Raw genomic sequence first — 57,671 nt, 5'->3', positions numbered from 1 at the left:
TTGTGATTTCCATGCCATTTTCACTGAGTGATTTTAAGCCTTTAGCGGAATTAAATTGTTGGATGGCACGCCCCATAGTTCCAGCTACTTTGGCAGCACGGGCAACAATTTCTTGGTCAGCCTGATCAAGAGACTGGTATAGATCTTCATTAATTAAAAAGAAGTCAGTGCCGTAGACATGGCCATCAAGCGTTAAGTATTTTTGGAATTCATAAAACTTGTTCGCATCTATAACACTTACTGGGTTTTCTTGGCCATCTACAACACCCGTGGTGAGTGCAGATGGTACTTCTGGCCACGCAATAGGTGTGGGTTCAGCGCCCATTGCTTTAACCATTTCTACGTATAGCGGCAGTGTCATAACGCGAATTTTTAGACCTTCAAGGTCTGCAGGCTCTGCAACAGGGCGTTTGGAGTTGGTAAAATTACGGAAACCGGTTTCTCCGTAAGCAAGCGTGCGAAGCCCTGTTTGTTCTAAACAATGCTTTGATAGCGCTTTACCGAATTCGCCATCCAGTACTTCCCACGCGACGGGCGCAGATGGAAACAAGTAAGGGATTTCAAGCACAGAAGCTTCTTTACAAACTTTTGCAAAAGCACCTGATACCATTGTCATGCTAATCATGCCTTCTTGAGCTGATTGCACGAGGTCAGTTTCTCCACCTAGTTGGCCTGAAGGGTAGACATTCACCTCAATACGTCCGCCAGATTCTGCTTCCACTAAGTTTTTAAATACTTCAGTAGCGGCACCTTTCTTGGAAGTACTCCATTCTTGAGGGTCAACGTGACCAACAGTCAGAGTGATGTCTGCAGCAGTGGCCGCGGTTGCAATGCTTGCCGTCGCTAAACCAAGCATCAGTTTTTTTGAAAAGTTCATATTGGTCTCCAAATTCGGGGTCAACCCGGGATCATTATTTTTGTCTTATATAGCCATGCCTTCTCACAATGGCGGATATTTTGAAATGCTATGTCGACCTAGTAATTCATTATGCCGCAGGTCGAGTCGCCATCATGTGTATGAAAAGGCAATTCTGGAGTGCTCCCGATCACTGCTAGGAATCAGGAACGCCACAAAAGTGTATTAATTCACATCTATTTAGAAATGATTTTTTAGGGCTTCTAATATTCCAAAAATGATATACAAAATAAAGTAAAATCCTGAAATTCACGATAAAAATTTATAAAACAATAGGTTGCGAGGCATTTAAGGTCGATTTGTAAGTAAAGAAAGTGTTTTTGATATTACCCGTATTCATAAAATAAATTCATATTGAAAAAAGAGGATAAAGTGCTATACCAAAATGCAATACAGTTGTCGTGAAATTGAAATAGTCAAACGCTCTCAACCTGCCAATACTTTTGGGTAAATTCGAGCGTCTTCTGGAAGTGGTTTCACCTTCAATTACCGCTGCAGAGCGCTCTTAACAATTACCATTCCCAATAATAATTAGATACAAGAGAGCAGTAGTATGATTATAGATTGCCATGGCCATTACACGACTACGCCGCCTGCTGTGGGTGAATACAGAGACAAGCAGAAAGCGGATGTAGCGCGTGATCCTTCTTCTGTTGGTGAAAAAGGAACGATGCATATTTCCGATGACGAAATTCGTGAAAGCATCATTAATAATCAGCTTCGACTGCAACAACAGCGTGGTACTGATCTCACGATTTTTTCCCCTCGTGCGAGTTGGATGGGACACCATATTGGCAATGAACATACCAGTCAATATTGGACGGAGCATCAAAATGATCTGATTCGCCGTGTTTGCGATCTCTTTCCTGAAAACTTTGTACCTGTGGCACAGTTACCACAATCGCCCGGTGTTGACCCTGCGAAGTCAGTGCCAGAAATCGTTCGTACAGTTGAAGAGATGGGCTTTATTGGTATCAACCTTAATCCTGACCCAAGTGGCGGTCACTGGAATGGTTCTCGTCTATCGGATCGCTCTTTCTATCCTATTTATGAAAAAATGTCAGAGCTCGACATTCCCGCAATGATTCACGTATCAGCTGCGTGCAATAGCTGTTTCGATACAACAGGTTCTCACTACCTAGGTGCGGATACGACAGGCTTCCAGCAACTGATGATGTCAGACGTATTCAAAGACTTTCCTGATCTGAAAGTCATCATTCCTCATGGTGGTGGTGCCGTGCCTTATCATTGGGGGCGTTTCCGTGGTTTGGCGTTGGATAAAGGCTTTGAGCTTGAAGAACGCGTACTAAACAACATTTACTTTGATACCTGTGTTTATCATCAACGCGGTATTGATTTACTGCTTGATATCATTCCTACGAAAAACATTTTATTTGCGTCTGAAATGATTGGTGCTGTGCGCGGTATTGATCCTGAGACGGGTCATTACTTCGATGATACTAAGCGCTATATAGACAACAACACGGTACTAAGTGATGCCCAAAAACAAGATATTTTTGAGCATAACACGCGTCGTGTTTTCAGCCGTTTAAAAGTTTAATGCTAAGGAGTCTCCCATGAGAGAGAACATCGTAGTTCAACATATTGAACGCGCAGATCCGACTGTTATCGATGGTTTAGCGCAGTGTGGTGTTGCAACCATTCATGAAGCACAAGGGCGAGTTGGATTATTGGCGGATTACATGCGTCCGATTCAACAAGATGTTGCCGTTGCTGGGTCTGCCATCACCATCTCTGGTGCGGCGGGCGACAACTGGATGATGCACGTTGCTATTGAGCAATGTCAGGCTGGTGACATCATGGTTTTTGCCCCAACGTCGCCCTCGAATCACGGTTTTTTTGGTGATTTATTAGCGACATCTGCACAGTCCCGAGGTGTTGTTGGGTTAATCATTGACGGGGGAGTACGCGATACTCGCGACTTGCGTCAAATGCATTTCCCTGTTTGGTCAAAAGCCGTGTTTTCACAAGGCACTATTAAAGAAACACTTGGTTCAGTCAACGTACCAATTGTATGCGCTGATCATTTAGTTAATCCCGGAGACGTGATTATTGCGGACGATGATGGTGTAGTCGTCGTGCGACGTGAAAGTGCGAAGAATGTTCTTGAATTGTCGCGTCAACGTATGGCCAAAGAAGAGGAGAAACGTCTACGAATGGCCAATGGTGAGCTTGGCTTAGATATTTATGAAATGCGGTCGCGTCTAGAAGAAAAAGGTCTGAAGTATGTCTAAGGGCATTGAGTGCATGTGGATGCGCGGAGGCACGTCTAAAGGCGCTTACTTTGTTGCAGATGCGTTGCCAGCTGATCCGCAAGCCCGCGCTGATGTGCTGTTGCGCGTCATGGGATCACCCGATGCTCGGCAGATCGACGGCATGGGGGGGGCAGACCCCCTTACGTCAAAAGTAGCGGTTGTACAAAAATCTGATCGTGACGACGCCGATGTGGATTATTTATTTCTGCAAGTGTTTGTCGATCAAGCCATTGTGACGGATGCTCAGAATTGCGGCAATATCTTAGCCGGTGTAGGGCCTTTTGCTATTGAGCGCGGTTTAGTTGAATCGGTTGAGGGGGAGACTGAAGTACGCATTTATATGCAGAATACAGGACAGATCTCAATAGCTCGAGTACAGGTGAAAGAAGGTGTAGTCGTTTACGAGGGTGATGCACGTATAGATGGGGTGCCTGGGTTTTGTGCACCAGTACCAATCACTTTTAAAGATACGGCTGGATCTAGCTGCGGTGCGCTGTTACCTACAGGTAATACGGTTGACATTATCAATGGCGTTGAAGTGACTCTGATAGATAATGGTATGCCATGCGTTGTGATGCGTGCTTCAGATATGGGGATATCTGGTAATGAAGCGCGTGAAGTGCTTGAAGCAAATCTTGAATTACGTGACAAGCTTGAGGCTATAAGGCTACAAGCTGGTCCCTTGATGAATCTTGGTGACGTGACAGAAAAGTCTGTTCCCAAAATGACCATGGTATCAAAAGCTTCAAATGGTGGTGCAATTTCTACGAGAACGTTTATTCCGCACCGTTGTCATGCCTCTATTGGTGTATTAGGTGCGGTCAGCGTGGCAACGGCGGCGGTTTTAGATGGGACTCCTGCGAGAGACATGGCTACGTATGAAAAGGGACGACAAATGACGTTAGATGTGGAGCACCCAACTGGTTGTATGACCGTTGTGTTGGATCGGGATGCCAATGGACAGGTGATGTCCGCGGCGTTACTGAGAACCGCACGGAAGTTGTTTGACGGCAAAGTGTTTGTACACGAAAACGGTCTTTAACCCGTTCTTTCATTAAAAAGAATAACGATAGGTAGCTAAAGATGGACAAAGATTATCTTCCATTTCATCCAAATCCAAGCAAGCCAACATATCAAGCTCCGGCAGGTGCCGTTGATGCTCATTGTCACGTGTTTGGTCCTGCGGATAAATTTCCATATCACCCAAAGCGTAAATACACGCCCTGTGATGCCTCAAAAGATCAGTTGTTTGCACTGCGTGATCACCTTGGTTTCTCTCGTAATGTCATTGTGCAAGCATCTTGCCACAGCACGGATAACGCCGCCTTACTTGATGCCTTGCAAACAGCAGGAGGGTTAGCGCGCGGTGTGGCATTTATTGATGATTCCTTCACGATTGATCAGTTGCAAACAATGCATGACGCTGGGGTACGTGGTGTACGTTTTAACTTTGTTAAGCGTCTTGTTGATAGTACGCCAAAAGACGTTTTTCTAAGCATAGCGGAAAAGGTTAAAACTCTCGGATGGCATATTGTTGTGTACTTTGAGGCGCCAGACTTGGAAGAATTAATTCCATTCTTAAACGAACTGGGTACAACTATTGTCGTTGATCATATGGGGCGTCCAGATGTAGCCAAGGGTGTTGATCATCCAGATTTCGAGCGCTTTCTAGGTTTTATGGCAGACAATGAAAATGTCTGGTGTAAGGTGAGCTGTCCTGAGCGACTCACCCTGCAAGCTCCGGACTACTCTGATGTTGTTCCTTTTGCCAAAACTTTGGTTGAGAGATTTCCTGAACGAGTGTTGTGGGGTACTGACTGGCCTCACCCAAACATGAAATCGCATGTGCCTGATGACGGCCATTTAGTGGATGTGATTCCAATGATTGCGCCCACCACTGAGCTGCAGCAAAAGCTGTTAGTGGATAATCCAATGCGTTTGTACTGGGCATAATTCAGAACAGACAGAATAAGAATAAGAGGTCATTATGGCGACTAATGAGACAAGAGAATTTCCTGGTACCTATCTGTTTGATAGCAAAATGGCTAAAAAAGGGTACGGCTTAAACAAAATGTGTTACTCGTTTAATAATCAAGAGGCACGTGATGAATTTAATGCAGATCCTGACGCTTACTGTGACAAATTCAATTTGAGTGATGCTCAGAAAGTAGCGATTAAAGAGAAAGACATCATAGCGATGCTTAGAGAGGGAGGCAGTATTTATTATTTGGCCAAATATGCGGGCTTGCTAAAATTAAACATGCAAGATATTGGCGCCCTGCAAACAGGTATGAGTGTGGATGAATTCAAAGACATGCTTGTTAAAAATGGTCGAGGAGACGTGTAATGGCAAACATCATTGGTGGAATCACAACTTCGCACATCCCTGCGATCGCAAACGCAATGGCAAATGGCCTAGAAGAGACGCCTTATTGGAAGCCTTTCTTTGATGGCTACCCACCTGTGCGTGATTGGTTGAACGAGAAAAAACCTGACGTCATTATCTTATTTTATAATGATCATGGGCTTGAGTTCTTTATAGATAAAAAACCAACGTTTGCTATTGGTGTGGCAGATGAATATCACAACGCTGATGAAGGTTGGGGGATTCCAACGATTCCACCTGTTACGGGTGAATCGGAGTTATCTTGGCACATTGCCAACAGCTTAGTTGAAGATGGCTTTGATATGACCATTTGCCAAGAAATGAAAGTAGATCATGGTCTAACTGTGCCTTTGAACCTTATGTGGCCGGGCTATAATTACGGGCATGTTAAAGTTATTCCTGTGTGCATCAACTGCGAACAGCATCCAATGCCGCAACCGAAACGTACCTTTGCTCTAGGTCAGGCTATTGGACGTGCTGTCGCGTCATTCGAAGAGGATCTGAATGTCGTGGTATTTGGTACGGGAGGTATGTCTCATCAACTTGATGGAGAACGAGCAGGCATTATCAATCGTAAGTTTGATATAGAATGTCTTGATAAATTGGTGACTGACCCCGAAGATTTAACTAAATACTCAAATTTAGATTTGGTTGAGATTGCTGGCGCTCAAGGCGTTGAGCTGAATATGTTGCTTGCAATGCGTGGTACATTGATTGGCCAAGTGAAAGAGTTGCACCGTAACTATCACGCTCCGATATCTAACACTGGATCTGGGCTGATGTTGTTAGAGCATACGATGCCCGAGAAATAACCTTCACGTAATTTTTGTATTTAATTGAGAAAACCTAAAAAGCCATAACAGTGTTATGGCTTTTTAGGTTTATAGATTTTAATACTATAGGTTTTATTATTTTAATAATTGTCTATTTTCACAAAATAAACTTCGAAGTTAGGCTCTTGGGAAAGCTGTGTTGATGTCTTGCGCACCCTTTTTCGGTGGTTAAAAAGTGATCAAAACGGTGTGGGTGGTTTGTATCATCAATTGGATGATGATCGATCAGATTTTATTAATACACTGTTTTATTCTGTATGGATGAAATAGTTGATGAGTCAAAACTACTAACACAATTTACTAATTTTTTTTGCAAAAAAGCAGATACTCAAGGTGTAGAATTGAGCACCAATAGCGATTAGCCGCTAATGACGCAATATAGTCGAGTCGATCTATAATTTTTCGAAGATAAAATAGGTAAAACATATCATCAATGCTAAAGCGTACTTGATGTACGCTTTATGTCTTCATAAATACATTCTCAAATTTCAGTCTGGAATCAGCCTGGTAAACAATTACTGTTTCTAGAGATACCTTATCTAAGGACACGTTTATGCAACACATCGGTCTAATTGGGCAAAATATTTCTGCTTCTCGTTCTCCATCTCTACATAATATGCTCGGTAAATTGAAGAGCTTCCCCGTTAGCTATGAGCTACAAGAATTAGACTCGCCAGAAGCCAGTGTATTTCAAGAGCGATTATCTTCAATAATTGATAAAGGTTTTATTGGTACGAATGTAACGTTTCCTTTTAAGCAAGTTGCGGTAGACAGCGCTGATGAAGTAAGTGATTCAGTTCAAAAAGTAGGCTCAACAAATACGCTATTGTTTAAGGATGGTAAAATACGTGCGTTTAATACTGATTTTACCGGTTTTATCCGTGGTTATCGTAAACGTTTAGGGGACCTTTCTGCTGGGAAGGTTTTGATGATTGGCGCGGGAGGAGTGGGTCGTGCTGTTGCGTTTGGGCTTTTTGAAGTGGGCGCGTCAGAATTGTTTATTTCAGACCTTAATACCGCAGGTGCGCAAGCGCTGGCCCAGTCTTTAAATGCGATTGGGTATAAGGCGACCGTTGTTGCAAAAGATTCGGTTGAAGCTATCGCTAAGCAAGTTGACGGACTTGTGAACTGCACACCTGTAGGTCATTACAAAACCCCAGGTAACCCATTAGCAGCATCTGCATTTGGTGGTCAGAAATGGGCCTTTGATGCCGTTTATACACCGATTGACACCGAGTTTTTAAAAGCAGCGAATCATGCGGGCCTAAAAATAGTTTCAGGTTTCGACCTGTTTTTTTATCAAGGCTTGGATGCCTTTGAAATTTTTACAGGGGTCGAAGTTCAAGATGTGACGCCTGTTCTGAAGCAATTCCGCGAAAAATATGATGTGGTAAGTACGCTTATCTAAGTCAATATATTGTTTGCCAAAACGCAGCATTTGCTGCGTTTTTTTGTTTTATGTATTCCTTTTTTGGTAGGTGTTGGGCGCTATATTTCATTCGTTTGTTATCCCTTGTATAGGCTAATATTTAGGACATTAAGCTGAATATTTATAAGAAATTTTGGCTGTTCTTGTATATTAATAACAATATATGTAAAGGGGTTTTAATGAAGACTGCATTAGCTACCGTATCCATCTCAGGAACCTTGCGAGAGAAAATGGAGGCTGCATCCAAGGCTGGTTTTCAGGGCGTTGAGATCTTTGAAAACGATTTGACGCAGTACTCAGGGTCACCGTCTGATGTGAGTAAAATGGCTCGTGATTTAGGCTTAGAGATCATTGCGTTACAACCATTTCGTGATATGGAAGGCAACCCTAGAGATATTCAAAAAAAACGCATTGAGATGCTGAAGCGTAAGATGCAGGTTGCGCATGAGTTAGGTACGAATCGCTTGTTGATGTGCTGTAATGTTCAGCCTTATGCCTCACCAGATCGCGATTTATGTGCCGCCGACTTACGTGATTTGGCTGAAATCGCTGCAAGTGAAGAGTTAATTCTAGGTTATGAAGCATTAGCATGGGGTCGCCATATTGCCGATTATGACGACGCTTGGGATTTAGTGCAGCGCGCGGATCATCCTAGTCTTGGGATTAACCTTGATACGTTTCATATGTTTTCGCGTGGCAATACATTGGATTGTCTGCGTGATGAGATACCAGTTGATAAAATTGCGTTAGTGCAAGTTGCTGATGCTCCAATAATGCCTCGTACCGATTACTTGACTTATAGTCGTCACTCTCGGTGTTTTCCTGGTCAAGGTGATATGCCAGTGGTTGAGTTTGTGCAGGTGTTGAAAGACAAAGGCTTTGATGACTACCTTTCTCACGAGATTTTCAATGATGAGTTCCGCTCATCTGACCCTGTTGCAAAAGCAATCGACGGTATGCGTTCATTGATATGGCTGGATGATCAAACTGCTCCAAAACACGGCATTGTGAAAGATGATATTGACGCTACAGCATCTATTACAGATATGGAGTTTATTGAGTTTGCGGTAGAAGGGAGTTCTGGCGATGAACTTATTAAAACCTTATCGCAGCTTGGTTTTGCAGAAACCCACAAGCACGTTTCAAAAAATGTGTCTTTGATGCGCCAAGGCGATATTAATTTAATTCTCAACAAAGAGCCGCAAAGCCAAGCTCACGAATACCATGAAAAGCATGGCGTATCGGTATGTGCTTTAGGCTTCGCGACAGAAAACGTAAAGCACACGCTTGATGTTGCTGAGCACTACAAGGCTGAGCGATTTGAGAATCAAGCTGGTCCAGGTGAGCTTAATATCCCAGCAATTCGAGGCGTGGCTGATAGTTTAGTTTACCTAGTTAATCGCGGCACGGGTTATCGCTTCTTTGATGTAGATTTTAAATCGATTAATGGCGTTCAAGGTGAGCAGGGTGTTGGGCTTGAGCGCATCGATCATATAGGTCAAACGGTTGCGAACGTAGACTTTTTGTCGACAGGATTTTTCTATAAGTCTTTATTTGGATTTGATATTGAGCCAAGCCAAGATCTTCCGGATATACACGGCTTGGTGGTGAGCCGGACTGCAACAAATAAAGACAAGACGGTACGTATACCAATTAACATGACTAATGCTCGCTCGGCGTCAGCGGAACGTTTTCTTACTCAAACACGTGGCTCGGGGGTTCAGCAAGTTGCCTTTGCATGTAAGGATATCTTTGTTGCTGCAAAAAATATTGATCAAGAGAAAGTTCTGACCATTCCCAATAATTATTATCGCGATATTGGTGCACGCTTCGACTTACCAGAAAAGCTGTTAATGAGCATGAAAGCGCACAATATTTTGTATGATCGCAACGATCAAGGAGAGTTTTTCCACTTTTATACAGAGCAGATACACGGTGTCTTCTTTGAGGTGGTTCAGAGGGTTGCAGGCTATGATAACTATGGCGAAGCAAATGCCTTTGTTCGCTTGGCTGCACAGGCGGAACAAGGGGAAAACTAGCGGTTACTGTTTGTGAGTGTCTTAAATTGGAGGGCGTTTAGCCCTCCAATTGTACGATCTTTATAATAGAGTGAAGAATAAGTCGGCGGGTATATTAAAACTCTTCGGTGTCGATTTCTTTCTGTTGGGCTACGTTGTAGCGCGCGCCACTTATAGTGTTCTGATTAATCATGTCGTTTAGGTCGCTTAATTGGTCTGCAGACAGTTTAATATCAGAAGAACCTAAGTTGTCATTCATGTGGTTCGCAAAGCGGGTGCCAGGAATGGCAACTACATGATCGCCTTGGTGCAACACCCACGCGAGTGCAAGTTGTGCTGGTGTGCAGCCCATTTCTTTTGCCATTTCAATAAAGTTATTCAACAGTAAAAGGTTTTTAGGGTAGTGATCATCGTTAAAGCGCGGCATATTGAGGCGAATGTCGCCCGTTTCTAATGATTCAGCGCTCTTTACCGCGCCAGTCAAATAGCCTCGCGCCAGTGGGCTAAATGCCACAAATGTCACCCCCAGTTCTTTTGTGGCTTCAAGTGTGGCAATTTCGGGGTTGCGTGTCCAAAGCGAGTATTCAGACTGTAGGGCAGTGATTGGAGCTTCTTTATGAGCGCTGCGTAAAGTATCGGCGGACACTTCGGAAAGGCCAATGGCGCCGATTTTACCCTCTTTAACTAAGTCATTCAGAGCGCCCACGCTTTCCTCAATGGCTACATTAGGGTCTTTACGATGTAGATAATACAGATTGATATACTCTGTTTTTAAGCGCTTTAAGCTGTCTTCACACTGTTGACGAATGTTCTCAGGTCGACCATTGATTTCTTTTTTACCATTAACCATCGCCATACCGCATTTGCTGGCTAAGAAAAATTCTTTACGAAGATGTTTTAGAGCTTTACCTACGAGCAGTTCATTCTTGCCTCCACCGTAGAGTGTTGCAGTATCAAAATGGCGATAACCCATCTCAAAAGCTTCTTGGAGGGCCTTAATAGCTTCTTCTTCGGCAACGGGGGAGCCGTAAGCATGAGAAAGGTTCATGCAGCCTAGGCCTATGCTAGGCGTGAGTAAATTCAAATGTTTTTCTGACATAGTCCTTGCCTTGTAGTAAGTGGTGTTTAGAAATGAAAAAACAGGGCACTTGGCCCTGCTTTTAGATGCTAGGTGAAAGCTAGTCCTCTAAGCACTGCTCTAATTTGTGTAGCGTTTCCATTGCATCGATTGCTTGAGTGACGCACGCATTCGGAGCGCGGCCGTCTTGGATTGCTGAGATGAATTCACGATCCTGAAGTTCAATGCCATTGTTTGAGACAGCGACGCCAGATAGATCAATTTTGTTCTCATTGCCATCGAATAGGTCATCATAGCGCGCAACATAAGTGCCATTGTCACAAATATAACGGAAGAAAGTACCAAATGGACCGTCATTATTGAAAGAAAGGGACAATGTACAAATTGCACCATTTGGCACTTTCATACCAATGCTCATATCCATGGCAATATTAAGCTCTTCATGAATAGGGCCTTGCAGAGCTTGAACTTTTGTCGCAACTTCACCGGTTTGATATTGAAATAAGTCAACCGTATGGCAAGCATGGTGCCATAAAAGATGGTCAGTCCAAGAGCGGGCTTGACCCAGCGCATTTTTATTGGAACGACGGAAAAAATAGGTTTGCACATCCATCTGTTGGACTTTTAATTCGCCCGCTGCAATTTTGTTGTGGATCCACTGATGAGAAGGATTAAAACGACGAGTGTGCCCCGCCATAGCAACCAGTCCCGTACGTTTTTGAGTTTCAACGACCTTGCGTGCGTCTTCGATGTTGTCTGCCATTGGAATCTCAGACATCACGTGCTTACCAGCTTCTAAGCATTGAATGGTTTGGGCGGCATGCATTTGTGTCGGTGTTGCTAGAATGACAGCGTCAACGTCATCAAGAGCCAACGCTTCTGCTAGATCTGTTGTATGGTGAGCAACGCCACGCTCTTCTGCAAAAGCTTTGATTGCATCAGGTTTGGTACCGACAACCGACACAACCTCAGCACCGTCAATGGCTGCGATAGCATCCATATGCTTCATGCCGAATGCGCCTGATGCGCCTGCAATACAAATTCTCATTAGATATCTCCTAGCGATTGACTTGTTGTTCTTGGTGAGCGTTACTGCTCTAAATTAATACATTCAATCTATCATTGGCGTTTTAAATGATGTAATTCGTAAACTACAGATGGCATTCAAAAAAGAGATAATATGTTTTTATTCAAAAGCTATCTGAATTGATCGCATATTTCGCGTAGAACACTCAAGAAGTGAGACTGAGTAATAGTTGGCAACCAGTTTTTTCTTACGCAAAGGCCAATGGGGCGGCGCGTATGCTCTAATGGATAAGATAAGATTTTGAGTATTCCTAACTCAATTTCTCGCTCCATCTGATGCTCAGATATTAATGTCAATCGATCACTTCCGATCAGTAATTCTCTTATTAAAATCTGTGAACTTGATTCCACAATACGACTTGGTTGAGGGCAGTCTGCTTGATCAAAGATTGCTTCGAAGGCCGATCGTGTGGGAGTTCCATCTGCAGGAACAACCCAAGCGAACTTTTCTAAATCTTCAGCTGAAACTTGGTTAAGAGATAAAAGTGGATGACCATCGCGACAGACTATCGATAGCGGTGGGTTCCAAAGCTCTTCTTGAATAACATCGTCCGCAGGAGAAGGGTAGCGAAGAGCGCCAAGCACAATGTCTATATCGCCGTGGCGTAGGTGGTGTAATAGGTCGGGGTAGGGACCTTCTATTATTTTAATATTCACATCTGGGTGCTGATCGCCAAACCGCAGAATGGACTTGGGTAAAATTGTGGTGCGTGCTAGCGGCATACTCCCTAGAGAGATAGTGGAAACATCTTTAAACTGTAATGCATGAATTTCATACATACCTTGACTTAATTCACTGAATGCCAACTTCGCAGCTTTTGTAAGCGTCTTGGCAGCATCGGTTGAACTAATACCGGTGTTTGTTTTATCGAAAAGTGCGATGCCAAGCAGTTTTTCAAGGTCACGGGCGGCTCTATGAACCGACGACTGTGAGACGCCAAGGTTACGACTGGCAATGCTGAAGTTTTGTACGTCGCACACAGCAACTAACGCTTTTAATTGGGTTGTGCTGATTTGAGCTAACACATTTGCAGAGAGCGTTTCTTTTAGCGATGGATCACGAAGTAACTCAGCGGCTGAATCTTTTAAGTAATCCAGCGAGCGAGTGACACGTTTTTGCCATAATATTCCGGATTCCGTGGGGTACATGCCATCGGAGTGCCGTTCAAATAAGTGGGTTTCGAGTTGCTTTTCTAATTTTGCAATGGCTTGTGTGATAGCAGGTTGAGACAAATAAATTTGCTCAGAAGCTCTAGTGATACTTTTTAGTTCGCAAACAGCCAAGAATACTCGTAAATGCCGCAAATTAGGAATTTGTAAATCCACTACTAGCTCCAGTCATACAATTTAGGTCACTATATCAAAAATGAATAGGTTTTAAAGTGGAAACGTTCGTATGGGGCATTTTCTTAGCTTCTATTCAAAATGAGCCATACTTATGAAAAATCTACTTTTTTTGCTTAAATTACGCTATTTTGGGTTCAGTATTTGTTTCTTAGGGTTGAGCATGCAGTTAAGTCGTTACTATGATGGATTAAAGTGGCTAATGTGTTCCATTGCTCTTTTATATGGGACTAGCATTTATGCTGCGGTAAGTATGCATGACTATTTTGCCGATGTTTGGACGTCGCATGACGGATTACCTCATAACAGTGTTAATGCTATTGCTCAAACAGAAGATGGTTACTTGTGGTTTGCAACATGGGAAGGCGTAGCCCGTTATAACGGCAAAAGCTTTAAGCTGTTTAGCCGTGACCCTGAAACAGGGTTGATTGATGCCGCCGTGCGAGCGTTGGCTCCGGCAAAAGGTAATCAGCTGTGGGTGGGTGGTGGCCGCGGTGGTATTACTGTTCGAGAACATTACAGCTGGTCGCAACAAGAGCCCGCTAAAAGTCTGGTAAACGATATATTGTTAGACGACGATTCGAATCTTTGGCTTGCAGTCGAGGGTGAGGGTGTATATTACCGACAAAAAGAAGGTGAAAATACTTATTCGGAAGATCGTTTAGTACTTAACGTTAGCACAGCACACCTTACCCAAACACGTTCAGGGCTTATTTACGCTGCCACCCGTTCTGGCCTCTATCGGGTTTCTTCTGAAGGTGCGCAAAAGCTGAAAATACCCGATATTCCCGAGAACGTGCGCGTTTATTATGTTTCTATAGATCATCGTGATCATGTATTAATCGGAACGACAAACGGTGCTTGGAGATACGATGGAAAGCAATTTACAGAGTTGCTGCCAGATCTACGCACTTCAACAATTACGGTGGTTGAAGAAGATGATGAGGGAAATATCTGGCTCGGTTCTATTGATAAAGGATTAGCGCGAATTACGCTTCGTGGTGTTGATTTTATTGATACAAGTTCTGGTTTACCGAACAATCGGGTTATCTCTTGGTTTCAAGATTCGGAAGGCAGCATTTGGGTCGGCACTAATGGTGGCGTAATGCGATTACGTGAAGCGCCTTTTCGTAATTATTCAGCGTTAGAAGGGTTAGAAGGTAACTTTGTCCGAACGTTACTTAATATACCGGGAGACCGATTTTTAGTTGGCAGTAGCGAAGGTTTAAATTTAATAGAAGATGGGAAAGTGCTGGTAGCCAGTGAGCAACCGGCTGCGCGTCAGTCTATGCTAAGTTTAGCGAATATTTCCGATCAGTCTGTTCTAGTGGGTACGCAACGCAATGGCGTCTACCGCTGGAAGTCGGGGCTGATGACGCCCCTTTATAATAAAGATAACGGGTTGCCTGACAATGAAGTACGAGCTTTATTAGAGGATTCAAAAGGACGTGTTTGGATTGGTACGGTTAATGGCTTAGTGATGTTTGAGCAAGACGGTACTCGTACTGTTTTTGATGAGCACAGTTCAAATTTGCCTGATAATTATATTATCGCCTTAAGTGAAGATCGACGCGGTCGGATTTGGATTGGTACAGCGGAAGGAGTCGCTGTTTATGATCGTCGCAACCGTATTCTTCCTATTGATATATCAATATTTGAGCAGGCACAGTATGTGTTTGGTTTTTACATTGAACCTGGTTTTGTATGGATGGCAACTGATCGTGGTTTGCTTCGATATGACACGATCGCCAATGAACTTACTGGCGTTGGTAAACCTGAAGGGCTGCCAATCGATAAGCTATTTCAAGTTGTTTATGATCGCATGGGAAGTTTCTGGCTAACGAGTAACCGTGGTATCTGGAAAATTAGTTATGTTGAGGCCCATCGTGCTGCCTCAGGTGAAATAGCTGCCATCAATTTTGAGCATTTTGGTGATGAAGATGGCATGGGCAGTAGTCAAGCGAACGGCGGCTCAACGCCGGCAGCAGTGAGCGCTAAAAGAGGTATGTTGGGTTTTGCGACAGCGGGCGGCGTGTCTTTTATTTTGCCGACTACACTTAAACAGCTCTACCAATACAGCCTACCAATAGTCATTGAAGACGTAGAAGTCGACGGTGTATCGATCAACCCTCAACGCGATTACTCACTGCAACCTGGATCGAATCGTATACGAATTAACTTTGCTGGGCTCAGTTACATTATGCCTGAGCGTTTGCAATATCAAACCAAGTTGGTGGGGTTTGATGATGATTGGAATTATCAAGGTAGTCAAACCGTCGCCGAGTATACCAACTTACCGCCTGGGCATTATGAATTTCATGTCAGTGTTCGCTATCCCTATGGCGAATGGCATGAGTCTAAAACAAAGTACGAATTTGAACTGCAACCCTTGGTTTGGCAAAGAAGAGATGTACAAGCTTTGTTACTGATCGCCCTTGTCGCGGGTTTAACCCTTCTTATGTACTGGCGAGTGTATGCGTTGAAAAAGCGTCAACGTGATATGGCGATGCAAATTCATACTAAAACTGAAGCATTAAGGGAACAAGCGGAGCGTTTTGAGCGGTTGTCCAAAGAGGATGTTCTGACGGGCCTGTACAACCGACGTGCTTTTGATGAAAAGGTACGCAGGGACTTTATGCTATCGATTCAAGGGCTGGGTAAGTTGAATCTTGCCATTATAGATATAGATCATTTTAAACAGGTAAATGACCGATTCTCTCATATAGTTGGAGATGAAGTTATCAAGCTTATGGCTAAGTTCTTGAAGGAGTCTGTGAGTGCCCCTAACGTAGTTGCCCGCTGGGGTGGTGAAGAGTTTACGTTGTTAATTCATGGCACTGAAGAGCAAGCTTTAGCGCTTTGTAATGGGCTACTTGAAGGTGTCGCTAAACTTCATTGTCCACAGCTGAATGATGAGTTTCATTTAACTGTCAGTATTGGCTTGGCGAATGCCTTGGGCTGCCATGACTATCAAAGCCTTTTAAAGCGTGCGGATCATGCTTTGTATCAAGCTAAAAACTCAGGCCGTAATCGTATCGAGCAATATCATGAATTTCGTTGATGAGGATGCATCTTTCCTGATTTAGGTCAGGCACTGAGAATGATTCCAGCTTTAGTCTCTTTTTGTTAGAACAAATTAACTATTTAGTCTAGTCAGCAGGAGAGAACAATGATTGACAGTAGTCGTCGTAAATTTGTGAAAAAAGGGTTGTTTGGCTTGGCTGCACTGCCGTTTGGTATGGGCGCGCTTACCTCTAATGCGTTTGCTGCATTGCCAATGTTAGACCCAAATGCGCCTAATGCTAAAGCGTTAGCGTATGTGCCAGATGCTGCAAATGCTTCTTCACACGCAGCATTTAAAGCAGGTAGCGCATGCAGTAACTGTAATTTCTATAATGCAGGTTCTGGCGCTTGCCCATTGTTTGCGGGCCATGCCGTTGAAGCAAATGGATGGTGTCAGGCTTGGGTTAAAAAACCATAATGATGATTGAGTAGCTGTTATTAAAAAGCTCTTAAGCCGTGGAAGGTTTAAGAGCTTTTAAAATGCGTTTAATAGCAACGAGCTGTTTTGTTATTCGCTTTTAATGAAGCATAGACTTTTTGCGGTGCAGGCATCGCTTGCTGTAAATCGCGGATTCTTGTCTGAGGAGAAGGGTGCGTGGACAGGAATTCTGGTGTTGTGCTGTTGCCACTTTTTTGAGCCATGTTTTGCCACAGCGTCACGCTCTCACTTGGATCAAAGCCTGCTTTAGCCATTAAATCTAAACCGATATAATCAGCCTCCGATTCATGAGTTCGGCTAAATGGTAAAATAATACCGAATTGAGCCCCTAAGCCTAGTCCCTGAAATATGAGAGATTTTGTTGCAGAATCTGCACCAGCAAGTTGGTATCCCACAGATAAAGCTTGATTGGTTGCCAGTTGAGTTGAAACACGTTCATTACCATGACGTGCTAATACGTGTCCGACTTCATGCCCGATAACAGCCGCTAGCTGAGACTGATTGTCGGCGACTTCAAGCAGCCCTGTATAAACCCCAATTTTGTAACCTGGTAAAGCAAAGGCGTTGACTTGTTCGTCATTAAAAAGCACTACTTCCCAAGCTTGTTTGCGATATTCATCTGGTAATACAGAGATGATATGATCGGCAACACATTGAACCTTTTGGGTTGCTTGAGAGCTTTCTGATTTGGGTGTTTCCGCTTTCATTTCCGTAAATGATGCCACCCCCATTTCATTAAGTTGACTGTCAGGTAGCAATACAAGTTGCTTGCGGCCTGTTGGGGACGTAGCGCAGGCAACCAGCGACGCGCTAATAAGTCCAATAGTTAAGCTACGCAATAATGACGTTGTCAATTGAGTCTCCTTGTTAGCCTTGGATGTCATGAAGCAGCTCGGCCGCCTGCAGTACGATCCCTTCACCGGCCATATTGGGTGCTACACCAACGCTTACACCATCATTTGTCATGCCGGGTAACCACACTTCAAAGAACGCCTCGTTGTTGATGTCGAGTGCGCTGAAGCCTTCATAATCCGATTTAGCCCATTCATTGGCCATTTCTTCCGTTGGCCAAACAGGTAATACTCGCTCACTACCAATAGTGATGTTCAAACAGCCTTCCGTGTCCGCTAAGGTGTAACAGGTGCCGCCACTTTTAACGTGAGCAACAAAAAGATCGTAACGGTTCTGACTGGTCTCTCTAAAAAAGCTTGTATTATCAATAGTCATAAATGTTTTCTTCAATGTGTTTAACTGATACTAACAACTACAGACTATATCTGATAGTTAAAAAAATGGGCGATCGATATAGATCACCCATTGCGTAAAAAACAAGGAAAGACCGTGATTAGCGTGGAATCTCGTCAGAAATGCCTTCTACGTACCAATTTACCTGAGCTAATTCTGTATCGCTCAGGGTATGTCCTTCAGGAACAACAAGGTTTCCTTTGTTATCTTTGATGGGACCTGTGAAAGGGTGAAACTTTCCAGAGTGGATCATCTCGTATGTTTCATCAATCTTAGCTCGAACGTCTTTCGGTAAGTTGTCATTGATAGACGCTAGACTAAGCATGTCCTCTTGAAAACCACCCCAGAAGTCTTTTGGTTCATACGTGCCATCCATGACTTCTTGAGTAATTTTGATGTAGTAGGGAGCCCAATCATCACGTACAGAGAAAACGTGCGCATTCGGGGCGAAGCTGCTTTGATCCGATGCTTGTCCAATAGCGCGCGCACCGCGCTTTTCTGCAGCAATCAGAGGAGCTGGGCTATCAGTATGCTGCAGTAATACATCCACACCTTGGTCCATCAGAGCGTTGGCTGCATCTGTTTCTTTGCCTGGATCATACCAAGAATTCACCCAAACGATTTTCATAGTGACTTCAGGGTTGACGCTTTTCGCCGCCATGTAAGAAGCGTTAATGTCACGAATAACTTCAGGGATAGGGAAGGATCCAATGTAGCCAATGGTATTGGACTTGGTTAGCATGCCAGCAGCAACCCCTGATACGTAACGACCTTCATAAGTGCGAAGTACGTATGTGCCCATATTTTTAGAGCGTTTGTAGCCTGTTGCATGTTCGAAGGTGACGTTAGGAAAGCGTTTTGCAACTTTTAACGTAGGATTCATGAAACCAAAAGACGTGGAGAAAATCAGGTCATTACCTGCTTTTGCAAGCTGAGTGATGACTCGCTGAGCATCTGCACCTTCTGGTACGTTTTCTACATAGGTTGTTTCCACTTTGTCACCGAAGAACTCTTGAAGCTCTTTGCGGCCACGGTCGTGTTCATAACTCCAACCTAGGTCGCCCACTGGGCCGACATAAACAAACCCAACTTTAAATGGGTCGTCTGCAGCTTGTGCAGCAGCAACGCCCGCTAGTAGGCCAAGGCCTACAAGTAAGTTTTTTAGTTTCATTATTTGCTCCTTTTGTGCCCGAAGGCGATCTACATTAAACATGATTAACTACTAAGCCATTTGACGAGGATCGAATGGTTTACCAAGAGAGCGCGGCGCGAGTAACTTTTCTTTATATTTATCTGCACTGATGATGACCATGACTACAATTGTTGCCACATAGGGCAACATCGCCAATAAGTTTGGTGAAATAGACCAACCCATCCCTTGAAGAACAAGGTGCATAATACTTGCCAACCCAAATAGATAAGCACCCAATACAATATTACCAATTCGCCATGAAGCAAATACGACGAGCGCTAACGCTATCCAACCTCGCCCAGCTGTCATATTTTCAACCCACATAGGGGTGTATACCAGTGACATATAGGCGCCGCCTAAACCAGCCATAGCACCACCAAACATGACGGCAAGATAGCGAACTCGCAGCACTTTAATACCAATTGCGTTGGCTGCATTTGGGTTTTCACCAACGGCTTTAATCGTTAGGCCTAATCGAGTTTTGTTGGCGACAAAAGCAATTATGATGGCAAGAAAGACAGCAATGTATACCATCACATCATGACTAAATAGAACTTTTCCTAGCACGGGTATATCTGAAAGTACTGGAATCGACAAGGGTTGAAAGCCAGTTATAGTCTGACCAACAACGCCTGAGCCGATGAAGGCGCTTAATCCTGTGCCGAAAATGGTCAGAGCCAAGCCTGTTGCAACTTGATTGGCGCCAAGATGTAACACTAAGAAGCCAAAGATTAAGCTCATCACCATGCCTATGATCATGGCTCCTAGCAGCCCGAAACCTGCATTTCCAGTGCCGTAAGCGGCCATGAAACCGACCACTGCGCCCATTAACATCATACCTTCCTGCCCTAAGTTCAAGACCCCTGTTTTTTCACAAATGGCCTCGCCTAAAGCAATAAATAGAAGGGGGGTGCCCGTTTTAATGGCTGCAAAAAGTACTTGAGTAATTAGATCAATATCCACGTTTTGCTCCTAAGCCATTTTTTCGCGTAAAGGTACGATGCGGTAACGAATGAAGAAATCACACGCCAAGAGGAAGAACAACAATATCCCTTGAAACATGCCGACGACAGCAATAGGAATGCCCATTTCTATCTGAGCTAAGTCTCCACCCATATATAAAATAGCTAAGAAAATAGCTGCGACAATGGCACCTGCAGGATGAAGACGACCAAGATATGCAACGATAATAGCGGAATAACCGTACCCCGGGGAGATGTTTGGCGTAAGCTGGCCAATAGGCCCCGCTACTTCGGATACGCCTGCCAATCCGGCTAGGGCACCTGCAAATAGCATAACAAACCAGCTAATTGCCTTTGCATTGTAACCTGCATAGATCGCGGCAGGTTCATCGGCACCGTAAACACGAATCTTAAATCCAAGATGTGTTTTGGCCAGCAAAAACCAAGCGAATAGTGCCAGTACAATGGCGAAGACGACGCCAAGATGCACGCGTCCGCTGTCTGAGAGTACAGGTAGTAAGGTGGCATCTGAGAACAGCGCTGACTCTGGAAAACCAAAGCCTTCCGGATCGCGTAATGGCCCATGAACCGCCCAAATTAACAAGTACAATGCAATATAGTTTAGCATTATGGTCGTAAGGATTAAGTTAGAGTTAAACTTTACCTTGAGGAGAGTAGCGATGCCTGCCCAAGCCATGCCAGAGACGATGCCACCCAATAAAGTGAGAGGCATCGCAAAAGCAGAATTCGAGTCGACGAACATTAGGGCAACAGTACTGCCTCCAAGTGCGCCCGCCAACAGTTGGCCTTCAGCACCAATGTTCCACATATTGGCGCGATAACACAGAGCTAAACCGACGGCGCACAGCAGCAATGGCCCCATTTTAACCAGCATTTCACTGATATTATAAGCGTCTGATAATGGTAGTATTAGCAGTACATGCAGTGCTTGTAATGGATCTTTGTCGAGAGCCGTAAACAGCAGAGAGCCAAAGATTAACGTGAGTACAATGGCTAAAAAAGGCGATGCAAACGTCATTAGCGTGCTGGGTTCTGTTCGAGCTTGCACTTGGATCATGCGAGTGCCTCCTGTTGCTCTGATTCATTAATGAAGGTACCTGCCATCCATTGACCTATTTGATCTATAGACGTTTCTTCAGCACGAACAACGGGAGAAAGGTGACCGTCGCACACAGCAGCCATACGGTCTGCTAGCAAGAAAAGCTCATCAATGTCTTCTGAAATTAATAAAATTGCGGCACCTTGATCTCGAAGTTGCAATAACGCTTGATGGATAGCAAGAGCGGCACCAACATCGACCCCCCATGTGGGGTGAGCACAGATGAGTACTTTTGGATTTTGGCCAATTTCACGTCCCATAATGAATTTCTGTAGGTTACCACCGCTTAAGCTTTTAGCTTCAGAAAACTCACCATGACATTTAACGTTGTACTGGGAGATAAGGCTTTTGGCGTACTCTTTTACGGCTTTCCAGTTCACAAGGCCGGATTGTACAAAACCACGGCTGTGTGTCAGCAATGTGTTTTCGGATAAGCTCATTTCAGGAACAGCGCCTCGCCCCAAGCGTTCTTCTGGCACATAAGCCAGTCCGTTACGTCGGCGTAGACCAGCAGATTGAGTGCCAATGTCACGGCCATCAAGTATTAATGTGTTTTTAAGAGTACGACTGTCTTCTCCGCTGATGATCGACATCAGTTCTTCTTGCCCGTTACCCGCAACACCAGCAATGCCAAGAATTTCACCTTTGTACAGCTCAAAGTTAACCTGTTTTAAGGTGGTGCCGAAAGGGTGTTTAGCGGCTAAAGAGAGGTTCTTTGCAGTAAAGACAATGTTTTCACCGAACGCTTTCTCATACCCAGCATCTTGTTCAGCGAGGTCGCCTACCATCATTTTAGCGATCGTGGCAGGGGTTTCGTTGGCTGGCTGACAATCGCCCACGAATTTGCCGCCACGAAGAATTGTGGCGTTATGACAAATTTCCGTCACTTCATGAAGTTTGTGAGAAATAAATAAAATACTACAGCCTTCAGAAGAGAGTTTTCTCAAAACGGTGAATAACCCAGCAACTTCTTGCGGTGTTAATACTGAAGTGGGCTCATCAAGAATCAGAAGCTTTACCGATTGAACCAGACAACGCATGATTTCGACACGTTGGCGCTCTCCAATCGAAAGGGAATGGACGAATCTGTCTGGATCAACATTAAGACCGTAGGTTGCAGATAGGTCTCGAATACGTTCAGCTAAGTCACCGATTGAGTGCAATTGCGATCGACTTAAACACAGCTCTATGTTTTGCGCGACAGTGAGCGTTTCAAATAATGAAAAATGTTGGAACACCATGCCAATGCCTAAGTCACGGGCCTTAGAAGGAGACTTGATCTCTACTTCGTGACCATCCCAAAGGATCTGACCAGAGTCTGGGGCAACCACGCCATAGATTGTTTTTACTAATGTACTTTTGCCTGCGCCATTTTCTCCCAATAATGCATGTATTTCACCTGGCATCAGGCGCATGCAAATTTGATCATTGGCTAGACATCCGGGGTACTGTTTAGTGATATTCAGTAGTTCTAGACGCGGGCTAGAGCTCTGGTTTTTCAATGTTTCCGACACCGTTAATTCTCTATGTGATTGGATGTTAAGCGTTTTTGGATACGCTTCTTTTTCGCCGTGCTTGGCTTTTGGCTTTCCTTTGCCGACTTATACTGAGTAGGTACTGAGTTAGTCGAATGTTTTACAATCAATAATTGTGCCAATACAGCGTAATTAACCGAAAGGCTGTAATAAGTCGCGAAGAATACGCAATTTTGACTTGTTTGTCTGCACGGTCAGCTTTGTTGGTGTGGATTATTTCTGTTTGAAATGCATTATTCCTGATTTTATGGTCAATATTGCGCTATGTTGGTGCTTATGTTGACCGATCGGTCCAGAATTAGACGTAGGCGAGTGCCGTTAGCTCGTGTAAAATGGGGTCTGAATTTTGGCTCCCAATTTTTTGATTTCTAGCGCTATGACCGTTGTCTAATAGGACAAATTTTGTCTCTGTTGAAGAAGTATTTTGCAAGGCTTGCTGAGCTCAGTGCTATAAATAGTATTGATGTCGATTTGAATCGCAAGCAAGTGGTTAACATAACCTATTTGTTTTCCATGATCGTTGGGTTGTTGTCAGCTATCGTTTTCATGGTTAACGACTGGGTTATTGAATCTACGGTTCATTTTCTCGGCGCGGCGGTTTCTTTAATGGGTTTTGTGCTGTCTATTAAAGGTTATTCCCGTACATCAAGATTACTGTTTCCAGTCGCTTGTGCGACGTATATTGTTTTTTGTACTTTTTTGTTTTACGGCTCAGACAGTCATTTTATGTGGTTGCTAGTGGTATTGGCTGCTTACTCGGTCACTGGGTTTCGAGTAGAGGGCGGTAAAGCTCAATTGCTGGTTTGCTTTTTTGCGTTAGTGGCCTTTGCCTTTATTAAATTATTTGCGCCCACCACCACCCAATACGTATCTATGGATGCACGCTTGCTGATAGCGCTGTGTACATTTACGGCATCTTGTACTTTGATTGTTTTGATTGCTGGAGTGGTTGTGACCAAGTTGCGGAGGCTCAATGAGCATCTTCGTAATCTTGCTGAAGTAGATGATCTAACCAAACTCAGTAATCGTCGCAAGGTTTTGGCAGAAGCTGTTAATGTGTTTGCTGATTCGATTATCAATAATCAACGCTGCTGTTTTGCTATTCTAGATTTAGATCATTTTAAAAATATCAATGATCGTTTTGGTCACGAAGCAGGTGACACTGTTTTGAAAAGCTTCGCGAGAGTCATGGCTAATAATGCACGGCGGGGAGATTGGGTTGGTCGTTATGGCGGTGAAGAGTTTGTCATTGTTATGCCTAATACTCGTATAAAAGATGCAGTCAGTGTGATGGAGCATTTAAGAATACAAATTGCGGATTTGGCGATTCAAATCGAGGGGCATGTAGCACCGATACATGTCACAACTAGCATTGGTGTGGCTGAAATTACAGATGATACGGCACGTTACGAGCAAATCTTGGCGCGTGCAGATGAAGCGTTATACATGGCAAAAAATAATGGCCGTAACCGCGTTGAAATCAACGTAAGTTAATAAGTGAGCTAGACATAATGGATCCAATAGAAGTCGTGTTGAAGCACGATGATTTCTGGGTAGTGGTTAAGCCAGCTGATGAGAGTTTTCATTCAGAGGACGGCATGGGGTTTGCTGAACGGTTAAACCAAACGTATCCGGAGCAGACATTTTACTCACTGCATCGGCTGGATAAGATGACGTCAGGCTTAATTCTGTTTGCAACCAATAAAACGGCAGCGGCGGTCTTTGGTGATTTGTTCGCGCAGCATGCCTTAGAAAAAAGGTATATTGCTGTTTCAGTCAATAAGCCGAAGAAGAAGCAGGGGACTATTTCAGGCTCAATGTTGCCGAGCCGACGTGGTCAATGGAAGCTTTCTGCTCAAGGTGACAATCTTGCTGTTACTCAGTTTTTTAGCTTTTCTGAATCTGGTAAACGTTATTTTTGGATCCGTCCATTGACGGGTAAAACACATCAAATTCGTGTTGCGCTAAAAAGCATTGGCGCGGCAATTTTAGGTGATGAGCGTTATAGTGGCGAAGTATCAGATCGTGGCTATTTACATGCCTACTCCCTTGCGTTTGAGTGGCAAGGAGAGCCTATGTATTTTGAAAGTTGGCCTAAAGAAGGCGAACACTTTCCGGACTCGATCCGGTCGTTATATCAACAATATTTTTTCGAGCCATCTTTGTCATGGCCTAAATTCACGATTCCTAAGAAAACCATCTTGTAACTATGAAAAACGTTTTAATATATTGTCGTCCAGGGTTTGAACGAGACGCTCTAGCAGAAATTTCAGATAAAGCATCTGAGCATGGCTTTTATGGCTACGGCGTTCCCGCTGAAAACTCAGGTTATGTGTTGTATAACACAGGCGATGACCAAGGTGGAGAAACGTTAATTCAATCTCTGTCATTTAATCATCTAATCTTTGCGCGTCAAATTATTGCGGTTAATGATGTGATTGATTTCGAAAAGGGTGGTCGGGTACAGGCACTTCTAGAGGCGGCACGAGAGCTTCCTCTTGCAGAAGATATGTGGTTTGAAACCGCGGATACGAACGAAGCTAAAGCATTAGCAGGTTTGATAAAAAAGATTGAAAAACCGTTGATGGGTGCTTGGAAAAAAGCGGGATTGCTGCGTAAAAAAGCAGTAGGTATTCGTCATCATGTCTTTTTTATGGAGGGGAACCAAGCCTACCTAGGTGTCAGTTATCAATCTTGTCGATCTGAATTTTTATCAGGTATTCGTCGATTGCGCTTCCCATCTAAGGGGCCTTCTCGTTCAACTTTGAAATTAGAAGAAGCTCTGCTACAGTTTGTGCCAGAACAAAGACGAGAAAGAGACCTTTACGAAGGCATGCATGCTGTAGATTTGGGGGCTGCGCCAGGAGGGTGGACATACCAGTTTGTCATCAGAGGTATTCATACCTATGCGGTTGATAATGGGCCGATGCAGAAGGAGTTAATGAATACCGGACTGGTGTCGCATATGACTGAAGATGGCTTTAAGTTTAAGCCGCCAGGAAAAGTTGACTGGTTGGTATGTGACATGGTTGAACGCCCTATTTTAGTGGCGGAACTCATGGCGAAATGGTTATGTGAGGGGTGGACTCAGCGTGCCATCTTCAATTTGAAGCTACCAATGAAGAAACGATATCAGGAAGTAGTTCAGTGTTTTGAGCTTATTGCTAGTCAATTGAAGCAGCAGGGGTTGAGATATGAGATGCAGTATAAGCATCTATATCATGACCGAGAAGAAATTACGGTTTGCGTGATGGTAAAATAACCAAATCCTAGTTTTGATAAATGGGGCGATTAAGCCCCATTTTTTGTGTCCTGCTTTTGCCTAAATGCTTTCTTTGGTGTGGAAAGGGGCATAACCCATCGCTTCTTCCATTAATGTATCGCGCTCATAGATGTCATTACGGAATTCTGGCATACCATTACTGTTTGGTACGACAGTAAAGTAAACCAAATAGACAGGTAGCTCATCCTTCAATGAGATGACTTTGGTTTGCTTGGATTGGCGTGCTTGAGCCAGCTGATTTTGGCGTTTTTTATCGCCAGCCACCAGTAAATCGGCAAAATCTTCTGGACGCTCTAAGCGAATACAGCCAGAGCTGAAGGCGCGGTCTTGTTCTCTAAAAAGATGCTTCGCTGGCGTGTCGTGCAGATAAATATCGAACTTGTTGGGAAACATAAATTTATAGGCTCCCAGAGCATTACCATCATCCGCCGTTTGTTCAAAGCGGTAGTGAAGGTCTTCAGGTTTGATGTCATTCCATTTTATTGATAATGGATCCAATCGTTTTGCGCCAATGCTCCAGCTAGAGTAAAGCTGATAACCATTTTCGGTTAAATAACTGGGGTTCTTCTGCAGCTTAGGCAGTAGATTCTCGCGGGCAATGCGCATAGGAACGCGCCAAGTTGGATTGGTGACCATATAAGTCATTTTGCCATAAAATACATTGGTTCTTCGTTCTGGCTTGCCAATCACCACCTTCATGCTTTCATTTTGGCCGTTCAAGAAAATATGAGCTGTATAGGCAGTTAAATCAACCCAAACGCGATTGTCTTCAAGTTGTGTGGGTAGCCAGCGCCAGCGCTCTAAATTATAAGCAATTTGTTTGGCGCGCTCTTCCAAAGGAACATTGAGCATTTGTATTGTTTGAGTGCCGGCTGCACCATCAGGTGCTAAATGATGGCGCTTTTGAAAGCGTTTTAACGCTTCACGAATGTCATTATCAAAATAGTCTTCATTCACTTTGCGACTAGAGAATCTGATGTCCCCTAATTGAACCAATCGCGCACGCAGCTGAGCCACTCGCGGTCCTTCATCGCCAAATCGTAAAGGTACGCCTACCTCAATACGGATATCGCCTTCTTTTTGAGCGGTTTCCTGATAAAAAACCAGCCAATTTTGAAGTACTTGATAATCGGGTTGCCGAGGTGCAAGGGTTGGTAAGTAATTTACCATATTGGTTGGCGAGTCTAAGAACAATAGGTTTTGCCAGTCTTTACTAGGTGCATCAAGGCGCCAATTGGGGTCAATTAACTGCGGCTCATAACGGCCATTAGAAAGATCGTGAGCATAGCTTGAAAGGGCAATGGTTGCGATCACGTCGAGTTCAGCAAGCTGTTGTGAACTTGGCTTCTTGATTGCTAAGTATTCCTTAAGTGTTTCAAGATGGTAGTGGACAGGGTTAAGGCCATGGCTTCGCGCGCTTTCGAGTGTATCAACGAGCTTATAAATGGCCATGTCTAGTTGTGTTTCTTTGATCCATATAGGATCAAAATTACGGAACTCATAGGCCTCTAAGACGTTCTTATTTGGTAACGCTTGACCTGCGATGGGTGTAAATGCTTCCAGCATCCAAGACACTTGTTGTCGAACGCTACTTTCAATCTGAGTATCGGAAGGGGGTGTTTCAATGAAGTTTTTAGTCTGAGTGCTGGGTGTATTGGAGGAGCAGCCGGCTAACATGGCGCAGGTGACAAGCGCTGTACCGAAATGACGTGTAAACGATTTCATGTAAGGTCCTTTAAGCGGATGTTCGGTTGTGTTGAGGACTCCATATCGTCAAGGATTGCTAGCGCCTGGTCTCGGTGTTTACCACAAACATATTCCACTGCTTTGAAGTTTGCGCAGACAGCAGGGCGTTCGGGTTGTCCAAATATTTTACAGCCGAATTGCTCGTCAAGCTGGATGCAGGGTACGCCCGCAGGTTTGCCTTTAGGCATGCCGGGAATGGGGCTGGAAATAGAAGGAGCAATGCAGCAAGCACCGCAGTGAGATCGACAATTCATGGGACTCTTTTTACAAATGTTCACTGATTTACTACTAAGAAACAGACGTTAAATGTTCAAAACGCTGTTACATTCAATTTGAGTGATCTTAAGGGTAGCAGAATGTATAACATATTAGTGGTTGAAGATACCGCTGTTGTTAGAAAAATCCTCGCGAAATTAATAGGTGCAAATCCTTTCTTTCGTTGCGTGATGTGCAAGGATCTAGCGACAGCTCGGGAAGCTATGAAGCAAGATGTTGTATTTCTTGCGGCGGTAGTGGACCTAAATTTGCCTGATGCCCCGAACGGCGAGGTGGTTAATGAGGTGTTGGAGAAAGGTATTCCAACGGTCGTATTAACTGGGAATTTCAGTGAGACCCTGCGCGGCCGTTTGTTGGCAGAAGGTGTTCTAGATTACATTACAAAAGACTGTCGCTTTGCCTACAATCAAGTGGTCAAAGTGCTCGATCGTCTGCGTAAAAACACGCAGACGAAGGTGTTGGTTGTGGATGATAGTTCTGTTAGTAGAAACATTATTTGCAATCTATTAACAAAGGCCAAATTTGAAGTGGAAAGCGTCAATGATGGTCTTGAGGCTTTGCAAAAATTAAAAGAAAACCCTGATATTAAGTTGGTTATTTCAGATCATCATATGCCGAATATGGATGGCTGTGAATTAGTGAAGGCGCTGCGTGAACAGCCTTGGTATCAGAATTTGGTGTTCATCGGGGTATCTTCCGAAGGGGATGGCCTGATGTCGGCAAAGTTTATAAAAGGTGGTGCAAATGATTTTCTAAAGAAGCCATTTCACCATGAAGAGTTTTATTGGCGTGTGTTTAGCAGTTTGGATTCCATGGAAATGCTGGAAACGATCCAGTTGGCGGCGAAGTTGGACTCCCTAACGGGGTTATTTAACCGAGGATACTTGTTTGAGCAGGGTGAAGAGTTGTTCGCTAAGCGAGATAGTCTTGAGTGTCTAAGTGTTTGTATGTTTGATTTAGACGAGTTTAAGCAGGTGAATGATTCATTGGGGCACCGTATTGGCGACGAGCTGATCGTGCAATTTGCTAAATTACTGCAGGAGAGCTTTCCGAGTGATGTTGTAGGGCGCTACGGCGGTGAGGAGTTTGCTGTTATTTCAGCTAGGCCAGAAAGAGTAATGCGATTAAGTATACAGCAGTTTATGAAGTCGGTTCGCTGTATGTTATTCACTGAGAAGCGCTTGGCGGTGACTTGCAGTATTGGTATTTGCATGAGACCTAAGGATGGTTTGATTGCAGCGTTCGAATCTGCAGATCTTCAACTATATCGTGCAAAAAATGGCGGACGAAATCGTATCGAACCGTTTGATAGCGAAGTAGCATAAAGGTTGGTGCTTACTAGGCTCTGCTATATGTGTCCTATAAAAGAAAAAGCCCGCAGCGTGCGGGCTTTTCTGCTACTGAAAGACGTTTAGCCTTTTAATAGTTTGTTTAGGATTGGTGTCACCATACCTGGATTGGCTTTACCTTGAGAGGCTTTCATGACTTGCCCCATAAAGAAGCCAATCATTTTTTTCTGTTTGTCTTCATCAGAGGCGCGGAACTGCTCAACTTGAGCTGGATTGGCATCAATAACACTTTGAATTACGGCTTCGATGGCGCCAGTATCTGTTACTTGCTTGAGACCTTTCGCTTCAATGATGTCATCGGCTGAGCCTTCACCATCCCACATGGCTTGAAGAACGCTTTTAGCTGTTTTGCCATTGATAGTGTTGTCTTCAATGCGAACCAGTAAGCCGCCTAAATGTCCGGCAGATACCGGTGATTCAGAGATGTCTTTCGACTCTGAGTTAAGGTATTTGCTTAACTCACCCATGACCCAGTTTGCGGCAAGCTTGGCATTGCCTGCTACGTTTGCAGTTTCTTCAAAATAGTCAGCCATAGCGCGTGTAGCAGATAAAACGCCCGCGTCGTACTCACTTAGCTTGTATTCAGACATAAAGCGATCCGCTTTTTGCTTGGGTAGCTCAGGGAGGTTGGCTGCAATTTGGTCAACGTATTCTTGCGTTAACTCGATAGGCAGTAAGTCTGGGCAAGGGAAGTAACGGTAATCGTTGGCTTCTTCTTTGGAGCGCATGCTGCGAGTTTCATCTTTGTCTGGATCGTATAAGCGAGTTTCTTGAGTGATCTTACCGCCATCTTCGAGGATGTCAGCTTGACGTTCGATCTCAGTGTAAATGGCACGCTCAATAAAGCGAAACGAGTTTACGTTTTTGATTTCCGTACGAGTACCATAGGCTTCTTGACCTTTAGGGCGCAGAGAAATGTTGACGTCACAGCGCATGTTGCCTTCGGCCATATTGCCATCACAGATGCCTAGGTAAGTGACAATTGAATGAATCATTTTCACATAGGCAACCGCTTCTTTTGCTGAGCGGATATCTGGTTCAGAGACGATTTCAAGAAGCGGTGTGCTGGAGCGATTAAGATCAATGCCCGTCATGCCGTGGAAATCTTCATGTAAAGATTTGCCTGCATCTTCTTCTAAATGGGCGCGTGTGATGCCTACGCGTTTCACTGTGCCATCATCTAGTGTGATGTCTAGATACCCCTTGCCTACGATAGGATCGTCCATCTGACTGGTTTGATAACCCTTGGGCAGGTCTGGGTAAAAGTAATTCTTGCGCGCGAAAATTGATGTCATGCCAATTTCAGCATTGACAGCATGACCAAACATGACGGCCATACGAAGAGCTTCTTTGTTGAATACAGGGAGTGCGCCAGGCATACCAAGATCAACAAGTGTTGTATTTGTATTAGGCTCTGCACCAAAACTTGTCGCGGCACCAGAGAATAATTTAGAGTTGGTCGATAGTTGGGCGTGGATTTCCAAGCCGATGACAACTTCCCAATTCATATTTACGCTCCTTCTGCCAAGCTAGGGTTTTTGGTGTGCCAATCTGTTGCTTGTTGGAACTTGTGTGCAACATTTAAAAGCTTGGCTTCAGAAAAGTAGTTGCCCATAATTTGCAGGCCGACTGGCATGCCATCCGCAAAACCTGCTGGAATGGACATGGCGGGAACGCCAGCTAAGTTAACCGATAGGGTGTAGATATCTTCTAGGTACATGGCAATTGGGTCGTCTGTTTTAGCGCCAATACCAAATGCAGTGGTTGGTGCAACAGGGCCCATAATGACATCTACTTGTTCGAACGCCTTAACGAAATCTTCTTTAATCAGGCGGCGAATGCGTTGAGCTTTTAAATAATAAGCGTCGTAGTAGCCTTCCGATAAAGCGTAGGTACCAACCATGATGCGTTTTTGAACTTCTTTGCCGAAGCCTTCGCCACGTGAACGCTTGTACATGTCCATTAAATCTTTTGGATCTTCACAGCGGTAGCCGTAACGAACGCCGTCAAAGCGAGATAGGTTTGAGGATGCTTCTGAAGGAGCGATGACGTAATAAGATGGAATGCTTAGGTTTAGGTTTGGTAAAGAGATTTCTTTAACCGTTGCGCCCAGTTTTTCAAACTCTTTGACTGCATCTTGGATCGCTTTGGCAACGTCGTTGTTCAGTCCATCACCAAAGTACTCTTTTGGAAGGCCGATGCTTAAACCGCTTAAGGGTGCATCTAGGTTTGCAGTGTAGTCTTCTGTTGCTATTTCTGAGCACGTTGAATCGTTTGTATCAAAGCCAGCAATCGATTGCAGTATGTGCGCACAATCTTCTGCTGAGCGAGCCATAGGGCCGGCTTGGTCAAGGCTGGAGGCGTATGCGATCATACCGAAACGAGAAACGCGACCATACGTTGGTTTTAGGCCTGTGATGCCGCAAAAAGAAGCGGGCTGACGAATCGAACCACCTGTATCAGTGCCTGTCGCAGCAACACATAGGCCTGCAGCCACCGCGGCAGCGGAGCCACCAGAAGAGCCACCGGGTACTTTGTCTAGATTCCAAGGGTTTTTGACGGCGCCGTAATGACTGTTTTCATTTGAAGAGCCCATGGCGAACTCGTCCATATTAGTCTTGCCCAATGTGATGGCGCCAGACGCCTGCATACGGCCGGTTACGGTTGATTCGTATGGCGGTATGAAGTTATGCAGCATTTTTGATGCGCATGTCGTTAAAATACCGTCAGTACAAAATAAATCTTTGTGGGCAATGGGGATCCCTGCTAGCGCACTTGTTGAGCCGCTGGCGATTAATTTGTCGGCGGCTTCTGCTTGGGCAAGGGCGATTTCATCGCTCACGGTAATGTAACTGTTCAATTGGCCGTCTAGTTGCTTGATGCGCGCTAGATAGTCTTGCGTCAGTTCAACGCTGGAAATGTCTTTTGCTCGCAATTTTTTGGCGAGCGAAGTAATGCTTTGATCAACCATTTAATTAAGCTCTTATTCGATAACTTGAGGAACCAAGAAAAGGCCCGCTTCGGTTTGAGGTGCGTTTGCAAGGAAGGCTTCACGACGATTGCCTTCCGTCACGACGTCATCACGTAAGCGCTGTTTTGCTTCGAGCGGATTAGATAGCGGCTCAACTCCATCAGTATCGACGGATTGCATTTGTTCAACCAAATCAAGAATGCTTGTTAAAGAATTCTGGTATTGCTCGGCATCGTTATCATCTAACGATAAACGAGCAAGGTGCGCGATTTTGAGCACGTCTTGCTTTTCTAGAGACATGTTTCACCTAATTTTATCGGTTTTCAAAAAATAGGCTCATTGTAGCGCCATTACGAAAAGGTAGAAAGCGCATGGAGTAAAAATATCGATTATTCCTATGCCAAGTGAAAAACCACCAATAAACAAAGATATATGCGTAAAGAAATCGCATATTTATGCCCTTTCGACTTGCCCAAAGTACCTCGGGTTGTTACATTTTCTCACTATTCGTAATGGATCTTTTCAGGGTGTAGAAATTCATGTTTAAAAAAATTAGGGGAATGTTCTCAAGCGACCTATCCATCGACTTGGGAACAGCCAATACCCTTATTTACGTGCGCGATCGTGGAATCGTTTTGGATGAGCCGTCTGTTGTAGCAATTCGTCACAATGGTAATCAAAAAACTGTAGCGTCTGTTGGAGCTGACGCGAAGCGCATGTTAGGACGTACGCCTGGAAACATTACGGCTATCCGCCCGATGAAGGACGGTGTAATTGCCGACTTCCATGTAACCGAAAAAATGCTTCAGTACTTTATTTCTAAAGTACATGAAAACAGTATGTTAAAACCAAGTCCTCGAGTTTTAGTGTGTGTGCCGTGTAAATCAACGCAAGTTGAGCGTCGCGCAATTAAAGAATCGGCTTTGGGAGCGGGGGCCCGCGAAGTATTTATTATTGAAGAACCAATGGCCGCTGCAATTGGTGCAGGTCTTCCGGTTGCTGAAGCCTCTGGTTCAATGGTAATTGATATCGGTGGTGGTACCACTGAAATTGCGATCATTTCCTTGAATGGCATCGTAACGTCTGAATCTATTCGTATTGGTGGTGACCGCTTTGATGAAGCGATTACTACGTATGTGCGTCGTCAGTACGGCAGTTTGATTGGTGATGCCACGGCAGAGCGCATTAAAACAGAGATCGGTATGGCGTACCACACTGGTGAGGAGCTTCAGATTGATGTTCGAGGCCGTAATTTAGCTGAGGGCGTACCTCGTGCCTTCACGTTAAAAAGCACTGAAATCCTAGAGGCTTTACAGGAGCCTTTGGCTCAAATTGTACAAGCGATTAAAGGCGTGCTAGAGCAATCTCCGCCGGAGCTAGCTGCTGATATTGCTGAATCTGGTCTCGTGTTAACGGGCGGTGGTGCGTTGTTGCGTGAAATTGATCGATTGATCAGTGATGAGACAGGGTTGCCTGTAATCGTTGCCGATGATCCGCTTACGTGTGTTGCGCGTGGTGGTGGTATGGCATTAGAAATGATGGACAAACACGCTTCTGAATTATTCTCTCCTGAGAGTGACTAAGATTAGGAGCTTTTCCCATTAGCAGTTCTGCGTTTTTATCGAGTAAAGTTTCCAGCGCACGTTTTGTTGTGCTGGTATTGCTATCCCTAGCAATGATTGTGGGAGAGTTGCAATATAAAGTCTTTACTCCTATCCGTCCTTACCTGACTTGGCTGGTGACGCCGATTCAGGTTGTGGTTAGTGCACCTCAAAAGATGATCAGTTGGGCAGAAATGCACCTTGATAGTCGTGAGAATCTTGTTGCTCATAATCAATCACTGAATCAAGAATTACTTATGTTACGTGGTCAGCTGCAACGGTTAGATTCGTTGAAGGCTGAAAACGTACGTCTGCGTGAACTATTAGATGCTTCCCAGCGTGTTGACGAGAAAGTGGTGATGGCAGAAGTGATTGGCTTCGATCAAAATGCATACAGCCATAAAGTATTAATTGATAAAGGTTTCTCTAATGGTGCTTATGTAGGTCAACCGGTATTGGATGCCACAGGCGTGCTCGGTCAAGTGGTTGAGACCTCAGCGTATACTAGTCGAGTATTATTGATTGCCGATGCAAGTCATTTTGTACCTGTTGAGTTGGCTCGGACAGGCCTCAGAAGTGTGTTGCGGGGCACAGGTGATATGCGACGAATGGAACTGATGAGTGTTCCGCATACGGCGGATATAAAAAAAGGTGATATTTTGACCACAAATGGTCTGGCAAATCGATTTCCTGTGGGTTACCCCGTTGGAGTGGTGCGAAATGTACGACACATTTCTGGTAAGCCTTATGCTGACGTAGATGTCGTGCCGCTTGCCCAGTTAGGTCGAAGCCGACATGTTATGCTGATTGAGCGAGCCGAAGAGGTAGAGAAATGAAATCTACCATTATTTTTGGACTGACGTTTATTGCGGCTTTGATGTTAGAAGGGTTGGTGTTTCCTTCCGATTTAATTTGGTACAAACCAGAATGGACTTTGCTCGTTATTCTGTATTGGGTGATTGCGCTGCCGTTTAAAGTCGGTGTGGGTATTGCTTGGTTTTTAGGGTTGTTGGTTGATTTGTTGCAAGGGGGTGTCATTGGTCAGCACTCATTGACATATGTGATTGTTACGGCGGCTTGTGCGAGCCTGTATAAGCGGCTTCGTATGTATCGTCGCTGGCAACAGAGTATTTTTATATTTCTGCTTATATCAATCAATCAGCTGGTTGGGTTTTGGATTGATCATTATGCCGGTGATGCGGACCCGACACTGATGATCTTTATGCCCGCCGTGGTGTCTGCCATTTTATGGCCATGGTTGTTTGTGTTGTTACGCAGTATTCGCAGGCTATATTCGATTCAATAATAGGCTTTTAAATGATTATTCTTGCTTCCGCGTCACCTAGAAGAAAAGAACTGCTCTCTAAACTGGTGAATGAGTTTCAAATCATTCCAGCAGACATTGATGAAACCCCTTTTGCTTTAGAAAACCCCGATGAATATGTGGTACGCATGGCCAGAGAGAAAGCTGAGGCCGTTGCCAGTCAGCATGACTTGTCACATCGGGACATTGTGATTGCTTCGGATACCAGTGTGGTATTGGGAGAGAGTATTTTGGGTAAACCAGCAGATTTCGAACATGCAAAAAGTATGTTACGAGCCCTGTCAGGACGAAAGCATCAAGTAATGACGTCCTTGTGTGTCTGTAATGCTGGCTTGAACCGTGTTGCGACAAGTAATGTAATCTCTGATGTTGAGTTTCGTGAGATCTCGGATCTTGAAATTGAGCATTACTGGAATACTGGCGAGCCTGCTGACAAAGCTGGAGCCTATGCTATTCAAGGATTGGGTGGAATGTTTGTAAAACATATTTCCGGCTCCTTTTCTGCTGTCGTTGGGTTACCTGTGTATGAGGTGACGCAACTTTTGGCTGAATTCGGTGTGAGCCCATTAAAGGAGAAAATTCGTGAGTGAAGATGTATTAATCAATGTGACACCCATGGAAATTCGGGTAGCGCTCGTTGAAAACGGTGTGCTGCAAGAAGTCTATATAGAGCGCTCTACTCGAAAAGGGATCGTAGGCAATATTTATCAAGGTAAAGTTGTGCGTGTCTTGCCTGGGATGCAAGCCGCATTTGTAGACATTGGCCTGGAGCGCGCTGCTTTTATCCATGTTTCTGAAGTGGTCGATCGAGATGCAGTCAATCCCAGCGACCAAATAGGTGATTACTTACGTGAAGGCCAGTCTTTAGTGGTTCAGGTAACAAAAGATCCTATTAGTACCAAAGGTGCGCGTTTAACGACACATTTGTCTATTCCTTCCCGTTATTTGGTGTACATGCCAGATCAAGCTCATGTCGGTGTGAGCCAGCGTATCGAGGATGAGGTGGAGCGTGATCGATTGAAATCGTTGGTTTCTAAGGCGCTTGAGGATCGTGACGAAACCAGTGGTTACATTCTTAGAACGGCAGCTGAGCGTGCTGGAGAAGAAGAAATTCTTTCCGATATCAATTTCTTAACTCGATTATGGCAGTCCGTTAAAAAGCGTATTTCCAATGTCAAAGCTCCCGCCGTAATCTACGAAGATTTACCCTTGCACCTACGTACTATGCGCGATCTGGTCAGTCTTTCGACAGAGAAGATCCGCATTGATTCAAAAGAAAACTACGCTAAATTACGTGGTTTTGCTGAAGACTTTATTCCAGACTTACTGGATCGGATTGAGTATTACCCCGGTGAGCGTCCAATCTTTGATTTATACAGTGTTGAAGATGAAATCCAGCGTGCACTTGACCGTAAAGTTCAGCTTAAATCGGGTGGCTACCTGCTAATAGAGCAAACAGAGTCAATGACGACCATTGATGTGAATACTGGTGCGTTTGTTGGAAGCCGGAATTTAGAAGAAACAATCTATAAAACCAATTTAGAAGCGGCAACGGCGATTGGTCGACAACTGCGCCTTCGAAATCTTGGAGGCATCATTATTATCGATTTTATTGATATGGAGGATGATGAGCATAAACGTCAAGTGTTGCGTATGCTTGAAAAAGTCTTAGAGAGCGACCACGCTAAGACTAAGATAACTGGCGTATCGGAGCTGGGCTTAGTTGAGATGACTCGCAAGCGTACACGTGAAAGTTTAGGGCAAGTATTATGCGAGCCTTGTCGTTCTTGTCGTGGTAGTGGCTTTGTCAAAACACCTGAAACTGTGTGCTATGAAGTGCTTCGTGAAATCATGCGCGCAGACCGAGCTTATGATTCTCAGACCTATACTGTGTTAGCAAGCAGTTCAGTAGTAGAGCGTTTCTTGGATGAAGACAGTACGGCAGTGGCTGAACTGGAAGCTTTTATTGGTAAAACGATTCGTTTTCAAGTGGACCCTGTTTATACCCAAGATCAATATGATGTGGTATTGCGCTAACAGGGGTTCTACTTATGCGGGTTATAAAGACAGCGTTTAATTTTACGTTTTGGGTGCTGGTTGTTGCGAGTGTGCTGCTGGCTGGCGTTGTCTTGCTTGCAAAAGTAGGCTTGCCCTTAGTTAACGTATACCAGCCTCAAATTGAGCGTAATTTGACACAACTAACGGGTATGAAAGTACGCGTTGGTGAGGTGTTTGGTGAGTTAAATGGGATCAATGTTGAGCTGAGAGGTTCAGGGATTCATATTGATACAGCTTATCAAGCAAGTGCTATTAGTGTTGAACATCTCGTTCTAGAGTTAGATATTCCTCGTACGCTTTTAACGTTCTCCCCGCAGTTTAAAAATGTAGCGCTATCAGGTGTGAGCTTGTTGTTGCATGAAGATGGTACAGGGAATGTTGCATTAAAGGGGTTGGCAGAATCCACTAAAACATCAGGTGGTGACTCAGTTGCTATTTCTCGCGTGCTTAATTACGCTGCAGATCAGCAGCAAATGTCACTCATTGATGTAGATGTTAACATTTCCAGTCCTAGATTTGATGATCTAAATGTCTCCGTTCCCGCGACGTATCTCATTAAGCAATTTTCTAAAACTCTTGTGCGGTCCGATATATTTGTTAATGACATGGACGACCCAGTTCAAGTGCGGGCTCAAATTAGCACGGATTTAACCAATTTCTTGCAGCAGCAAGTTGTTACTTATATTGATGTTCCTCAAGTTACCTTGCCGCTCGATTGGGTGGGTATGGATGCACTGAAGAGCTTGAATTCGGTATCTTTAGCAGGCCAATACTGGCTTACCTATCAGCCTGGAAAAGGCGTCACCGCACAAGCCCGTAATAGTGCATTTGAATTGGCTTTTGAAGATCAGATGCCACTTAAGGGGCAAGGCGATTGGAAAGTTAAATACACACCTGACGGTGTCAATGCATCCATAGACAGTTTGCGCTTCGATGACGGTGAGCGTTCTTATCAAGATGTTCGCATTAATGCGGAGTGGGAGCGAAATGGAAATCGTACTTATATTGTATTTAACAAAATGGATGCGCAAATTGCCACGCGTGTCGCGTTGAACTTTATACCTGAGGACTGGCGTTTAGCGCAAATCTTAACGGGATTGGATCCTCAGGGAGAGGCGCGGAATGCTTCGTTACGTCTTTGGGATGAACATGACACATTAAGATATCAATTCTTGAGTAACATTATTGATGCCCAAGTGAAAGGACATGACGGTATTCCAGCAGTTAACCATGTGAATGGTTTATTTTCACTTACGGACTCTCAGGGTGGTATTGAATTTAAGGCGCATAATAGTCAATTGGCGTTTCCAACGCTCTATGATGATGTATGGGATATTGCCAGTGCTGAAGGTGAAGTAAGTTGGACGCGACAAGATAAAGCCTTTGTGGTGACGGGGCAGTCACTAAATATTCAGCGTAATGGGGCAACCATTCAGGGTGGTTTTCGTTTAGAGCAGCCTCTTGAAAATGGGGTAGGTGAGGACTGGCTGGCTTTAAATATGAATGCTCAGCATATTAAAGAGGAAGACCGTCTTATCTTTGTCCCGCCGAATGCATTATCCGACTCATTGCAAACGTGGTTGAGTCAATCTCTGGGCGCAGGTGAGGTTGAAAATCTTGATTTACTGTTACGAACGGGCTTAAAAAAAGGTGACCAGCCGTATGTGCGTTTAGCCATCGATGCTGAATTAGATCAAGTTACATTTGATAGCAATTGGCCCTCGGCTAAGTCAGTAGTGGGACGCGTGATGGTTGACTCCGATAAGGTCGATGTTGTCGTTAAGCGTGCTGTTTTTGCCGGTTTACCCGTTAAAGGATTAAGTATTGTCGTGCCTTTAAAGGGAGATCACTCTGGTTGGGTTGAGGTATCTGGACAGGTTTCTGACAAGGCCAGCAATTTATTGGCGGCTTTAAATCAAACGCCGTTAAAAGAGTCGGTTCTTGAGTCTTTTGTTGATTGGGAAGTGGGGGGGAAGGTCTCGGGCTCTTTTGCTGTGGCAGTACCGATATCAGGGCAAAAGGATGAGCCAAACGTATCTCTTGACCTTGCATTTTCCGAAAACAATGTTCGGGTCTCACAGATTGACTTGCCGGTGAAAGTTGTCTCTGGCGCGCTACATTATAGTGATCAAAAGGGTCTTTACAATACCAATTTCAAGGTGGCGGCGCTGGGGGCTCATAGCAACATAGCGTTGTCATCTGAACGGTTGGAGTCAGGAGGCCTTGCGGTCGACGGTGTGATTAGCGGAGTGTTCGATAGTAAGCAGCTAGCGATTTGGCGACAGGCTCCTCAGCCTATTATTACGCGCTTAGAAGGTGAGACATCGTATCAAGCGACTCTTGCAATAGGTCGCTCTAAACCTGAGCAAGTTGATTTTAATGTTACTTCTGATTTAAAAGGTGTCTCTTTCGCTATGCCTTTGCCCTTGGCTAAGCGCTCGGATGAGATTCGGCCTACATCGGTATCTGTGACAGTGATGCAGGGTGAGGTTTTTTTAGACGTGTCCTCAGCGGATTGGTTGTATGGTAAATTCCTAATAGCCGAGGGTGCGTTGCAAGGTGGCAGTATTTCAGCATTTAAGCCTCTAGAAAGTGACATGGTAGTGAAAAAAGGCATTGCACTCTATGGTCAATTTACTCAGTTGGACTGGCTTCCTTGGTCGCCTATCATGAGTGAATTTAGCCACGTTGAGGCAGGGGGCAATGCGAGCGATGACGTTCAACCTTTCACGACAGAATTACCAGAGTGGATGCGTTCCGCTGATATCATTGTCGATAAATTGCCTATTAATGACAATAATGAATTGAATAATGTAAAGGTTACCTTTACCCGTGCAAAAGACGGGCATCCACTTGCGATAACGTCAGATGAGATGAACGCAGTCTTACGACAAACGGATGCGGGTCCTGAGCTTTACATTGCTTATCTAAATTGGCGTACTCAACAAGATGCATCGAACGATCAACCTGAAACTGATGAAACAGTATTTCAGCCAGGCGTTATTCCGTCGATCTCACTTAAAGTAGATGAAGTGTACGTAGATAATCGCCCTTACGGTGATTGGCAGGGTAGGGTGGTGAATCTTGGGGATTCGGTGCGTATAGAGGATGTTTCAACTAAGTTGCCAAAAGGCCAGTTTAATGGGCAGATTTTATGGCAGGGTGGGCTTGAGCAGTCTGTTAAGTTAACAATCCAAGCGAAAGGTGAAAATGCTCGAGAGCTGACTAAAAAGTTCTCGCCAACACCGTTTTTAACTTCTAAAAATTATGATGTCGATGTGTCGTTGGATTGGGCTGATTCGTTGCTTGCATTCGATCGATCGTCATTAAATGGAAAAATTAAATTCCAAGTGCGTAATGGCAACTTTAACCAAGTTGATCAATTACCGCCTTTTCTTCGATTGTTGGGTATATTCAACGTGGATGCGTTAGCTAAACGCTTAACATTTGATTTTTCAGATTTGTATGAATCTGGCACACCTTTTGATCGCTTTAGTAGTGTATTGACCATTACTAATGGTATTTTGAATACCACAGAGCCAGTTAAAGTGGTATCGCCAACGGCGGAAATAACGCTCGAAGGTTCTGCGAACTTGGTGAATGAAACGTTAAATGAGCGTTTGACTGCGACAGTGCCCATTAGTAGTTCCTTGCCCGTTGCTGGTTTACTGTTAGCGACGCCCCAGATAGCTGGCCTGCTTTTTATTACAGATAAGCTCATTGGTGATCAAATATCTAAGGTAACCAGTATTCAATATAAGATAGAAGGTGACTTTAGTGAGCCAACAGTCACTCCAGTGCCTTATTCCCCTATTAGATAGAGTTATTAGGAGACGACTATGTTCAACGTTTCTTTGGTTCAGTTTACTAGCTCTACGGATTGGCGCTGGAATTTAAAGCAAGCTGTAGAGTTAATGGCTCAGTCGTTAGCCTTTCAGCCTAGTCTTATCGTTCTGCCTGAGAATATATTTTTATTTGACGCCAAGCAAATGCGTGCATTGGCTGAGGGGGAAGGAACAGAGATTATCCTGTCTGAAATCATGTCGTTTGCTCGTCAGCATCAGGTGTATATATTAATTGGTTCTCATCCAATGGCAAAGCGCCCTGATGGCAGTGATGTTAAAGACGGTAGAGTAAGGCAGTCTTGCTTGCTAATTTCCCATGAGGGTGATTTGGTAGCGCGTTATGATAAAGTGCATTTGTTTGATGTGTTAGTCAATGATAAGGCGGCTGTGTACCAAGAATCGCGTTTTATTGAGCCCGGTGATGTTTCGACTGTGGTCTATGACATGGCGGGCGTTAAATTAGGTTTGAGTATTTGTTACGATCTGCGCTTTCCGGAGCTGTATCGCTGTTTGTTAGAGCAAGATGCGGACTTAGTTGTTGTACCTTCAGCGTTTACCCATAAAACAGGGTCTGCTCATTGGCATACATTGTTACAGGCGCGAGCGATTGAGAATCAGTATTTTATGTTAGGAGTAAATCAAGCTGGTTGGCACAATGAGACTCGGCGTACTTTTGGTAATACGGTAGCCTATTCGCCGTGGGGTGACATGTTGGGGTGCTTAGATGATCAAGAGGTTTCAGTATTGAATGTGGCGCTCGACCTTGATGAGATTGAGAAGGTCAGACGGGCGATGCCTTGTAAAGGGCATCGCCGTATCCGCTAGGATTTAAAGTAAACCTAGCTTTGCATCTTGAGCTTCGCGTAAGAACTTAAACAGCTTTTTACGGCTTGTTGTTGTCTTATTCTGCTCCACTTCTTTTTTGGCCATACGAACCAGAGAGCGCAGTTGTTGAATATCAACATGAGGGTTGGCAACGATATACTGGTCCAGTATTTCTTTACCGCCGTCACCAATTAACGCATCACGCGTTCCTTCCAGTTGATGGAAGCGTTTGTTGTTGGCCGCTGATGTGCTATCAAATAACTCTAGACGTGCAGAAATAGCGTCTGCATCTTCAGTGCGCATCACTTTTCCGATGTATTGTAAGTGGCGACGCTGTGCGCTCCACTGTTTAATTCGGTCTGCTTCCACTAAAGCATCGCGCATAGTATCTGACATCGGTACTTTTTTACGTTGGGCAGGGTTCAGCTTGACCAGTTTAGCGCCCAAGTCTTGTAGAGCTTCCATTTCCCTTTTGACCTGGGTTTTGCTTTTATAGTCTTCTTCGTTTTCGTCGTAATATTCAAAATCAGTCATGGTTAATTCGTTCTATATTAAAAATAATGTCGCCAATCCAAGGAAGGATAAGAAGCCAACAACATCGGTAACGGTGGTTAAGATAACGCTACCAGCAAGGGCTGGGTCGATTCCTAATTTTTTCAGGGCAATCGGTAAAAGAGTGCCCGTCAAGGCGGCAAAGAGTAAATTGATTACAATGGCACCAGCGATGACATAAGCAATTTTAATGTCATCAAACCAAACGACAGTGAGCATCGCAATCACGGTGGCCCATACTATACCATTTATGAGGCCTACAATGACTTCACGGTTCAGCAGCCAGCGGGCGTTAGATGAACCTATTTGGTTAAGTGCAATACCACGAATAACAAGTGTTAAAACTTGTGATCCAGCTATGCCACCCATACTTGCCACAATAGGCATAAGGATAGCGAGTGCTACGACTTTGTCCAATGTATCTTGGAAAAGTCCAATAACGTAAGACGCAATAAACGCCGTAATAAGGTTGATGCCAAGCCATACAGCACGACGCCGAGTCGTTTGCATAATGGGTGCGAAAGTATCTTCGTCATCGTCCAAGCCCGCCATCGATAACATGGAGTGCTCTGCTTCATCACGGATTACATCGACCACGTCATCAATGGTAATACGACCGAGTAGTTTTTTGCTGTTCGGATCGATGACGGGCGCAGAGACCAAGTCCATCTTTTCAAATAGCTCTGCTACTTCGGTTGCCGTTTGGTGTGCAAAAATGACATCACAATCTGTTTCCATGATGTCTCGGACTGTCGTGTCCGTGTCGGCGACCAGTAGTTTGCGCAGTGGCAGAATACCTAGAAAGCGATCCGATCGGCTGACAACAAGGAGGTTATCAGTCATTTCAGGAAGTTCATTGTGGCGTCTTAGGAAGCGGAAAACGATATCAATGGTGATGTTCGGGCGGATGGTGATGGTGTCTGTGTTCATCAGACCGCCAGCTGAATCCTCCGAGTAGCTCATCAAAGACTCCATGCGCGCACGATTCTGTGCGGTCATGGAGGCTAAAACTTCCTTCACTAGTGTTTCAGGTAGCTGTTGAAGGATGTCGGCTAAATCATCGTTATCAAAGTGTTCAGAAACCGCCAGTAGGCGCTCTCTGTCCATGGATTTCATGAACTGAACACTGATTTCTTCAGAAACGTATTGTAAGACGTCGCCTTGGTTGTTGTGGTCAATTAAGTCCCACAACAGTTTACGTTCTCTAGGCGGAGAGGATTCTAAAAGGCGAGCAACATCCTGCGCAGGTAGAGCACCGTTCAGCAAATAGCGAATTTGCATCGTTGCGCCGCTCTCAAGAGAGTCAGCGACAGTTTGTAAGTGTTCAAGCGTAGTCTGATCGCTCATATAGGCTATTCGCCCTCACCAAATCGGTCATTGATTAATGCAATCACGGCTTCCATTGCGGCGTCTTCATCGTCGCCGTTAATTTTGACGTTAATTGTTGTTCCTTTAGCGGCGGCCAGCATCATCATTGCCATGATGCTTTTGCCATCGACATTACGACCTTCTTTTTCGATGGTAATATCGGAATTAAAACGGGTTGTTGTTTCAACTAATTTGCCCGCTGCTCGAGCGTGCAATCCCAGTTTATTAATAATCTCTACAGATTGTTCCAACATGGGGATATCCTTATATCAAAGAGTCAAACGCTGCCAGTAATTCGCTGTTGGTTTGTTTTTCACGTAGAAGTGCTAGCTTATCTTCGGACTGAGCCAGTTCGGCGATCTGCGCTAACGTTGCTAAGTGCTCATCACATTGGTGTGGTGGTACAAGTAGGGCAAAAATCAAATCCACTGGACGTCGATCAATGGCATCAAAATCAATCGGTGTTTCGAGTGACATTAATACGATGGTGGCACGGTTTACTTGCTCTAGGCGACAATGTGGAATGGCGATGCCATTGCCAACGCCCGTACTGCCCAGTTTTTCACGACCTAAAAGTGCGTCGTAGACTTCGTCGGCGTTGCAGTGCATGCGATCGCCAACGGATTCAGCCAATTGTTCTAGCAATCGTTTTTTGCTAGAAATTTGTTGCTTAGCAAATACTAACTCAGGCTTGACTAAGTTTTTAACAGACATTGTTGCGGCCTTTAAATAAGTCGTTTCCGCTCGTTTGACGGCGGAATGTTCATAGCTTCGCGATATTTTGCAACAGTGCGTCGAGCAACTTGTATGCCTTGCTCTGCAAGAATGATTGCCAGTTTATTATCGCTTAATGGTTTTTTTGCAGGTTCTTCTGCCACCAGCTTTTTAATCATTGCACGAATTGCTGTAGATGAGCATTCACCGCCAGAGGCGGTGTTTACATGGCTGGAGAAGAAATACTTTAGCTCAAAAATACCACGCGGAGTATGCATGTATTTTTGTGTGGTGACACGTGAAATTGTTGATTCGTGCATGCCAACTTCCTCTGCGACATCGTGCAGTACCATAGGTTTCATGGCTTCCTCACCCACCTCAAAGAAATCGACTTGTTTGGAAACAATGCAGCTGGCGACTTTTAGCAGTGTTTCGTTACGACTCTGGAGGCTTTTCAGAAACCATTTGGCTTCTTGAAGCGAGTTCTTAATGTAGGAGATGTCTTCACTGGATGCTTTGGTGTTGACCATTGCAGAATAAGTTTCATTGATTTTGACAGGCGGTAGAGCGTCGTTATTAAGCTCCACTTGCCAAATGCCATTGTGTTTTTTCACGCTGACATCAGGGATGACGTAGTCAGTTTCACTGGTGTCGATGGCTGAGCCTGGGCGCGGGTTTAGCTGCTGAATAAGGGTAATGACATCTTTTAATGCTTCTTCTTTCAGCTTAGTTTTGCGGCCCAGTTGCGCATAATCACGATTGCCAAGCAATGCTAAATGCTGGTCAACTATGTTAAAGGTAGAGCGGTACAAAGGATGCTCTTTAAAACCTTCTAATTGTACCAATAGGCACTCGCGTAGATCTTGCGAACAAACACCGACAGGGTCAAATCGTTGCAAGCGATGCTGAACAGCTTCAATTTCATCGAATTCGAGATCTTCTAATTCTTTACTAAGTGACGTGAAGATGTCATCTAAGGTGATTGATAGGTAGCCATCGGTTTGAACACTGTCAATAATGGCATAGGCAATTTCGATGTCTCGATTAGACATATGGGTTAAATTTAATTGCCAAATTAGATGATCTTGGATGTTTTCAGCTAGGGCATTGCGGCTGTCAAAATCTTGCTCGCCGTCATAGGAAGGAACGTCTGCTGCAGCGGCTGAATTTTGATAAGTATCATCCCAGTTGCTATCAATGGATAGCTCATTAGGGATGCTTTCTGTCCATTCGGATTCTACTTGGGGCGTTTCTTCAGAAGCTGCTTCAGTCGTTTCTTTTTGAGAGGTCTCATTGGTACTGGATGAGTCGCCTTGTTTGATTTCTAAGTCAGACTGAAAGTTTTCGTCTTCGTCTAGTTCAAGCAAGGGGTTAGACTCAAGAAATTCGTGAATTTCCTGTTGCAAATCGAGCGTAGACAACTGAAGCAGTTTGATTGCCTGCTGCAGCTGTGGAGTCATGGTTAACTGTTGACCGATTTTAAGTTGCAAAGACTGCTTCATGACGCAACTCTTTTATTATGATGTTTTTGGAATGACTTATGCATAGTACTCCCTTTTTGCCCGAAAAATAAGGGGGCTCATAGTCTGAAGTTGTCGCCCAAGTAGATTTTTTTGACTTGCTCGTTATTGATAACAGACTCGGCATCACCCGATGCAATGATGTGCCCGTTACCCACAATATAGGCTTTGTCGCAGATATCTAAGGTCTCACGAACGTTGTGGTCAGTGATCAAAACACCAATGCCGCTGCTTTGTAAATGTTTGATGATCTCTTTAATATCGCCGACGGAAATGGGGTCTACACCAGCAAAGGGTTCATCAAGCAATACAAACTTCGGGTTCATTGCTAGCGCTCGAGCTATCTCAACGCGTCGACGCTCTCCGCCAGACAGCGCCATTCCTAGGTTCTTGCGAATATGAGTAACGTGAAACTCATCAAGAAGGCTTTCCATTTTCTCAAGTCGTTGTGACTTTGAAAGTTCTTTGCGTGTTTCTAAAATTGCTAAAATGTTGTCTTCAACTGACATTTTGCGAAAAATAGACGCTTCCTGCGGTAAATAGCCAATGCCTTTCTGCGCTCGCGTATGCATTGCATCTTTGGTGACATCTTCACCGTCGATAAAGATTCCACCAAAATCGTTAGCCACCATGCCAACGATCATATAAAAGCAGGTGGTTTTACCTGCGCCGTTAGGGCCCAGTAAACCTACGGCTTCTCCGGAACTTACTTCGAGTGATACGTCTTTTACAACTTGTCTTTTCTTATAGCTTTTTGCTAGATTTTTTGCTTCAAGAATGGCCATGAAAATTAGTCTGCTTGATCAATAAGGGTAGGCTGTAAAGTCATGTTAACGCGACCGCTACCACGGTTTTCGGCTTTAAATGTGCCATCATTCAGAAGATAGTGAATATAGTCTGCTGAAATTTCATCTTCACCACGTTGTAAATAGCCATTATTGTGTATCTCAAGCTGCCCCTTGGTGACATCGTAATCTAAGGTGTCTCCGTTCGCATGCATAGTATTGCCTGTTTGATCCAGCTGCTGAGAGAACTTTGATGGTGAGCCTTTAGCGCTTAACGCTTTAAAATCGCCTGTCGTAGGGTCAGTAATAATCGACAAGTCTTGGGCTTCAATTAATATGCTACCTTGTTTTACGACGACGTTACCACTGTAGTTAGCGGTACCTTTATTTTGATCGAAAAACGCTGAATCGGCTTCAATGCTGATGGGCTGCTGTCTGTCGTTTGGTAAAGCATAGCTCGCACTATACGCTAACATAAGAGCAACGCTTAAAATTGCATGTTTAGTGAGTTGGGGTTTCATATTGTCCTGTTACGCCTCCGCTTAAAATGGCGGTTTCTTTAGCTAAGTCAAAGCTTATTATATCGGATTTGGTTACCCCTTGGGGGGTTATGAGCTGGCTTTGCTGAGTCCCTACGATGGTTTGGCTTTCGTCATTGTAGGTGATTGTATTTGCTTTGATCTTTGCCGTTTCAGTTTCATTTTTAAAGCGCGTTATTTGCGCGCTTTTGCTCAGCGTGAAGCTGTTTGAGGTGTCATTAATAAATCCTGTTTCAGCGCTGGCAATAGAGCTGCTATTACCGTCTATTCTAGTAATGACTGGATGGTCCAGGTCCGTTTGCTTCTGCGTGTAATGATTCGCTATGTCGGCCGTTACGGTCTCTGTCAGCTGCCCATTAAGATCGAAAGACTTCACTGTAACGCCTTCTAAAAAGAAGTCTGGTGCATTGGACAGCTTCTGCTCTTCTAAAATATACAGGGTAGGGCGGTTGCCCAACAAAAACACTGCTACTAAGACAATGACTAAGGCGGAAATCCCAGCTATGCCCTTAGGGTTCAGTGTTTTTTTCAAAAAATCCAGCATGGGTTATCCTGAAACAGCCAGTAGGTAAAGGTACGCTGCATAGCCGCCCAGTAAAGGGATGGCAAACCATCTTGGAATGCTAACGCTACGATGCTTGGAGTATACGATAACTGCTAAGGCGAACAGTAGAGTAAAGCCTAACATCCACCAATAATCACGATTGATGACGGTTGCATCAATCATCCCTGGGGCAATTAATGCTGGCAGCGGAAGCACGGTAGCAAGGTTGAAAATGTTCGAGCCGAGCACGTTGCCGATCGCAATATCATGGTGGCCTTTACGTACGCTGGTAATAGAGGCGGCCAATTCTGGAAGGCTTGTGCCGATGGCTACAATGGTCAAGCCAATAATGAGATCAGAAACCCCTAGTGCTGAGGCGATACCGACTGCTCCCCAAACCAATAATTTAGAGCTGCCAATTAATACCGCTAAACCTGCGATTGCGATCAGCACTGAGCGTGTGACACTGCCGCCATCGTCTTCGGGTAATTCTTCAGTTAACTCATCTTCAAGATTTCCTGAGTTGCGTAGTAAAAGAAATAACACCACAAAAAAGGCAATTATTAATATAACGCCATCTGTCACGCTAAGGGCTTGGTCGAGCAGAAGTACGCCGGCAAGGATTGTTACGCCTAAGACCAGAGGGATTTCTTTTTTAACCAGGCTGCCGTTAATCGGAACGGCGGCAAGGACAAGGGTGGCACCAAAAACCAAACCAATATTGGCGATATTCGATCCAATAACATTACCCACTGCGATACCTGGTGCATTGTCGAGGGCTGCTATAGCAGAAACGACCATTTCTGGAGCAGACGTACCCAGTGCTACTAGCGTAATACCTATTACAATAGGGCTTACATTAAGTTTTTCGGCAACCAGTGCGGCGTGTTCGATAAACTTATCTGAGCTTAGTACGAGTAATATGAGACCAGCAATTAAGGCTGCGGAGAACAAGAGCATCTGCTTTATACCTGATGAAAAGTGAGAGAGTTTTGTAAAACGCCCCATTTAATGTGGTTTATTGAAGGATTTCAAGACTTGCATAAGCGTAACGAATTCAGTTGGCATATCTTTTACTATAATGCGGTGCTAGTATCCGTTCGATTTTGTTATAGGGAGTCGTCTGTGGAAGTATATATTGACGTTAAGAATTTATCCTTTAGTCGGGGTGGTCGTGCCATTTATGACGATGTTACCTTACAGATTCCCAAAGGAAAAATTACCGCTGTCATGGGGCCGAGTGGCGTAGGTAAAACGACACTGCTTAGACTGATTGGTGGTCAAGTGATGCCAAACAGCGGGACGGTTGCTGTCGACGGTGTGAATATTGCTCAAGCCTCCCGCAAAGAATTATTTGAAGCGCGTCGCAAAATGGGGATGTTGTTTCAAAGTGGCGCATTATTCAGTGACATGAGTGTCTTTGAAAATGTGGCGCTTCCGCTGCAAGAATACACTAATTTCGATAAAACCATGATCCGCGATATTGTGCTAATGAAGCTGCAAAGCGTCGGATTGCGTGGTGCGGCACATTTAATGCCCTCTGAGTTATCTGGTGGCATGGCTCGTCGAGCGGCTCTCGCTCGTGCCATAGCCTTAGATCCTGACCTAGTTATGTATGATGAACCTTTTGCCGGTCAAGACCCTATTTCAAAAGGTGTGCTGGTGGAGTTAATTCAGCGACTCAATCGCGCTGCGAACATTACCAGCGTGTTGGTATCCCATGATGTAGAGGAATCGCTCAGTATTGCAGATCATGTATGTCTGCTTTCTGGCGGTACGGTGATCTTATCGGGCACACCAGAAGAAGTGCGTTCATCGACAGATGAGCGTGTAGTGCAGTTTTTACAAGGGCATGCTGATGGTCCGGTTGCTTTTCATTATCCCGCGCAAGAATATCGCGAGCAGCTGTTGGAGCGTAATTGATGGGATTGGTTAAAAATTTGTTTGCTGGTGTCTATGGCTTTATTGAATCGTTAGGACAGTCTGGCATATTTCTTTTTCAATCGTTGTTTCGTTTGCCTGTTCGATGGGGGGAAGCCGTTCGATTGTATGTCCGCCAAGTGTATTCTGTCGGTGTTTTGTCACTGGTGATCATCATTGTATCTGGGGCTTTCATAGGTATGGTGTTGGCGCTTCAGGGTTACAGTATTTTGACCAGTTATGGTTCAGAATCGGCGGTTGGTCAATTGTTGGCGCTAACGCTTCTAAGAGAGCTTGGGCCTGTCGTGACTGGGTTGTTGTTTGCGGGGCGAGCTGGCTCAGCATTAACGGCTGAAATTGGCCTTATGAAAGCCACTGAACAGTTATCAAGTTATGAAATGATGGGGATTGACCCACTGCGTCGAGTCATTGCGCCTCGTCTTTTAGCTGGTATCACCTGTATGCCTATTTTAGCGTTGATTTTCTCTGCTGTAGGTATTTGGGCGGGTATGATGGTATCAGTGCATTGGTTAGGTGTGTATGAAGGCTCTTTCTGGGCGAGTATGCAGCAATCAGTTTTTTTTGATACAGATATTATGAACGGTGTTATCAAGTCGTTTGTATTTGCTGTTGCCGTTGTCTGGATCGCGGTGTATCAAGGCTATGTATGTCAGCCAACGTCTGAAGGTATTGGGCGCGCAACCACTCGAACGGTTGTGATGGGGTCATTGGCAATATTAGGTTTAGATTTTCTGTTAACAGCAGCGATGTTTGGAGATTTTTAGTGATGAAGGATAAGAAAGCCGGTTTATTAGTTGGCATCTTTATGCTTTTAGGCGTAGCGGCCTTTATTTATCTTGCAATGCAGGTAAGTGGGCTCGCGTTTAATGATAAAACTCAAGGTTACACGATTCAGGCTAGATTTGACGACATTGGTGGTTTAACTGATCGTGCTAAGGTGACCATCGCAGGTGTGACAGTGGGCCAAGTTGAGAGTATTGAGTACGACAAAGAATATTATATGGCTAAGGTTGTAATGACCATTTTCTCAGAGGTTGATAATATTCCGACAGACAGCTCCGTGGCTATCTTGACCAGCGGGTTGATCGGTGAGAAATATCTAGGTATTTCTATTGGTGCAGAAGAAGAGGTTCTAAAGGACGGTGGCGAACTTTATGATACCCAATCTGCATTGGTACTTGAAAACCTAATTGGCCAATTTTTAATGAATGCGGGGAGTGACAGCTAATGCGTAAACTTATTTTGGGTTTATTAAGTGTATTGATGGTGCTTTCATCAGCGGCCTTTGCGGCGGTCAATCCTGAAGGTGCTCGTTCAGAGGTCTTGCGTGTTGTGAATGACTTCAAAACAAAGATCGTTGATCAGCGTGAAGAGTTATCGGTCGATCCTCAGAAGCTTCGCTCTACTATGCAGGAGATTATTTCGCCGGTGGTGGATTTTGATGATTTAGCTAAAAAAGTCATGGGCAAATATTATCGTCGTGCCACTGCGCAGCAAATATCCGATTTTGTTGAAGTGACCGAAGGTACGTTGTTAAGAACTTACAGTGCGGCAGTCATCGACTTTGATCCAGAGCGACTAACTGTGCTGCCTTTGGCGCGTCAAAAGCCAGGTAAAGAAGTTCGAGTGGATGCTAAGTTTCAGCTGAGTGATGGCAGCCCAGTGGATATTGCGTTCTACATGGAGCCTAAGTCTGATGATGACTGGGTGCTCAGTAATGTTGTTATCAATAACATTAATTTCGGCCTAACCTTTCGCAAACAGTTTGGCGTTATGATGCAGCAGAATGGTAATGATATTGATCAGGCGATTGCGGCTTGGCAGGCGTCACTGGCTTCGAGCGGAGAAGAATAATATGGAAATGCACTCCTCAAATCAGGGGTGGCGTTTAGAGGGGCATTATACAGCTGACAGCTTATTAAAGATTAAGCAAAAGTTGATGCGACAAGAGACCCAGCAAGATGGTGTTCTTGATTTGTCTGAGTTGAAGTCAATTAATGCTCCCGTCATCGCGCTGATGATTGAGATAAGGCGGCACAGCGACTCCTTGACATTAAAAGGATGTCGAGAAGAATTTCGAGAAATGTTAAAACTCTATGGTGTCGAGTGCATCTTTCAGTTTGCATAGAAATCGTAAGCAGGAGGAAACTCCTGTTTTTGCGTTATAAAGCTGACAAAAAGATGATTGGGTAAGGTACAATACCCGCATAGAACATTGAATAAATATTGGAGTTTTTGTGAACGCCTCCGAAGTGAAAGCTTTATTAGAATCGAAAATTGAAGGTAGCCAAGTAACCTCTCTAGGTGAAGGCTGTAATTTCCAAATTATTGTTGTAGCGGAGGCCTTTGAAGGTCTAAATACCGTTAAAAGACAACAGCTTGTTTATTCTCATCTGCAAGACGCTATTTCATCGGGTGCCATCCATGCGGTAACCATGAAAACCTACACGCCAGTTCAGTTTGAAAGTCTTTAAAATCTAAGAGAGATGTAAATGGATAAATTGCTGATTACTGGCGGTAACACTCTTAATGGAGTTGTGCGTGCGTCAGGTGCAAAGAATGCTGCCCTACCAATCCTTGCTGCTACATTACTAACCAAGGATCTTATTACGATCCGTAACTTGCCACATTTGCATGACATTACCACAATGTTAGAGCTTTTAGGTTCAATGGGGTGTGGCGTTGTCGTAGATGAACGTATGAATGTAGAGCTTGATGTATCCTCGCTGGATAACTGTGAGGCTCCTTACGAACTAGTGAAAACAATGCGTGCATCAATTTTGGTGTTAGGTCCATTGGTCGCTCACTTTGGTCGTGCAGTGGTATCCCTGCCTGGTGGTTGTGCCATCGGTAGTCGTCCAGTTGACTTGCATCTTCGTGGTCTAGAAGCGATGGGTGCGGAAATTGTGGTTGATAACGGTAACATTATTGCGCAAGTTGATGGTCGTCTAAAAGGTGCTCGTATCTTCTTTGACAAAGTGACAGTGACGGGGACCGAAAACCTATTGATGGCGGCGGCCTTGGCAGAAGGAACCACGGTTCTTGAAAATGCTGCTCGCGAGCCTGAAGTTGTTGATTTGGCTGAATGTCTAATTGCGATGGGGGCAAAAATCACGGGTCATGGTACTGACACTATTACTATTGAAGGTGTAGAGCGTTTGTCTGGTACAACCTATTCAGTTATGCCTGACCGAATTGAAACAGGAACATTCTTAGTCGCTGGTGCGATCACGGGCGGTAAAGTGCGCGTGATTGATACCGATGTAGACAGCTTAGAGGCTGTGCTGGCAAAACTTGAAGAAGTGGGTGCCAAGATTACCTGTGGTGATGACTGGATAGAGTTGGATATGGAGGGTCGTCGACCAAAAGCAGTGAATATTTCAACTGCGCCTTATCCGGCTTTTCCGACGGATATGCAAGCACAATTCATGGCGCTTAATGCTGTTGCAGACGGTGTGGGCAGTGTCATTGAAAATATTTTTGAAAATCGCTTTATGCATGTCAATGAAATGATGCGCATGGGGGCAGACATTGAAGTGAATGGCAATACGGCAATTGTTCGTGGTAAAGAAAAATTGCAAGGTGCGCCTGTGATGGCGACAGATTTACGTGCGTCAGCTTCATTGGTGTTATCAGCGCTGGTTGCTGAAGGCGAAACAAAGATCGATCGAATTTATCACATCGACCGCGGTTATGAGTGCATCGAGGAAAAACTGGGTGCATTGGGTGCGAAGATTTCAAGGGTTCTGAATTAATATGAGCGAAACCTTAACGATAGCGCTATCGAAAGGGCGCATTTTAAAAGAAACGCTTCCTCTGCTTGAGAAAGCGAATATTTTTCCTCTGGAAGATATTAGCAAAAGCCGTAAGCTTATTTTCGACACTAATCATGAGCATATTAAACTTGTGATCCTGCGAGCAACAGATGTGCCAACTTACGTTGAGCATGGTGTAGCGGACTTTGGTGTTGCGGGTAAAGATGTGTTGATGGAAGCGAATACTAGCAACCTATATGAACTTTTGGATTTGAAGATTTCCAAGTGCCGTTTGATGACGGCAGGTGTTCAGGGCCAAGAATTGCCTAACCGCCGTTTGAAGGTTGCGTCTAAATTTACCAAAACGGCAAAAGCGTATTTTGCTGAGCAAGGTATTCAGGCGGATGTCATAAAGCTTTATGGCGCAATGGAGTTGGCACCGATAATGGGGCTAGCAGATTTGATCGTTGATATCGTCGATACTGGTAATACACTGCGTGCAAATGGCCTTGAGGCTCGAGACTTGATTGCTGATATCAGTACGCGTCTTGTAGTGAACAAAGCTGCTTACAAAACTAAGTATGAGCACATTCAGCCTATTCTAGATATGTTGAACGGTGCAGTGTCTGCTGAGGTATAAGTTATGCAATTAAATATCAGACAGTTCTCATCAAAAGATGCAAATTTCCGTAAAGACCTAGAGCAATTGCTGTCATGGGAAAGTGTCTCGGATACGCGAGTTCAGAAAAGTGTCGAAGAGATTGTCAACCGTGTTCGCCTTGAGGGGGACGCGGCATTGATTGAGTTGACGAATAAGTTTGACCGTCGAACGGTTTCTTGTGCAGCAGAGCTTGTCATTGAAGCCGATGAGTTGGCGCAAGCGGCTGAGCGTGTTGATAGCAAAATTGTAGATGCGTTAAAGCAGGCCGCTGAGCGTGTTAAGAGCTACCACGAACGTCAAGTTCAGCCTTCATGGCAATACGAAGAAGCAGACGGCACGATATTGGGTCAGCAAATTACGCCGTTAGATCGTGTGGGTGTTTACGTACCTGGCGGTAAAGCAGCGTACCCGTCTTCCGTCTTGATGAACGTTATGCCGGCAAAAGTTGCTGGAGTGGGTGAGATCGTTATGGTCGTACCGACACCGGACGGTGAAGTAAATGATATCGTGTTAACCGCTGCGCATGTGGCAGGGGTTGATCGTGTGATTACTGTGGGCGGTGCGCAAGCTGTTGCCGCATTGGCTTACGGCACGGAAACGGTACCAAAAGTTGATAAGATTGTAGGTCCTGGCAATATTTATGTGGCAACTGCTAAACGCATGGTTTTTGGTGCTGTTGGTATTGATATGATTGCCGGTCCATCTGAAATTCTTGTGGTAAGTGATGGTGATTCTAATCCAGATTGGATTGCCATGGACTTGTTTTCGCAAGCTGAACATGACGAAGATGCGCAATCTATCCTGATCAGCACAGATGCTGCTTTTATTGAGAAAGTAAAAGCCTCGATGGAGCGTCAGATTGATGACATGTCGCGCCAAGAGATCATAAAAACCTCTTTGGAAGGCCGTGGTGCTTTGATCCATGTTGAATCGATGGAAGAAGCGGTAGAAGTGGCTAACATCGTCGCTGCAGAACATTTGGAATTGTCTATTGCAAACCCAGAAGAATGGGTCGGTAAAATTCGACACGCTGGTGCGATCTTTATGGGTCGTTATACGCCAGAAGCGTTAGGGGATTACTGTGCAGGTCCAAATCATGTTCTACCAACATCAGGTACAGCACGTTTCTCTTCGCCATTAGGTGTTTATGATTTCCAAAAACGTAGCTCAATCATCTTCTGTTCACATGAAGGTGCTAGTGAAATGGCGAAAATTGCCTCTCCGTTGGCTCGTGGCGAGTCACTTGAGGCGCACGCTCTTTCCGCTGAGTTCCGTATGATCGATAAAGCCTAAGGGGTAGAATCGGTGCAGCCAACACAAGCGCTTGTGTCACTGCGATATATAACCCGCATTGCAGCTGTCATTATATTAGTGGCCGTTGCTGTGGGTTTTTTTCTGCCTGCTGACTATCGAATTGAACGGAACGTTACTGTTTCCAGTGCCAAATATGATCTGCTGCAAGAACGTTTATATAACCCCGCTGAATGGGTTGAATGGATGCATATTGAATCAGGGCACTTAGTGCTTAAAGAGGGTTCTCAAGCATTAGCCTCAGGTGATCGTTATTTGATTGTTTATGATGATGAGACAACGAAACAGGGTTCAATAGTGATTGATTCGGTTTCCAGTAACTCAATTGAGTTTACTGTTCAGCCAAATCAGAAAACACAGCCAATCCCAAATTCGCTAATGATTACGACTTCAAATACGGGTCAAACTCAGCTGCAATGGGTCATTGAAGGTGAATTGGATGCTGGCTTCTTAAGTCCCTATTTGGCTTTAGTGGCAAATCGAATTGCTGGAAGCAATATTGAAACAAGTTTAGCGAACCTTAATCAGTAATAGATTATTCAACTGCCTGCATCGCAGGCAGTTTCTCTACCAAGGCTTTCGTTATAAAGCTTTGCGTACCTCGGATACCTTTAATTGTAACGCGTTTGCCGGGTGTTAAGCTTGAAACTAGCTGCTGTGCGTTGTGTGCACTGAGGTCGGTATGATCGTCGATAGCAATCAAAATATCTCTAGCTCGAAGTCCGGCTTTGTCTGCCGGGCCTTCTGGAACAGCGCTTGTGACAATGAGCCCTTCTGCAGTAGGTAAATTTAGCGCAATAGCGACTTGAGTATTGTTTTCTTGTACTTGTAAGCCAAGGTAGCCTCGAACGACACTGCCATGCTTAATGATGGATTGCATAATGCTGATGGCGTCATTGATGGGGGTAGCGAAGCCTATGCCTTGTGAGCCACCGGAGCTTGAATATATTGCTGAGCTAATGCCAACAAGTTTGCCCTTTAGATCTACTAAGGCGCCACCGGAGTTGCCAGGATTGATGGCTGCATCTGTCTGAATAAAGTTCTCATAGGTGTTAAGGCCTATGCTGTCACGACCTTTTGCGCTGATGATGCCCGCAGTGACGGTTTGGCCGATGCCAAATGGATTGCCTATGGCGAGAATCTGATCCCCGACACGGATGCGATCGCTGTTTCCCAAATGAATTGGGGTTAGATCACTTAGCTCAACCTTTAATACGGCTAGATCTGTCGCAGGATCACTTCCAATAAGTCGTGCTCTTGTCTGTCGTTGATCGTTTAGTGAGACAATCACAGTGCTGGCGCCTTGGATAACATGATGGTTCGTTAAGATATAGCCATCATTGGTGATAATAACGCCTGAGCCAAGATTGGTGATTTTTTGCTTACTGGTGTGATCGAAGGGTGAATCTTGATTGGAGAAAGTGTAAATATTTACCACTGAATTGGCGGTTTTTGCAGCAGCATTGGCAAAATTTTGCGAGCCTTCATTTTGAAAATGCTGAATAAATAATAGAATAGTGCCAAGCCACAAGCCTAATAGTCCCCAGACGAGGCTATTACGGTTTGTTAAGATATTTAATGCATTAGGAGTTTTCATGAATAGAACAGAGCTTGAAAGAAAGTTGACGGCACTCTATCGGCCGCGAGTCTTTAAGGATTATGCGCCTAATGGTTTACAAGTGGAAGGCAAACAAGAGATTAACAAGATTGTAACGGGTGTAACGGCCTCTATGGCCTTAATTGAGGCCGCAATTGATAAGCAAGCCGATGCCATTATTGTT

At 44.5% G+C, this 57,671-nt stretch carries 57 protein-coding genes (2 of these 57 only partly in view); 32 read left to right on the top strand and 25 right to left on the bottom strand.

The window, feature by feature from the left end; all coding sequences use genetic code 11:
• Positions 1–877, bottom strand: the 5' portion of a protein-coding gene (locus ACPUEK_RS13985) for a DctP family TRAP transporter solute-binding subunit (RefSeq protein ID WP_425641115.1). 134 nt of this gene lie to the left of the window's left edge; the window shows 877 of its 1,011 coding nt (coding positions 1–877); it begins with the start codon at positions 875–877; its stop codon lies off the left edge, out of view.
• Positions 878–1,469: 592 nt separating this feature from the next.
• Here ACPUEK_RS13985 and ACPUEK_RS13980 point away from each other — a divergent pair.
• From ACPUEK_RS13980 to ACPUEK_RS13945, 8 genes are all read left to right on the top strand, one after another.
• Positions 1,470–2,477, top strand: coding sequence for an amidohydrolase family protein (locus ACPUEK_RS13980; RefSeq protein WP_425641114.1), 1,008 nt, complete (start codon positions 1,470–1,472; stop codon positions 2,475–2,477).
• Positions 2,478–2,493: 16 nt separating this feature from the next.
• Positions 2,494–3,171 (top strand): 4-carboxy-4-hydroxy-2-oxoadipate aldolase/oxaloacetate decarboxylase, encoded by a 678-nt coding sequence (locus tag ACPUEK_RS13975; protein ID WP_425641113.1) that lies wholly within the window; start codon positions 2,494–2,496, stop codon positions 3,169–3,171.
• On the top strand, positions 3,164–4,234 hold the full coding sequence (locus tag ACPUEK_RS13970) for a 4-oxalomesaconate tautomerase (protein WP_425641112.1): 1,071 nt from the start codon (positions 3,164–3,166) through the stop codon (positions 4,232–4,234). The genes ACPUEK_RS13975 and ACPUEK_RS13970 overlap by 8 nt, the downstream gene beginning before the upstream one ends.
• 41 nt (positions 4,235–4,275) lie before the next feature.
• Positions 4,276–5,145 (top strand): amidohydrolase family protein, encoded by an 870-nt coding sequence (locus ACPUEK_RS13965; RefSeq protein WP_425641111.1) that lies wholly within the window; start codon positions 4,276–4,278, stop codon positions 5,143–5,145.
• A 34-nt stretch (positions 5,146–5,179) separates the two neighbouring features.
• Positions 5,180–5,539: a protocatechuate 4,5-dioxygenase subunit alpha gene (locus tag ACPUEK_RS13960; protein ID WP_067037459.1), complete on the top strand. Its 360-nt coding sequence runs from the start codon at positions 5,180–5,182 to the stop codon at positions 5,537–5,539.
• Entirely contained in the window at positions 5,539–6,390 is an 852-nt protein-coding gene (locus tag ACPUEK_RS13955; protein ID WP_425641110.1) for a class III extradiol dioxygenase family protein, read from the top strand. The genes ACPUEK_RS13960 and ACPUEK_RS13955 overlap by 1 nt, the downstream gene beginning before the upstream one ends.
• A 574-nt stretch (positions 6,391–6,964) precedes the next feature.
• Entirely contained in the window at positions 6,965–7,819 is an 855-nt protein-coding gene (locus ACPUEK_RS13950; RefSeq protein WP_425641109.1) for a shikimate dehydrogenase family protein, read from the top strand.
• Positions 7,820–8,019: 200 nt separating this feature from the next.
• The gene (locus tag ACPUEK_RS13945) at positions 8,020–9,879 is read left to right on the top strand and encodes a bifunctional sugar phosphate isomerase/epimerase/4-hydroxyphenylpyruvate dioxygenase family protein (protein ID WP_425641108.1); all 1,860 of its coding nucleotides are present in this window, start codon (positions 8,020–8,022) and stop codon (positions 9,877–9,879) included.
• A 94-nt stretch (positions 9,880–9,973) separates the two neighbouring features.
• Here the strand turns inward: ACPUEK_RS13945 and ACPUEK_RS13940 are convergent, their stop codons facing one another.
• From ACPUEK_RS13940 to ACPUEK_RS13930, 3 genes are all read right to left on the bottom strand, one after another.
• On the bottom strand, positions 9,974–10,957 hold the full coding sequence (locus ACPUEK_RS13940; RefSeq protein WP_425641107.1) for an aldo/keto reductase: 984 nt from the start codon (positions 10,955–10,957) through the stop codon (positions 9,974–9,976).
• Between the two features lie 79 nt (positions 10,958–11,036).
• Positions 11,037–11,984 (bottom strand): Gfo/Idh/MocA family oxidoreductase, encoded by a 948-nt coding sequence (locus ACPUEK_RS13935; protein WP_067037469.1) that lies wholly within the window; start codon positions 11,982–11,984, stop codon positions 11,037–11,039.
• Positions 11,985–12,133: 149 nt separating this feature from the next.
• Positions 12,134–13,348, bottom strand: a complete 1,215-nt coding sequence (locus ACPUEK_RS13930; RefSeq protein WP_425641106.1) for a LysR family transcriptional regulator — start codon at positions 13,346–13,348, stop codon at positions 12,134–12,136.
• A 112-nt stretch (positions 13,349–13,460) separates the two neighbouring features.
• Here ACPUEK_RS13930 and ACPUEK_RS13925 point away from each other — a divergent pair, with 112 nt between their 5' ends.
• Positions 13,461–16,427 (top strand): diguanylate cyclase, encoded by a 2,967-nt coding sequence (locus ACPUEK_RS13925; RefSeq protein WP_425641105.1) that lies wholly within the window; start codon positions 13,461–13,463, stop codon positions 16,425–16,427.
• A 108-nt stretch (positions 16,428–16,535) separates the two neighbouring features.
• On the top strand, positions 16,536–16,847 hold the full coding sequence (locus ACPUEK_RS13920; RefSeq protein WP_067223082.1) for a high-potential iron-sulfur protein: 312 nt from the start codon (positions 16,536–16,538) through the stop codon (positions 16,845–16,847).
• 68 nt (positions 16,848–16,915) lie between these two features.
• Here ACPUEK_RS13920 and ACPUEK_RS13915 read toward each other — a convergent pair whose 3' ends face one another.
• The 6 genes from ACPUEK_RS13915 to ACPUEK_RS13890 all read right to left on the bottom strand — a co-directional run bounded on the left by ACPUEK_RS13915 (position 16,916) and on the right by ACPUEK_RS13890 (position 22,901).
• A complete protein-coding gene (locus ACPUEK_RS13915; protein ID WP_425641104.1) occupies positions 16,916–17,752 on the bottom strand; it encodes a M48 family metallopeptidase in 837 nt (278 codons plus the stop codon).
• Positions 17,736–18,095, bottom strand: a complete 360-nt coding sequence (locus tag ACPUEK_RS13910; protein WP_067037477.1) for a DUF2750 domain-containing protein — start codon at positions 18,093–18,095, stop codon at positions 17,736–17,738. The genes ACPUEK_RS13915 and ACPUEK_RS13910 overlap by 17 nt, the downstream gene beginning before the upstream one ends.
• Before the next feature lie 118 nt (positions 18,096–18,213).
• A complete protein-coding gene (locus ACPUEK_RS13905; protein WP_067223075.1) occupies positions 18,214–19,284 on the bottom strand; it encodes a BMP family ABC transporter substrate-binding protein in 1,071 nt (356 codons plus the stop codon).
• 51 nt (positions 19,285–19,335) lie between these two features.
• Positions 19,336–20,268, bottom strand: coding sequence for an ABC transporter permease (locus ACPUEK_RS13900; protein WP_425641103.1), 933 nt, complete (start codon positions 20,266–20,268; stop codon positions 19,336–19,338).
• 9 nt (positions 20,269–20,277) lie between these two features.
• A complete protein-coding gene (locus ACPUEK_RS13895) occupies positions 20,278–21,345 on the bottom strand; it encodes an ABC transporter permease (protein WP_067223068.1) in 1,068 nt (355 codons plus the stop codon).
• Positions 21,342–22,901 (bottom strand): ABC transporter ATP-binding protein, encoded by a 1,560-nt coding sequence (locus ACPUEK_RS13890; RefSeq protein ID WP_425641102.1) that lies wholly within the window; start codon positions 22,899–22,901, stop codon positions 21,342–21,344. The genes ACPUEK_RS13895 and ACPUEK_RS13890 overlap by 4 nt, the downstream gene beginning before the upstream one ends.
• Before the next feature lie 423 nt (positions 22,902–23,324).
• Between ACPUEK_RS13890 and ACPUEK_RS13885 the strand changes: the two genes are divergently transcribed.
• The 3 genes from ACPUEK_RS13885 to rlmM are packed head-to-tail and all read left to right on the top strand — an operon-like array spanning position 23,325 to position 26,184.
• Complete coding sequence (locus tag ACPUEK_RS13885; RefSeq protein WP_425641101.1) at positions 23,325–24,416, top strand: GGDEF domain-containing protein; 1,092 nt, start codon at positions 23,325–23,327, stop codon at positions 24,414–24,416.
• Between the two features lie 17 nt (positions 24,417–24,433).
• Positions 24,434–25,129 (top strand): pseudouridine synthase, encoded by a 696-nt coding sequence (locus ACPUEK_RS13880; protein WP_425641100.1) that lies wholly within the window; start codon positions 24,434–24,436, stop codon positions 25,127–25,129.
• Positions 25,130–25,131: 2 nt separating this feature from the next.
• Complete coding sequence (rlmM, locus tag ACPUEK_RS13875) at positions 25,132–26,184, top strand: 23S rRNA (cytidine(2498)-2'-O)-methyltransferase RlmM (protein WP_425641099.1); 1,053 nt, start codon at positions 25,132–25,134, stop codon at positions 26,182–26,184.
• A 60-nt stretch (positions 26,185–26,244) separates the two neighbouring features.
• Here the strand turns inward: rlmM and ACPUEK_RS13870 are convergent, their stop codons facing one another.
• Together ACPUEK_RS13870 and ACPUEK_RS13865 are read right to left on the bottom strand one after the other, a co-directional pair.
• Positions 26,245–27,930, bottom strand: coding sequence for a L,D-transpeptidase family protein (locus tag ACPUEK_RS13870; protein WP_425641098.1), 1,686 nt, complete (start codon positions 27,928–27,930; stop codon positions 26,245–26,247).
• The gene (locus tag ACPUEK_RS13865) at positions 27,927–28,205 is read right to left on the bottom strand and encodes a YkgJ family cysteine cluster protein (protein ID WP_425641097.1); all 279 of its coding nucleotides are present in this window, start codon (positions 28,203–28,205) and stop codon (positions 27,927–27,929) included. The genes ACPUEK_RS13870 and ACPUEK_RS13865 overlap by 4 nt, the downstream gene beginning before the upstream one ends.
• A 102-nt stretch (positions 28,206–28,307) precedes the next feature.
• Between ACPUEK_RS13865 and ACPUEK_RS13860 the strand changes: the two genes are divergently transcribed.
• The gene (locus tag ACPUEK_RS13860) at positions 28,308–29,552 is read left to right on the top strand and encodes a diguanylate cyclase (RefSeq protein WP_425641096.1); all 1,245 of its coding nucleotides are present in this window, start codon (positions 28,308–28,310) and stop codon (positions 29,550–29,552) included.
• An 86-nt stretch (positions 29,553–29,638) separates the two neighbouring features.
• On the opposite strand, the gene gatB is transcribed toward ACPUEK_RS13860, so the two are convergent.
• Genes gatB through gatC form a run of 3 tightly spaced genes read right to left on the bottom strand, consistent with a single transcriptional unit; the run spans position 29,639 to position 32,847 of the window.
• Positions 29,639–31,084: an Asp-tRNA(Asn)/Glu-tRNA(Gln) amidotransferase subunit GatB gene (gatB, locus tag ACPUEK_RS13855; protein WP_067223291.1), complete on the bottom strand. Its 1,446-nt coding sequence runs from the start codon at positions 31,082–31,084 to the stop codon at positions 29,639–29,641.
• Between the two features lie 2 nt (positions 31,085–31,086).
• Complete coding sequence (gene gatA, locus ACPUEK_RS13850) at positions 31,087–32,547, bottom strand: Asp-tRNA(Asn)/Glu-tRNA(Gln) amidotransferase subunit GatA (protein WP_067223289.1); 1,461 nt, start codon at positions 32,545–32,547, stop codon at positions 31,087–31,089.
• A 12-nt stretch (positions 32,548–32,559) separates the two neighbouring features.
• Positions 32,560–32,847, bottom strand: coding sequence for an Asp-tRNA(Asn)/Glu-tRNA(Gln) amidotransferase subunit GatC (gene gatC / locus ACPUEK_RS13845; RefSeq protein WP_067037502.1), 288 nt, complete (start codon positions 32,845–32,847; stop codon positions 32,560–32,562).
• 239 nt (positions 32,848–33,086) lie between these two features.
• Here gatC and ACPUEK_RS13840 point away from each other — a divergent pair, with 239 nt between their 5' ends.
• The 7 genes from ACPUEK_RS13840 to ACPUEK_RS13810 all read left to right on the top strand — a co-directional run bounded on the left by ACPUEK_RS13840 (position 33,087) and on the right by ACPUEK_RS13810 (position 42,200).
• Positions 33,087–34,130 (top strand): rod shape-determining protein, encoded by a 1,044-nt coding sequence (locus ACPUEK_RS13840; RefSeq protein ID WP_067037504.1) that lies wholly within the window; start codon positions 33,087–33,089, stop codon positions 34,128–34,130.
• Between the two features lie 68 nt (positions 34,131–34,198).
• Entirely contained in the window at positions 34,199–34,984 is a 786-nt protein-coding gene (mreC, locus tag ACPUEK_RS13835) for a rod shape-determining protein MreC (RefSeq protein ID WP_425641095.1), read from the top strand.
• On the top strand, positions 34,981–35,454 hold the full coding sequence (gene mreD, locus ACPUEK_RS13830) for a rod shape-determining protein MreD (protein ID WP_425641094.1): 474 nt from the start codon (positions 34,981–34,983) through the stop codon (positions 35,452–35,454). Before mreC ends, mreD begins: the two co-directional genes overlap by 4 nt.
• An 11-nt stretch (positions 35,455–35,465) precedes the next feature.
• Complete coding sequence (locus tag ACPUEK_RS13825) at positions 35,466–36,062, top strand: Maf family protein (protein WP_425641093.1); 597 nt, start codon at positions 35,466–35,468, stop codon at positions 36,060–36,062.
• Positions 36,055–37,509, top strand: coding sequence for a ribonuclease G (gene rng, locus ACPUEK_RS13820; protein WP_425641092.1), 1,455 nt, complete (start codon positions 36,055–36,057; stop codon positions 37,507–37,509). Before ACPUEK_RS13825 ends, rng begins: the two co-directional genes overlap by 8 nt.
• Positions 37,510–37,523: 14 nt before the next feature.
• The gene (locus ACPUEK_RS13815) at positions 37,524–41,351 is read left to right on the top strand and encodes a YhdP family protein (protein ID WP_425641091.1); all 3,828 of its coding nucleotides are present in this window, start codon (positions 37,524–37,526) and stop codon (positions 41,349–41,351) included.
• Positions 41,352–41,369: 18 nt separating this feature from the next.
• Positions 41,370–42,200 carry a carbon-nitrogen hydrolase family protein gene (locus tag ACPUEK_RS13810; RefSeq protein ID WP_425641090.1) on the top strand — a complete coding sequence of 277 codons (831 nt, stop codon included), beginning with the start codon at positions 41,370–41,372 and terminating at the stop codon, positions 42,198–42,200.
• A 3-nt stretch (positions 42,201–42,203) separates the two neighbouring features.
• On the opposite strand, the gene yjgA is transcribed toward ACPUEK_RS13810, so the two are convergent.
• The 9 genes from yjgA to ACPUEK_RS13765 form a co-directional block, all read right to left on the bottom strand.
• Complete coding sequence (gene yjgA, locus ACPUEK_RS13805; RefSeq protein ID WP_067037519.1) at positions 42,204–42,734, bottom strand: ribosome biogenesis factor YjgA; 531 nt, start codon at positions 42,732–42,734, stop codon at positions 42,204–42,206.
• A 12-nt stretch (positions 42,735–42,746) separates the two neighbouring features.
• Positions 42,747–44,099 carry a magnesium transporter gene (mgtE, locus tag ACPUEK_RS13800; RefSeq protein ID WP_067037521.1) on the bottom strand — a complete coding sequence of 451 codons (1,353 nt, stop codon included), beginning with the start codon at positions 44,097–44,099 and terminating at the stop codon, positions 42,747–42,749.
• 5 nt (positions 44,100–44,104) lie between these two features.
• A complete protein-coding gene (locus ACPUEK_RS13795; RefSeq protein WP_067223259.1) occupies positions 44,105–44,374 on the bottom strand; it encodes an HPr family phosphocarrier protein in 270 nt (89 codons plus the stop codon).
• A 10-nt stretch (positions 44,375–44,384) separates the two neighbouring features.
• Positions 44,385–44,834: a PTS sugar transporter subunit IIA gene (locus tag ACPUEK_RS13790; RefSeq protein WP_067223256.1), complete on the bottom strand. Its 450-nt coding sequence runs from the start codon at positions 44,832–44,834 to the stop codon at positions 44,385–44,387.
• An 11-nt stretch (positions 44,835–44,845) separates the two neighbouring features.
• Positions 44,846–46,336, bottom strand: coding sequence for an RNA polymerase factor sigma-54 (locus ACPUEK_RS13785; protein ID WP_425641089.1), 1,491 nt, complete (start codon positions 46,334–46,336; stop codon positions 44,846–44,848).
• 77 nt (positions 46,337–46,413) lie between these two features.
• Positions 46,414–47,139, bottom strand: a complete 726-nt coding sequence (gene lptB / locus ACPUEK_RS13780; protein ID WP_067223248.1) for an LPS export ABC transporter ATP-binding protein — start codon at positions 47,137–47,139, stop codon at positions 46,414–46,416.
• Between the two features lie 5 nt (positions 47,140–47,144).
• Positions 47,145–47,615 (bottom strand): lipopolysaccharide transport periplasmic protein LptA, encoded by a 471-nt coding sequence (gene lptA / locus ACPUEK_RS13775; RefSeq protein ID WP_425641088.1) that lies wholly within the window; start codon positions 47,613–47,615, stop codon positions 47,145–47,147.
• A gap of 25 nt (positions 47,616–47,640) precedes the next feature.
• Positions 47,641–48,222 (bottom strand): LPS export ABC transporter periplasmic protein LptC, encoded by a 582-nt coding sequence (gene lptC, locus ACPUEK_RS13770; RefSeq protein ID WP_425641087.1) that lies wholly within the window; start codon positions 48,220–48,222, stop codon positions 47,641–47,643.
• A 3-nt stretch (positions 48,223–48,225) separates the two neighbouring features.
• Positions 48,226–49,182, bottom strand: coding sequence for a calcium/sodium antiporter (locus tag ACPUEK_RS13765; protein WP_067223238.1), 957 nt, complete (start codon positions 49,180–49,182; stop codon positions 48,226–48,228).
• A 165-nt stretch (positions 49,183–49,347) separates the two neighbouring features.
• Between ACPUEK_RS13765 and ACPUEK_RS13760 the strand changes: the two genes are divergently transcribed.
• The 10 genes from ACPUEK_RS13760 to ACPUEK_RS13715 all read left to right on the top strand — a co-directional run bounded on the left by ACPUEK_RS13760 (position 49,348) and on the right by ACPUEK_RS13715 (position 56,421).
• Positions 49,348–50,145 carry an ATP-binding cassette domain-containing protein gene (locus ACPUEK_RS13760; protein WP_231872641.1) on the top strand — a complete coding sequence of 266 codons (798 nt, stop codon included), beginning with the start codon at positions 49,348–49,350 and terminating at the stop codon, positions 50,143–50,145.
• Complete coding sequence (gene mlaE, locus ACPUEK_RS13755) at positions 50,145–50,927, top strand: lipid asymmetry maintenance ABC transporter permease subunit MlaE (protein ID WP_067037536.1); 783 nt, start codon at positions 50,145–50,147, stop codon at positions 50,925–50,927. Before ACPUEK_RS13760 ends, mlaE begins: the two co-directional genes overlap by 1 nt.
• Positions 50,928–50,929: 2 nt before the next feature.
• A complete protein-coding gene (mlaD, locus tag ACPUEK_RS13750) occupies positions 50,930–51,391 on the top strand; it encodes an outer membrane lipid asymmetry maintenance protein MlaD (RefSeq protein ID WP_067223235.1) in 462 nt (153 codons plus the stop codon).
• Positions 51,391–52,017 (top strand): MlaC/ttg2D family ABC transporter substrate-binding protein, encoded by a 627-nt coding sequence (locus ACPUEK_RS13745; protein ID WP_067223232.1) that lies wholly within the window; start codon positions 51,391–51,393, stop codon positions 52,015–52,017. Before mlaD ends, ACPUEK_RS13745 begins: the two co-directional genes overlap by 1 nt.
• A gap of 1 nt (position 52,018) precedes the next feature.
• Positions 52,019–52,291, top strand: coding sequence for an STAS domain-containing protein (locus tag ACPUEK_RS13740; protein WP_067100342.1), 273 nt, complete (start codon positions 52,019–52,021; stop codon positions 52,289–52,291).
• Between the two features lie 109 nt (positions 52,292–52,400).
• Positions 52,401–52,637, top strand: a complete 237-nt coding sequence (locus ACPUEK_RS13735) for a BolA family protein (RefSeq protein WP_067037544.1) — start codon at positions 52,401–52,403, stop codon at positions 52,635–52,637.
• 18 nt (positions 52,638–52,655) lie between these two features.
• Positions 52,656–53,918: a UDP-N-acetylglucosamine 1-carboxyvinyltransferase gene (murA, locus tag ACPUEK_RS13730; RefSeq protein ID WP_067223228.1), complete on the top strand. Its 1,263-nt coding sequence runs from the start codon at positions 52,656–52,658 to the stop codon at positions 53,916–53,918.
• Between the two features lies 1 nt (position 53,919).
• A complete protein-coding gene (gene hisG / locus ACPUEK_RS13725) occupies positions 53,920–54,558 on the top strand; it encodes an ATP phosphoribosyltransferase (protein WP_067037548.1) in 639 nt (212 codons plus the stop codon).
• Positions 54,559–54,561: 3 nt separating this feature from the next.
• A complete protein-coding gene (gene hisD, locus ACPUEK_RS13720) occupies positions 54,562–55,872 on the top strand; it encodes a histidinol dehydrogenase (RefSeq protein WP_425641086.1) in 1,311 nt (436 codons plus the stop codon).
• Between the two features lie 12 nt (positions 55,873–55,884).
• Entirely contained in the window at positions 55,885–56,421 is a 537-nt protein-coding gene (locus ACPUEK_RS13715; protein WP_425641085.1) for a hypothetical protein, read from the top strand.
• A 4-nt stretch (positions 56,422–56,425) separates the two neighbouring features.
• Here the strand turns inward: ACPUEK_RS13715 and ACPUEK_RS13710 are convergent, their stop codons facing one another.
• Positions 56,426–57,487 carry a S1C family serine protease gene (locus ACPUEK_RS13710; protein ID WP_425641084.1) on the bottom strand — a complete coding sequence of 354 codons (1,062 nt, stop codon included), beginning with the start codon at positions 57,485–57,487 and terminating at the stop codon, positions 56,426–56,428.
• Between ACPUEK_RS13710 and ACPUEK_RS13705 the strand changes: the two genes are divergently transcribed.
• A protein-coding gene (locus ACPUEK_RS13705; RefSeq protein WP_425641083.1) for a Nif3-like dinuclear metal center hexameric protein crosses the window boundary here: on the top strand, positions 57,486–57,671 show its start. It continues 576 nt past the right edge of the window; only the first 186 of its 762 coding nucleotides appear in the window; it begins with the start codon at positions 57,486–57,488; its stop codon lies off the right edge, out of view. The genes ACPUEK_RS13710 and ACPUEK_RS13705 overlap by 2 nt on opposite strands.

The organism is Marinomonas gallaica (assembly GCF_049821165.1).
Taxonomy (GTDB): Bacteria; Pseudomonadota; Gammaproteobacteria; order Pseudomonadales; family Marinomonadaceae; genus Marinomonas; species Marinomonas gallaica.
Note: the sequence above shows the minus strand (reverse complement) of the source record. Positions and strands in the feature narration are given on the sequence as shown.

Bases quoted from the DNA above. Each gene is read 5' to 3' on its own strand.
- mgtE (WP_067037521.1), bottom strand. From the start codon at position 44,099: ATGAGCGATCAGACTACGCTTGAACACTTACAAACTGTCGCTGACTCT.
- ACPUEK_RS13940 (WP_425641107.1), bottom strand. From the start codon at position 10,957: ATGTCAGAAAAACATTTGAATTTACTCACGCCTAGCATAGGCCTAGGC.
- ACPUEK_RS13765 (WP_067223238.1), bottom strand. From the start codon at position 49,182: ATGCTCTTGTTCTCCGCAGCCTTAATTGCTGGTCTCATATTACTCGTA.
- ACPUEK_RS13860 (WP_425641096.1), top strand. From the start codon at position 28,308: ATGTATAACATATTAGTGGTTGAAGATACCGCTGTTGTTAGAAAAATC.
- ACPUEK_RS13945 (WP_425641108.1), top strand. From the start codon at position 8,020: ATGAAGACTGCATTAGCTACCGTATCCATCTCAGGAACCTTGCGAGAG.
- ACPUEK_RS13865 (WP_425641097.1), bottom strand. From the start codon at position 28,205: ATGAATTGTCGATCTCACTGCGGTGCTTGCTGCATTGCTCCTTCTATT.
- ACPUEK_RS13880 (WP_425641100.1), top strand. From the start codon at position 24,434: ATGGATCCAATAGAAGTCGTGTTGAAGCACGATGATTTCTGGGTAGTG.
- ACPUEK_RS13745 (WP_067223232.1), top strand. From the start codon at position 51,391: ATGCGTAAACTTATTTTGGGTTTATTAAGTGTATTGATGGTGCTTTCA.
- ACPUEK_RS13740 (WP_067100342.1), top strand. From the start codon at position 52,019: ATGGAAATGCACTCCTCAAATCAGGGGTGGCGTTTAGAGGGGCATTAT.
- ACPUEK_RS13825 (WP_425641093.1), top strand. From the start codon at position 35,466: ATGATTATTCTTGCTTCCGCGTCACCTAGAAGAAAAGAACTGCTCTCT.
- ACPUEK_RS13955 (WP_425641110.1), top strand. From the start codon at position 5,539: ATGGCAAACATCATTGGTGGAATCACAACTTCGCACATCCCTGCGATC.
- mlaE (WP_067037536.1), top strand. From the start codon at position 50,145: ATGGGATTGGTTAAAAATTTGTTTGCTGGTGTCTATGGCTTTATTGAA.
- ACPUEK_RS13910 (WP_067037477.1), bottom strand. From the start codon at position 18,095: ATGACTATTGATAATACAAGCTTTTTTAGAGAGACCAGTCAGAACCGT.
- gatC (WP_067037502.1), bottom strand. From the start codon at position 32,847: ATGTCTCTAGAAAAGCAAGACGTGCTCAAAATCGCGCACCTTGCTCGT.
- ACPUEK_RS13710 (WP_425641084.1), bottom strand. From the start codon at position 57,487: ATGAAAACTCCTAATGCATTAAATATCTTAACAAACCGTAATAGCCTC.
- lptC (WP_425641087.1), bottom strand. From the start codon at position 48,222: ATGCTGGATTTTTTGAAAAAAACACTGAACCCTAAGGGCATAGCTGGG.
- lptA (WP_425641088.1), bottom strand. From the start codon at position 47,615: ATGTTAGCGTATAGTGCGAGCTATGCTTTACCAAACGACAGACAGCAG.
- murA (WP_067223228.1), top strand. From the start codon at position 52,656: ATGGATAAATTGCTGATTACTGGCGGTAACACTCTTAATGGAGTTGTG.
- ACPUEK_RS13785 (WP_425641089.1), bottom strand. From the start codon at position 46,336: ATGAAGCAGTCTTTGCAACTTAAAATCGGTCAACAGTTAACCATGACT.
- gatA (WP_067223289.1), bottom strand. From the start codon at position 32,547: ATGGTTGATCAAAGCATTACTTCGCTCGCCAAAAAATTGCGAGCAAAA.
- ACPUEK_RS13935 (WP_067037469.1), bottom strand. From the start codon at position 11,984: ATGAGAATTTGTATTGCAGGCGCATCAGGCGCATTCGGCATGAAGCAT.
- lptB (WP_067223248.1), bottom strand. From the start codon at position 47,139: ATGGCCATTCTTGAAGCAAAAAATCTAGCAAAAAGCTATAAGAAAAGA.
- yjgA (WP_067037519.1), bottom strand. From the start codon at position 42,734: ATGACTGATTTTGAATATTACGACGAAAACGAAGAAGACTATAAAAGC.
- ACPUEK_RS13975 (WP_425641113.1), top strand. From the start codon at position 2,494: ATGAGAGAGAACATCGTAGTTCAACATATTGAACGCGCAGATCCGACT.
- ACPUEK_RS13980 (WP_425641114.1), top strand. From the start codon at position 1,470: ATGATTATAGATTGCCATGGCCATTACACGACTACGCCGCCTGCTGTG.
- hisD (WP_425641086.1), top strand. From the start codon at position 54,562: ATGCAATTAAATATCAGACAGTTCTCATCAAAAGATGCAAATTTCCGT.
- ACPUEK_RS13790 (WP_067223256.1), bottom strand. From the start codon at position 44,834: ATGTCTGTTAAAAACTTAGTCAAGCCTGAGTTAGTATTTGCTAAGCAA.
- ACPUEK_RS13795 (WP_067223259.1), bottom strand. From the start codon at position 44,374: ATGTTGGAACAATCTGTAGAGATTATTAATAAACTGGGATTGCACGCT.
- rlmM (WP_425641099.1), top strand. From the start codon at position 25,132: ATGAAAAACGTTTTAATATATTGTCGTCCAGGGTTTGAACGAGACGCT.
- ACPUEK_RS13840 (WP_067037504.1), top strand. From the start codon at position 33,087: ATGTTTAAAAAAATTAGGGGAATGTTCTCAAGCGACCTATCCATCGAC.
- ACPUEK_RS13950 (WP_425641109.1), top strand. From the start codon at position 6,965: ATGCAACACATCGGTCTAATTGGGCAAAATATTTCTGCTTCTCGTTCT.
- ACPUEK_RS13915 (WP_425641104.1), bottom strand. From the start codon at position 17,752: ATGACATCCAAGGCTAACAAGGAGACTCAATTGACAACGTCATTATTG.
- ACPUEK_RS13870 (WP_425641098.1), bottom strand. From the start codon at position 27,930: ATGAAATCGTTTACACGTCATTTCGGTACAGCGCTTGTCACCTGCGCC.
- mreD (WP_425641094.1), top strand. From the start codon at position 34,981: ATGAAATCTACCATTATTTTTGGACTGACGTTTATTGCGGCTTTGATG.
- ACPUEK_RS13925 (WP_425641105.1), top strand. From the start codon at position 13,461: ATGAAAAATCTACTTTTTTTGCTTAAATTACGCTATTTTGGGTTCAGT.
- mlaD (WP_067223235.1), top strand. From the start codon at position 50,930: ATGAAGGATAAGAAAGCCGGTTTATTAGTTGGCATCTTTATGCTTTTA.
- ACPUEK_RS13810 (WP_425641090.1), top strand. From the start codon at position 41,370: ATGTTCAACGTTTCTTTGGTTCAGTTTACTAGCTCTACGGATTGGCGC.
- ACPUEK_RS13815 (WP_425641091.1), top strand. From the start codon at position 37,524: ATGCGGGTTATAAAGACAGCGTTTAATTTTACGTTTTGGGTGCTGGTT.
- ACPUEK_RS13970 (WP_425641112.1), top strand. From the start codon at position 3,164: ATGTCTAAGGGCATTGAGTGCATGTGGATGCGCGGAGGCACGTCTAAA.
- ACPUEK_RS13960 (WP_067037459.1), top strand. From the start codon at position 5,180: ATGGCGACTAATGAGACAAGAGAATTTCCTGGTACCTATCTGTTTGAT.
- hisG (WP_067037548.1), top strand. From the start codon at position 53,920: ATGAGCGAAACCTTAACGATAGCGCTATCGAAAGGGCGCATTTTAAAA.
- ACPUEK_RS13920 (WP_067223082.1), top strand. From the start codon at position 16,536: ATGATTGACAGTAGTCGTCGTAAATTTGTGAAAAAAGGGTTGTTTGGC.
- gatB (WP_067223291.1), bottom strand. From the start codon at position 31,084: ATGAATTGGGAAGTTGTCATCGGCTTGGAAATCCACGCCCAACTATCG.
- ACPUEK_RS13905 (WP_067223075.1), bottom strand. From the start codon at position 19,284: ATGAAACTAAAAAACTTACTTGTAGGCCTTGGCCTACTAGCGGGCGTT.
- ACPUEK_RS13895 (WP_067223068.1), bottom strand. From the start codon at position 21,345: ATGATCCAAGTGCAAGCTCGAACAGAACCCAGCACGCTAATGACGTTT.
- ACPUEK_RS13965 (WP_425641111.1), top strand. From the start codon at position 4,276: ATGGACAAAGATTATCTTCCATTTCATCCAAATCCAAGCAAGCCAACA.